We start from the raw sequence: 54,638 nt of genomic DNA on the forward strand, positions 1-54,638 counted from the left end.
CGTCGCCGTCGAGGCCACCGGCATCTCGTTCGCCGAGCAGTCGATGCGCCGCGGGGGTAGGGGGTGTGCGGCGGGCTCCACGATCGGTAGGCCTGCCGTTGCCGGGTGCCGGACCGGATCGTGGAGGTGCCCCTGATCGGGGCCGCAGTCTCGATCCGTCCGGCAGCCGCTCTTGACATGCGAGCGAAGTAAGTGTTCGATCAGTCACATGGCTTCCCCCTCCTCCCGCTCCACCGCCGAGGCGCAGCGCGAGCGGATCACCGCGGCGGCGCTCCACGTGTTCGCGCGCACCGGCTACGCCGCGACTCCGATCACCGAGGTCGCCGCCGAGGCCGGTGTCTCGCCCGCCTACGTCTTCCGCCTGTTCCCGGGCAAGCTCGGCGTCTTCGTCGCCGCGGTCGACCGTTGCTACGAGCAGGTGGCGTCCACGCTCGCGGCGGCGGGGGAGGCCTCGCCCTCCTCGGACCCGGCCGACCGGCTCGAGGCGATGACCGTCGCCTACATCGACCTGATCGCCGACCGCGACCTGATCATGCTGCAGTCACAGGCGCAGAGCGCGTGCGAGGTCCCCGAGATCCGTGAGGCGGTGCGCCGCGGGATCTCCGCGGTCGTCCGGACGGTCACCGTCGTCTCCGGAGCCGACGGTCCGGCCGTGCAGCGCTTCGTCGCCTACGGGCAGCTCTGCCACCTGATCGTGCAGACCGACCTCGGCGGCGTCGACTCCGAGTGGGCGCGCATCGTCTCCGACGGCATCCGGCACCGCGACTGAGTCCGCGGTCCTCTCGTCTGCCCTCTTCTCCTTCCCCTCCTCCTTCTCCTCCTCTTCACCACCCTCCCCTTTCATGTCCGCGATTGTGACTGTCCAGTCACTCACCACAACCTCCAGGAGCCCCTCATGTCCACCACCCTTCCCCGCACCACCACCCGCGTCGTCCTCCCCGGGATCGTCGAGCCGTCCGGACTTCTCCTCGAGCAGGCGCCGGTCGAGCCGCCCGCGGCCGGCGAGCTGCTCGTCGCCGTCGAGGCCACCGGCATCTCGTTCGCCGAGCAGTCGATGCGCCGCGGCCGCTACTTCGCCCAGCCGCCGTTCCCCTTCACGCCCGGCTACGACCTCGTCGGCCGGGTCCTCGCGGTCGGCCCCGGCGGCGACGCGTCGCTCGAGGGCCGCCGGGTCGCCGCCCTCACCAAGACCGGCGGTTGGACGGGTCACGCCCGCGTCGCCGCCCGCGACTGCGTTCTCGTCCCCGACGGAGTCGCGTCCGAGGACGCCGAGGCCGTCGTGGTCAACGGAGTGACGGCGTGGCAGATGCTGCACCGCTCGGCCCGGGTCTCCCGCGGCGACACGATCCTCCTGTTCGGCGCGAACGGCGGAGTCGGCGGCCTCGTGCACCGCCTCGCCCGCCTCGAGGGGATCCGCGTGATCGGCGCCGCCTCGCCCCGCCACCACGAGGCCCTCCGAGCGGCCGGAGTGGAGCCCGTCGACTACGCCGATCCCGACCTCGCCGCTCGCGTGCGCGAGCTCGCTCCCGGCGGAGTGCAGGCCGTCTTCGACAACGTCGGCGGAGCGACGACCCGGCTGGCGTGGTCGCTGCTCGCGCCCGGCGGCACCCTCGTCGCGTACGCGATCGTCAGCGCGAGCACCGGGAGCATCTGGCCCCCGTTCCTCCGCCAGCTCGCGCGGATCCAGGCCTACCAGCTGGCCCCCAACGGCCGGCGCGCGGTCTTCTACGACCTCTGGGCGGGCCACTCGATGCGCCCCGCGCGCTTCCGTGCGCGGCTCGAGGAGGACCTCGGCCGCGTGCTCGGACTCCTCGCCGACGGCTCGCTGACGGCCAACATCGCCGCCCGCTTCCCGCTCACCGGGATCGTCGAGGCGATGGAGCTCGCCGAGTCCCGAACGCTCGACGGCAAGGTGATCCTGCTGCCGTGAGCGGGGTGCGTCCGGGCGGAGGGTGATTCCGGCGCGGAGGCGCCCGGACGGCGAGCGGAGGAGAATGGCGCGGTGGACACGGGACTGGTCGAGGTGCTGAAGGCGCTGGGCAATCCCACGCGACTGCAGATCATGGAGTGGCTCCGCTCTCCCGAGGCGTCGTTCAGCGAGTTCGAGCCGATCGCCGACCGCGCCGAGTTCGGGGTCTGCGTCACGCATCTCGCCGCGAAGAGCGGTCTCGCGCAGTCGACCATCTCGTCGTACATGGGATCCCTGGAGCGCGCGGGCCTCGTCCGCTCGACGCGCGTCGGGAAGTACACCCACTACCGGAGGAGCGACGCCGACGTCGACGGGCTCCTGAAGCGGCTCGGAGCCTCGATCTAGCGACGTATCGCGAATCGTCGATATGATCGGCCGCATGACCGATGCTTCCGAGGCCGCTCCCGCTCGCCGTGCTCTGCTCGTCCACGCCCATCCCGAGGAGCGGTCCTTCTCCTCGGCGCAGGCGGACGCGGTCCTCGAGCAGCTGAGGGCCGACGGCATGGAGGTCCGCCGGCTCGACCTGTACGCCGAGGGCCGGGACCCGGTGCTGCACCGCGACCAGTTCGCGTCCGGCTCCGGCTACTTCAAGCCGCAGGCGCAGCAGATGACCGCGGTCCTCGAGAAGACGCTCGGGGAGCCCGTCGCGAGCGATCTCGACGAGCTGCTGCAGGCGGATCTCCTGGTGCTCTCGTTCCCCCTGTGGTGGTTCTCGATGCCGGCGATCATGAAGGGCTGGATCGACCGCGTCTTCGTGATGGGCGCGACGTTCGGAGGCGAGCACGGCGTCTTCGCCGAGGGCGGCCTGCGCGGCAGGACCGCGATGCTCCTGCTGACGACGGGAGGTGGCGAAGCGGCCTTCGCGCCCGGCGCCGCCGACGGCTACGGCGACCTGCAGTCGTTCCTCTTCCACATCCATCGCGGGATGCTCGAGTTCGTCGGGTACGACGTCCTGCCCCCGGTGGTCACCTACGGTCCCGCCCGCCTCGACGCGGCCGGACGCGAGGACGCCCTGCAACGGGCTCGAGCGCAGGCGTCCGCATCGACGGCCCGGCTGCGCGGCGCCTAGCCTTCGCCGCTGTGCCTCCCGGCCGCGCTCAGTCCCGCGACCGGCTCGCGTGCGCGCGGGCCTTCATCCGGTTGCCGCACGTCGCCATCGAGCACCACTTGGCGGTGCCGGGGCGGCTGCGGTCGAGGAGGAAGAGGTTGCACTCGTCGTTCGCACAGGCGCGGAGCCGCCCGGGGAACCGGGCGTTCACAGCGGACCAGGCGAGGACCGACTGCACCGCGAGGCGATCCGGCTCGGGAGCGCTCAGCTCCCACACGACGCCTTCACCGGTGACGCGCGGGGTGCGCACGGCGTGCGCGACCAGGTCCGCGAGCTCCGCGACGGATTCGGGCGCGCCCGAGCGCACGACCGCTTGGAGCGCGTCGCGGGCACGGCGCAGCTGCTCGAGCTCGTCCTCGGTGCCGACTCCGCCCCACCGCCGGGCGAGCTCGCGACCGGCCGCGTCGCCGAGGTCGTCCGTCGGCCGTCCGTCCACCACGGGCGCGCTGTTCAGCACCGCCAGGAGCAGCTCCTCGTCCCGATCCATCGTTCCCCGTCCTCCCGCGCCGTGCGGCCCGTTCGATCCATGCTAGCGTCCGACTAACCAGTAAATCTACTTGAAGGGGTTAGCCATGGTCGTCGTCCATCACCGCACCGTGTCCGTCGACGGACTCGACGTCTTCTGGCGGGAGGCCGGGCCCGCCGACGCGCCCGTCCTCCTGCTGCTGCACGGATACCCGAGCAGCTCGCACATGTTCCGCCACCTCCTCCCCGCCCTCGCCGGCCACTACCGCGTCATCGCCCCCGACCACATCGGCTTCGGACGCTCGTCCGCGCCCTCCATCGAGGACTTCGACTACACGTTCGCCGCCCTGACCGCGGTGACCGGCCGCTTCCTCGAGACCATCGGGGTGACCCGGTACGCGATCTACGTGCAGGACTACGGCGCCCCCGTCGGCTGGCGCCTCGCCCTCGCCGATCCGTCCGCGGTCGTCGCCGTGATCTCGCAGAACGGCAACGCCTACGAGGAGGGCTTCGTGCCGGGCTTCTGGGACCCGATCTGGGCCGACGCCGCCGAGCGGACCGACGAGACGCGCGACGCCCTCCGGCCGGCTCTCGGCCGGGAGGCCGTCGAATGGCAGTACACCCACGGTGTCCCCGACTCCACCACCGTCGATCCGGACGCCTGGGAGCACGACCTCGCGCTCCTCGCCCGCCCCGGCCAGGACGACGTGCAGCTGGCGCTCTTCCGCGACTACGCCACCAACCGCGAGCTCTACCCCGCGGTGCAGGCGTGGATCCGCGAGTCCGGAGTCCCCGTCCTCGCCGTCTGGGGCCGGAACGACGAGATCTTCGCCCCCGCCGGCGCCCAGGCGTTCCTCCGCGACGCGCCTCACGCGCGCATCGAGCTCGTCGACGGCGGGCACTTCCTGCTCGAGTCCCACCTCGACCGCGTCGTCAGCGCGATCACGGACTGGCTGCGCCCGGCGTGATGCACGAGGACGGGCGGGAGGGTCTCGTCGCCCGCCCGACCCTCCTCAGCGGACGGTGGTGGCAGCGGTGTCGGCGTTGCTGCGGATCGACGGATCCGGAGTCCTCGCGGAGAAGGTGGTTGCGAGCGCTGTGCCCGTGCCTGCGCTCACGGCCGTGACGGTGATCTTCTCGGTGGACGTCCGCCCGTTGCCGAGGCTGGAGCGCTGGAAGACCACGACGCTGCCGATACGGGTGTACTTCCCCGTCGCGGAGACGAACCGCACCCCCGGCGGGAGGATCACCTTCGAGTAGACGGACGTCGACGCGGAGGGTCCGGCGTTCCTCGTGATGAGCGTGTACGTGAACGTCCTCCCCTTCACCGCGGTGGTCGGAGCGGAGACGTCGACGCGAAGGTCGGCCTTCGCGGAAGCGGACGCAGGGGACACGGTGAGAGTGCTCTGCGCGGTCGCGGTTCCGGCGGTGCTGGCGGCCTGCACGGTGAAGACGTAGGCGCCGGTCCTGGTCGGAGTGCCGGTGAGGCGCCCCGTCGGATCGAGGGTGAGACCCGGGGGAAGGGCGCCCGACGACACGGTCACGACGGGCGCCGGAGTTCCCGCGACCGCGTAGGTGAAGTCGTAGGCCGAGTCGACGACGCCGGCTGCGACGGTTCCGCTGATCGTCGGCGCGACGGGTGCAGGCGGGGCGGCCTCGACGGTGATCCGCCGGGAGGCGGTGGTGGTCGTTCCGAAGGAGTTGGTCGCGGTGACGGTGAAGTCGGAGGTTCCGGGTTCTGCGGGCGTGCCCGTCACGAACCCCTCGGGAGTCAGGGTCAGTCCGGGCGGGAGCGTCCCGCTGGCGAGGGTGTGGTCCGCGAGGCGCGCATCCCCTCCGAAGGCGAAGGAGAACGGAGTGCCGACCGTCGCCGTGGGAGGCGCGGCAGCCGTGAGGACGGGACGGGTCCCGGTGGCGAGGGTGAAGCCGTAGCCGGCGTCGATCGAGGTGACCCCCTTCAGTCCTGCGGGAACCGTGGACTGGCCGGCACCGTCGTCGCCCCAGGCGGCGACGGTGCCGTCCTCGCGGAGCGCCACGCTGTGCCCGTACCCGGCGGCGACCGCGACGACACCGGTCAGCCCGGCGGGGACGTCGCTCTCTCCGTCCCTGTCGCTCCCCTCGGCGACGACGCTGCCGTCGGCGCGGACGGCGAGGTCGTGGGTCCGTCCCGCCGCGACCGCGACGATGTCGGAGTAGCCCGCGAAGATGTCGTCGGGGCCGTCGTAGCCCCAGCTCACGACGCTGCCGTCTCTCGTGACGGCGAGGGTGTGGAAGGACGCGGCGGAGATCGCCACGACGTCGTCCAGACCGGGAGGCGCCTCCAGCACTCGCCCCTGGTCGTACCCCCAGATCGCCACTGTCCCGTCGTCGCGGAGCGCGACGCTGTGGGTGCCGCTCGAGTCGATCGCGGTGACGCCGCTCAGCCCCGCCGGCGGCTCGGTGTACCGGTCCTCCGGGGGGAAGAGCGGCGCAACGGTGCCGTCCTCGAGAAGCGCCAGATCGGGGGAGACGGCCGCGACGCCGCGGAGGTCGTCCGCCGGGATGGGGCCGCCCTCGAGATTGTCACCCCAGACGGCCACTGTGCCGTCGCTCCTCGCCGCAACGCCGTAGTACTGGCCGGCCGCGATGGAGACGGCGTCGGTCAGATCCTCGGGGGCGCTCGTCCGACCGTCCTCGTCGTATCCCCAGCCCACGACGCGCCCGCCCGCGACGGGAGCGTCGGCCGCGTGAGCCGCGGCCGCGGTGCCGGTGAGCGGCCCGTCGAGGGCGGCGAGGCCGGTCCCGAGGAGGAGGGCGCCGGTGAGGAGCGCGAGCGGGCGGACAGTGCTTCGAAGGCGCATGGGGTCTTCCGGTCGGGTCGGCCGTCGTCGGCCGCCCTGCGACCGTGACAGCTGCGAGCGCCGTGGGCAACGCCCTCTTCCGGCCACGTCCGGAAGAGGGCGCCCAAGCGGACGTCCTTCGTCGGCCCCGCTCGGCTGATCCTGTTCACGACGGAGGAAGGATGAGGCTCCGGCGCCCGTTCCGCGCGGATCGCGGGGTCCTGGAGCAGATCCATCCTTCGTTGTGAACACCGTCTGGACGAGGTCCTGCGTCGGCGATGCTCCGAAGCCCGGCTTCGACCTCGTCAGGACCCGAACCCGGCTCCCGTCGGCTCCTCGGCGTTCCGGATGACGGTGAGCAGGAGGTCGTTCAGCTGCTGGGCGGCGGGGGCGCTCAGGCCGACGTCACTGAGGTCGTTGGTCGCGAGCGCGACCGCGCGCGCCGCGGTGAGGACGCGCTCCCCGTCGGCGGTCGTACGGATGGGTGTGCGTCGGCCCTTCCCGCGGACTCCGACACGCTCGATCAGCCCTCGCCGCTCCATGCCGTCGAGGACCTCGGACATCGTCTGCGGGCGGACGAAGACCGCGCGGGCGATCTCGGCCGAGGTCAGCTGCGCTCCGCCGGTGAGGCAGGAGAGGACGCCGAACTGCACCAGGCTCACGTCGTGCTCCGCGAGCCCGGCGGTGATGCGCGCGCCGATGATCCGCGCGACCTTGACCGCGTTCCAGCCGAGGACGGCCTCGAGTCCCTCGTCGTCGTCCACGCCGACATCCCTCCCGGGTGATTCAAAGAAACAGGAACCTGCTTCACGAGGTAGCCTGCAGGGACCTGCTTCTGCAGTCCCCTCCCTGGAGTGTGCACCACACCCCGGACCACATCGATCCGACAGGACATCCCATGACCGGCACGCAGCTCCCCGACGACCGAGGCCGATGGGGCGCGGAGGACGAGCTCGGCACGCTCACCCTCATCGACGATGCCGCACGGCGACGTGCCGCGGAGGAGGTGAGGACCGGCCGCTGGGTCTCGCTCGCCCTCCCCGTGGCTCCCGCGTCGATGCTGGGCGGCCCCTTCGCGCCCGCCGCTCCGCCGTCGCCCCCGGTGCAGCAGGCGCTCCTCTACACCGGAACCCCTCCGGTGGGCATGTCCGAGGTGCTGATCGTGACTCCGCACCACCCGGCGATGACCCACCTGGACGCGTTCGCGCACCTGCCCGTCGATGACGGAGTCGTCTACCCGGGCCGGCCTCTCGCCGAAGCCGTCACCGCCGGCGGAGTGATGCACGGATCCACCTCCTCGTTCGCCGAGGGCATCGTCACGCGCGGAGTCCTCCTCGACCTCGCGCCGCAGGGGAGGCTGCCGGCGGTGCACGCGATCGTCGCCGCCGACCTCGACGCGGCCGAGCGCCGGGGAGGCGTCCCCCTGCAGTCCGGCGACGCGCTCGTCGTCCGCAGCGGGTGGGGCTTCTCCTGGGACTCGGAGGAGCAGGCCCCCGGCATGACCGTCGACGCCGTGACCTGGATGCACGAGCGGGGCGTAGCGCTCTACGCGGGGGACGTCGGCGACAGCTTCCCCCCTCACGATCCCGAGATGCCGATGCACATGGTCGCGCTCGCACGGCTGGGCATGCCCCTCATCGACAGTGCGGACGTGGAGCAGCTCGCCGTGGTCTGCGCCGAGCTGTCCCGCTGGTCGTTCCTGCTCAGCGTGGCCCCACCGCGCCTGCTCGGGCTCACCGGCGTTCCGGTCAATCCGATCGCCGTCTTCTGAGGTGCGGCGCCGCCGCCCCGCGGATCGCCGCCGAGGACCCGCCGCTCGCCCCTCAGCGGCTGAGGAGGGCCACGAGGTCGGTCGCGATGCGGTGCTCGACGTCGGCTGGGACGGGCTGCACGGCGGCGTCGAGGTCCGCGGTGACGACGGCGGCGAGGCTCCGTGCCTGAAGGGTCAGGCCGAGGTCCATCGCCTGGATCGGGTTGCCGCCGGCCGCCGTGAGGTTGATCATCCGGCCGTTCTCGAGGCGGACGATCCGCTTGCCGTTCTTCAGGCGGATGCCCTGCCGGCGCTGGCCGTCGGCGAACTCGGTGGTCGACTCCGTGGCGGCCGCGAGGGCGTCCTCGTCGATCTCCCACGGGAAGTGGCCGACGCCCGCGATCACGGCGCCGTCGGCGAAGGCGTCGATCTCCGCCGCGCCGATGACGCCGGGTGCTCCGGTGGCGGTGAAGACGAACTGCGCGTCCGAGAGGACGTCGGCGACGGGTCCGACGCGGTGGCCGCGGAGGATCGCCTGCAGCGAGCGGATCGGGTCGACGTCGGCGACGGAGACCCGCGCTCCGAGCTGCGAGAGGGTGTCGGCGACCCCGCGCCCGCACGGGCCGTAGCCGATGACCGCGGCGCGGGTGCCCGGGATCATGAGGTTCGTGGCGTTCATGAAGCCCTGGACGACGCTCTGGCCGACCCCGTACTCGTTCTCGACGATCAGCTTGAGGGGCGAGTCGTTGATGACGACGACCGGTCGCGGGAGGGTCGCGCTGTTCTCCCGCAGGCGGATGCCGCCGGTGGTGGTCTCCTCGGTGCCGCCGAGGTAGTGGTCCGGGACGCCCGAGTTGATGAGCCGGAGAGTCAGGTCGGCGCCGTTGTCGAGGGTGAGATCGGGATCGTGCTCGAGCACCTTCTCGATGTTGCGGAGGTGCTCCGCCTCGCCGTCGCTCTGCTTCGTGTGCACGTGCACGCCGAGGGCGCGGAGGTCGTCGGCGACGTCGTCCTTCGTGGTTCCGGGCGAGCCCGTCAGAGCGATGTCCATTCCGGCCTCGACGAGGAGCGACACGAGGGCGGCGGTCTTGGGCTCGACGTGGAGGCAGATCGCCAGCTTCTTCCCGGAGAGCACCGGAGCGAGCTCCCGGACGGCCTGCGCGGTGAGGGGCATGTGGTCGAGAGCCCAGCGGCTCGCCGGGTAGGAGAGGGAGGAGGTCATGGCAGGTCCTGTCTGAGTGGGTACGTGGGGCGTCGAGTGGGGGCGTCGTGTCGTCGGCGGCGCGGGAGTCGCGTCAGGGCGCTCGGTCCCCGGCGGGCTGCCGCCGCGCCCGGCGTCCCGCGTGCGTCGAGCGCGCTGCCCGGTACGGAAGGTCCTGAGGAGGCCGATCGCCGGGGACGGCCGCGAGAGGCAGCACTTGCCTGCTCTCTGCGAGATGGAGCCTGAGGTGCATCTCCTCACGCCGGGCCGAGGTCGGCACGGCGCGGATCGTCATCGGTGAGGACACCAGCCCAGTCTGTCGATCCGGACGAGCCCTCGCTCGGATGATCGTGCCCGGCGGCGGCACCCCGGGAGGGGCCGACCTGTCGTGCGGTGACGTCCCGCGCGGACCGACAGGCGCGCCGCGTCCGCTCACCCTCCGGTGACTGGGCGAGGGGCGTCGAAGAAGAGGTAGGACACGAAGTGGATCGCAACGGTGGCGGCGATGCCGGCGGCGGGCGTGATCCAGAAGCTCCTCAGGGGGGCGGAGAGGCGACGGACGACGATGAACGAGACGACGGGAGTGATGACGACGAGCACCCACGGAGCGAAGGCCGCCCATTGGACGGCCCCCCCGAGCGTCGACAGGTCGGACCACTCATCGACGGCCGGATAGTTCTCGGAGGCGTAGCTCAACAGTCCGAACGGGACCAGGTTGACGGCGACCACGAGGTGGACCAACGCGAGCACTCCGATCCGGAGGCGTGCACGAGCGAGGTCCAGTGCGCGAGTCGAGGAGGTCACGGGCGAAGGCTATCGGCGTCGCCGGGAGCACAGAAGGAGCGGTGGTCCTCGCTTTCGGCGGTCGCTGCGCTACAGCCGCGCGAAGAATCCAAGGCCCCTGAGGCGAGGGCGGCGCTGGTGAGCGCCACCGCTACCCTGACGCCATGCGCCGCATCCTCGACGACCCTCTTCGGAACCGCGTCCGCACTGGCTCTCCGTCCGTCGCCTCGGCCTGATGGAGCGGCGACGGGCGGACCGCTCGGAGCCGGTTCGCGAGTTCCGGCCCTCGAGGGCCCGGCAGGAGAACGAGTCGCGACGCCTGAGGCCCGTCGCCGTCCTCCCCGCGCTGGTCCTGCTGGCGGGGAGCGTCTGGGGAGTCGTGATCGCCGACGACCGCGGTGCCGCGCTGGCCGTCTACCTCGGGCTGTTCGGCTTCGCCACCGTGGTGGCTCTGGTGATCGTCGGAGTGCTGGCGCTCCGCAACCGGCGGTTCCTCGCCAGCGCGTCGCTGCGGATCTCGGACCGGGCGATCGAGTGCACAGACGCTCGAGGCAGGGTCGTGACCTTCGAGCGCGCCGACCCGTCGGTGAAGGCGCTGCTCGCGTGGGTGCCCGCCGGCCCCAACAGTGAGGGGATCGACCTGCCCCCGTCGCTGATCCTGTTCCTGTCGGACGGGAGCCGGTCGCTGCGGCTCCGCGGGGCGGACTGGGAGATCGAGGATCTGCGGGCCGTCGTCGCCGCCGTGACGACGCCGCTCTTGCCGGCGGCGCGTGGCGTGCACACCGGTAGCCGGAGCGTGTGGGCGCGCCTGACCGGAGCCGCTCGTCGGCAGGAGATCGAGGCGCCGCCCGCCGCGGAGAAGACGCTCAGCCCCTCCGAGATCAACGAGCTGATCCCCGGCACGATGAGCTTCCGCGAGACCCGTCCGCTGACGTTCGCCCTCCTGATCGGGTTCGGCTCGGCGGCTCTCGTGCTGGGCGTCGTCGTCGGCGTCGCCTTCGTGGTGGTGCCCGGGTAGCGGAGGAATTCGGCGCCGTGCCGGGGACCGCTGGGCGGGAGACGCGGGCGACGGGCCCACGCTCCCGACCGGCGACCTCTCCGGGGCGATCCTGCCCGCGCCCTAGGCTCCACGCATGACACTCACCCAGGACTCCGGTTGGATCTGGTTCGGACTCGCGATCGTCACCGCCGGTCTGGCCGAGCAGAAGGGCCGCTCGCGCTGGCGCTGGTTCGTGCTGGGGCTGCTGCTCGGGCCGATCGCGACGGCCCTCGTCGTGCTGTGGGCGCGTCCCGAGGGCGGAGTGGCGACGGACGTGCGCTGGAACTTCGCGATCGGCGCCGGCGTCGCCGCAGCGGCGCTCGTCCTCGTCGCCGTGACCTCGGCCCTCTGGCTGCTGCTCATCCCTGCGGCGATCGCGGCGCTCGCCGCCGGTCTGCTCGCCTGGCTGAGCCGCCGCGTCCCCTACGAGGACCTGCCCCGCTGACGACCGCTAGAGGCTGGTCGAGCCTCGGAACTCGAGATCTCGCGGCCCGAGGCGGGAGGCGGGAGGCGCCTCACTTTTCGGACAAGGTCGATGACCTCGCGAGGATCGGCCGGCCGCGGCGTCAGCGTTCCGGCCAGGCCTCCCACACTCGACTGAAGGGCGCGGTCAGCTGCTGCCCGTCGTGGCCGATCCTGTGACGCACCCCGACGTCGTTGCTGTAGCCGCTCGACCAGCCGAGCTCACTGCCGCTCCCGATGCGGTAGCCGACGATGATGCCGTCCTTGCCGGCGGCGATGCTCTCCTCGTAGCGGCCCGCGACGACGTCGAAGACGCTGCGCTCGAGGTCGTCCGCGAGGGCGGTCCATTCGTCGTCGCAGGCGTCGCATCCGCAGACGGGGTAGTTGAAGCGGTGCAGTGCTCCGGCGTGGAGGAGGACGCCGGGGAAGACGGTCCAGACGATCGTCAGAGGTGCGGCGTCGACCGCCCGCGGCGTCACGCGGACGGCGCGGGCGGCCCAGGAGATCTCCGCTTCGTCTCGTGAGGCCAGGGCCGGGTCGTCCTCGACCGTGACGTCGTAGGTGCGCTCGAGGTGCTCGAGCAGGGCGTCCGCGACGGTGTGCAGCGGCTGGAAACGCTCGAGATCGCTCGTGACGGAGTAGCTCTCGTCCGGAGGCGACTCACCCAGCCAGCGAGTGCCGTAGGGGATGGGTCGGCCGTCCTCGCCGATGAAGACGCGGTCCGCGACAGCCGGTCGAGCGTAGTCCGTCATGGACGAGAGGGTACGACGCGAGCCGTCCCGCCGTCAGGTCGGCGACTTTCTGCCGACGGCCGCCGCCCCACCCAGCGCCACGTCCCCCTCCGGATACGCGTCGTGCGAGAAGCGCAACCGCACCCCCGCCGCCTCCACCCGCTCGAGCAGCTCGCACGTCCGCTCGTGCGTCCGCGCGTCGTCGCTGATGAACCGCGGCAGCCGGCGCAGGCGCCCGGACCAGCCGAGGAACTCCCTTCCCCACGCCGCGTCCCCGGCGACCAGCACGCGCCCCTCGACGAGCGCCCCGAGGTGACCGCGTGCGTGCCCCGGGAGCGGCACCACGAGCAGCGACCCGTCGCCGAACAGGTCGAATCCGGTCAGCCCCGCGATCGTCGTCGCGGGCTGCTCGTCCGCCACGACCCCGGCCGCGAACCATGGCGGCAGCAGCGCACGGAAGATCCCCTCGCGCACCCGGTTCCGCCGCACGGAGGCGACCTGGCCCGAGGACAGCACGAACGTCGCGTCCGGGAACCAGCGCACGCCGCCCACGTGGTCCGGGTGCAGGTGCGTGAGCACCACGAACTCCACGGCGGCCGGGGTCAGGCCGAGGGCGAGCAGCCGCTGGTCGACGGTCTCGTCGTCCGGCACCGTCGCGGGCAGGATCCGCTCGTACAGCCGTCCGACGAGGCCTGTCCCGCGGAACGTCGGCGGGTAGCCCGTGTCCACGAGCACCCGCCGGCCGCTCGCGTGCGTGTAGAGGAAGACGTTCGAGGGGAAGACGCGGCGGGGGAGCCCCTTCCCGCGGAACACCCGGGACAGCGGGAAGACGGTGCTCCCGCACGCCATCACCTGCAGCGACGACTCAGCCACGCGTCCTCCTCAGGTGCTCGCCGACCCGGCGGATGCCCTCGGCCAGCGGCACGGTCGGCTCGTAGCCGAGCTCGGTCCGCGCCCGCGAGATGTCGAGGGTCTGCGCGTAGGCGAGGGTCGCCACGGTGTAGCGGGTGAACGGCGGCTCGCGGCCGGGCAGCAGCCGGTACACCCGCTCCAGGATCTCGGCGAGCGCGGTCAGCACGCGCAGGTCCACCCGGATGAAGCGCGGCTCCTCGCCCATCGCGGCGAAGAAGCGCTCGAGGAGGTCGCCGAGCGGAGCGGGCTCGCCGTTGGTGATGTTGTAGACGCCGCCGTCGGCCACGGGAGCGTCGGCGGCGAGCACCAGCGCGTGCGCGGCGTTCTCGACGCAGGTGATGTCGACGGGGTTCCGACCGCCGTCGAAGAGGGGGATGCCGCGGCGGCGGCTCGCGGCGACGAAGCGGGGGAGGAGGCTGGGGTCGCCGACGCCGATCAGGCCGCGGGGGCGCAGGATCACGAGCTCGGGGATCCGGCCGGCGCGGTGCGCCTCCTGCAGCAGCCGCTCCGCCTCGATCTTGCTGCGGATGTAGAGGCTCATCCGGCTGCCGGCGTCGACCTCCTCCTCCCGCACCAGGTACTGGTGGCGCCGGGCGGAGTAGATGCTCGGCGAGGAGACGAAGACGAAGCGGCGGATCCCGCAGCGCTCGGCCAGCGCGATCATCGCCTCCGTCCCCGCGACGTTCGCGCGCTCGAACTCGCTCCACGTGCCCCACGGGCTCGACAGAGCGGCGGCGTGCACGAGCACGTCGGCCTCGACGGTCGTCGCGCCCAGCTCGGCGAGGTCGGCGCGGAGGACCGTGGCGCCCTCCTCCTCCAGCCGCGCCAGCGCCTCGGGGGCGCGACCGGTGGCGAGCACGTCGTCGCCCGCGGCCAGGAACTCGCGCACCGCGTAGCCGCCGAGGAACCCCGTCGCCCCGGTGATCAGCACGCGGCGCCGGCGCTCAGCGGACATCGACGACCTCCAGCCCGCGCTTGCGGCCCCAGTACCAGAGCAGGATCCCCAGGTACCCGAGCGCCTTGCCCTTCCGGATCGACATCAGCACGACCGCGTCCTTGTCGAGCAGCGCCTCGCTCCGCCCGATCACCTGGCAGACCTTGAGGTGCAGCTCCAGGTCCTCGTCGGTGTCGTCGATGCTCGAGCGCGGGAAGCCGTCGACCTGGAGGTACAGCGCGGCGTCGATCGCGAGGTTGCAGCCGGCGGCCATGAACATCCGGTACCGCTGGCCGGGGCGGCGGTAGAAGACGCCCGGCGCGTGCTCCATCAGGCGGATCAGCGCGGTACCGAGCACGCCGTCGTACCAGCGGTAGACGGCTTCGTCCCGCCGCGGGGACAGGCGGCCGCCGACGAAGCGGGCGCCGCCGCGGAGGTCGGCCTTGAGGCGCGCCACCCAGTCGGCGCTCGGCAGGCAGTCGGCGTCCGTGCGGGCGACGGCCGTCGCGCCCTCGGCGATCGCGTGGCGGAAGCCGGTGTCGGAGGCGGCTCCCGTGCCCTTCTGCGCCTCGTCGATCACGGCGACCTGCCGCTCCGGGCACCGGCGGCGGAACTCCTCGATCACGGCGCGCGAGCCGTCGGTGCTGCCGTTGTCGACGAGCAGGAGGGTGAAGTCCGGATCGGTCTGGCGGGCGAGCGCGTCGAGGGCGCCGCCGAGCAGCTTCTCCTCGTCGAGGAAGGGCACGACCACCCAGAAACCGCGCGCGTCCATCCGTCCCCCGCTCCGGGACCATGGTGTCGGCGGGGGCCCGTGCCGTCAAACCGCGCCGAACAGTGCGCGCGGAGGTGCAGAGGCGCGCTATACAGGGATTCGCTCCGCACGTCCCGGGGCAGGAAGGGGCCCGCGTGCCCGACCTCCTCCCGCTCCGCGTCCTCGGCACGGGCGAAGCGCTGCCCGAGCGGATCGTCACGACCGCCGAGGTCGCCGCGCTCTGCGGCCTGCCCGCCGACGAGGCCGAGCGCCGCTCCGGCGTGCGCACCCGCCACTGGGTCACCGACGACGAGGACCCGCTGGAGCTCGGCCTGCTCGCCGCCCGTCGGGCGCTCGCGGCGGCCGGGCTCGACACGGTCGACGTGGTGCTCAACGCCTCGGGCACTCAGCTGCAGGCGATCCCGGACGGAGGCGCGCTGCTCGCGGCGGGACTCGGCCTCGACGACGTCTCGGCGTACAGCGTCGGCGCCACCTGCCTGTCGTTCCTCTTCGCTCTGCAGGAGGCGGGATTCCTCCTCGCCACGGGTCGCGCCGACACCGTGCTCATCGTCTCGACCGACTGCGGCAGCCGCGGCATCGACCCGGGCCAGCCCGAGAGCGCCCTGCTCTTCGGCGACGCGGCCGCCGCCGTCGTGATCGGACGCGCCGAGACTCCGGGGCAGGGCCTGGTCACCACGCACTTCCGCACCCGCCCGAGCGGTGTGCGCCACGCGGAGCTGCGCGGCTTCGGCTCGCGGATCCGGATCGAGGAGGCGCAGGACCGGCTCGCCGACTTCCGCTTCGACATGCAGGGCAAGGCGCTGCTCGTCGACGCGCTGCGGCACTTCCCGGCGTTCCTCGAGGAGGTGCGGCCCGGCCTCTCGACCGGGCTCCCCGGCATCGACCGCGTGGTCCCGCACCAGACCAGCGCGGCCGGGCTCGAGGGCATGGCCCGCCTCTGGGGCCGCGACCGGATGACGATCACGCTCGGCGAGGTCGGCAACACGATCGGCAGCGCGATCCCGCTGGCCCTGCACCGCTCGCGCGTGCGGCCGGGGGAGTCGGTGCTGCTGGTGGGCACGGGCGCGGGCACGCACTACGGCGCGGTGGTCCTGCAGGCGTGAGCGGTGGCAGCGCCTAGCCGAGGAGCGACAGGGCCGAGAGCCCGAGGAACGGCGCCATCACCACGAGGCAGACCGCGGCGGAGCGACCGAACCCGTGGGAGGAGTCCCGCCCGCCGACCAGACGGGCGAGCAGCCCTGTGACCAGCGGCGGGAGCAGGAACAGCAGCAGCCACGGAGCCAGGACCTCCGCGCGCGGCGCCGTCCAGTCGGGCTGGTCGTCGCGGTCGAGCGGAGGGAGCCGCACGAGGAGGAACGCGGCCGTGAGGACGATCGCGGGGAGGACCGACAGGCAGGTGAGCGTGATCGCGGTGAACCTCGCCCCGTCGTCCCGGGAGTACCGGGCACGGTCGGGGTCGGGCGCGGGCCCCCGATCGGTGTCCTCGTCCCAGCCCGGACTGCTGAATCGGATGCGTCCCATCAGGCGATCATGCCGTTCCGGAGCGGGGTCGCGTTGCGGCCGACGAGACCTCCGTCATCCCCGCCGCTCGACCAGCGCCCGCAGCGCATCGCGGACGAACCGGGCGCCGGCGACTCCGCCGTAGTGCGCCGCGAACCGCTCGTCGTCGACGTACATCTCGCCGAGCCCGAGCAGGTACTCGTCGCTCGGGCCGCCGGTCGCGTCGCGGGGCGTGCCCGGCACCTCGGCGAGCCAGGCGCGGTGCCGCTCGGCCAGCGCGAGCGCCTCCTCCCCGGTCGGACCCGCCCCGCTCGCCGCCGCGGCGGTCCACGCGTCGGCGAGGTCCGCCTGCCGCCGCTGCCACTGCTCGCGCTCCTCCGCGCTCATCGAGCGCCACCAGCGGTCGCCGCCGGCGTACGCCGGAGCACCCCAGCGGCGCTCCACTTCCTCGCGGTGCTCCGCGTGGTCGAACCCGTCGAACATCTCCTCGGCCATCGGCCCGTTCCCTTCTCTCATCGTGGTGATCGTCCCGGTGACCGCCCGGATGCGGCGGTCGAGCCGTCGGCGCTCCTCCTGGAGCACGTCGAGGTGCCGCTCGAGAGCGGCCACCGGCTCCGCGTCGCGCCGCAGGATCCGCCCGATCTCGGGCAGCCCGAGACCGAGGTCGCGCAGCAGCAGGATCCGCTGCAGCGTCACGAGCGCGGCGGCGTCGTAGTAGCGGTAGCCGTTCGCGCCCACCCGGCTCGGCGGCAGCAGCCCCTCGGCCCCGTAGTGCCGCAGCGTCCGGCTGGTCGTACCGGCCAGCCGCGCCACCTCGTGCACGGTCCACTCCTGCTCCACAGCGCCCTCCGTCTCCGCGTCGCCGGTGACTTCGGCGGCGATGGAAGCGACGGTACGGGTTGACGCGGCGTCAAGGTCAAGCGGCGGGGACGGATCCGCTAGCGGGCGCCGATCCTGCGCGTTCCCACCCGGAGGACGAGCTCGGTCACCGGCATCGCGGCGATCGAGCAGCAGGCGGCGGGCATCACGGTCAGCAGCGTGACGACGGCGTCCGTCCCGTCGCCCGCGTCGGTCCACGCCGCGATCGAGACCACGATCCAGGCGATCGCGAGGATGCAGACCGTAGAAGCGGTCCAGAGGACCGGCCAGGGCGCGCGACCCCGTCCCGCGGAGTAGGGGAGCCCGCCGACGGCCGCCGTCACGGCGGTCGCCAGAAGCGCTCGGGCCAGCGGGAGGAGCAGCTCGCCGGCGTCCCGGCCGGTGTCGAGGGAGGACAGGGCGAACAGGACCGAGGTCGTCGCGAGCGAGAGGACGCCGGCGACGGCGACGAGCGTCAGCAGGGTCCGGATCAGGAGCCTCACCGGTCGCGTCCGGCGAGGAACGCGCCGCGCTCCTCCAGCAGCCGCCGCAGGTGCCGGTCGAGCACCAGCCGCTCCGCGATCCGCCCGAGGACGCCGAGCGGGGCGGAGTACTCCAGCCGGTCGATCATCACGGAGCCGGAGCCGGAGCCGTCGGGCTCGAAGCGGTGCTCGTGCCGGAAGGTCGCGAAGGGCCCGCGGGTCTGCTCGTCGACGAAGGAGTGCGGGGCGTCGAACGCGGTGACGGTGCTGGTCAGCCGGAGCGGGACGCCGAAGTGCCGGGCGCTCCAGGTCACGTGCTCGCCGAGCCCGATCAGCCCGGTGGTCGTCCCGGACACCGCGCGCTCGCGAGCGCCGGCCTGCGAGCGCATGTGCAGGTCGATGTCGCGCGCCCGGTCGAACATCTCGGCGGCCGGGCGGGCGGAGCGGGTCACGACCTGGAGGAGCACGGTGTCGATCCTGCCCGCCGCGCCTGCAGCCGGCCGCGGACGCGCCGGTCCGCCCGCCTCACCAGCTCGTCACCACGGTCCGCGTGATCACCCACCCCTCGTCGCGGCGGACGAGGCGGCTCGTCAGCTGGAGCCGCCAGGTCGCGTGCAGGCGGCCGATGGTCGCCTCGGTGATGGTGCGGGAGGTGAGCACCGGGTGCGCGGCGCCGCCCGAGAGGGCGCTCTCGACGTGGTCGATCTCGTGGTACTCCTTGCGCGCCTCGTCGATGTCGGCGAGCCACTCCTCCCGCGACTGCACCAGGCCGGTCGGGTGCTCGATCACGAAGCGCTCGTCGAGCAGCGCCTCGAGCGCGGGCAGGTCCACCAGCTCCAGCGCATCGAAGAGGGCGGCGTGCACCGCGGTCGGGCCGTCGTCCTCCAGCTCGTCGCGCATGCCGGCGGTCCCGTCGCCGCTCATGCCGGCGGTCCCGTCGTCGCGCGGCGGACGAGCTGCGTCGGCAGCTGCACGTGCAGCGAGCGCGGCTCGCGCCCGGCCATCAGGGCGATCAGCATCTCGGCGGCGGTCGCTCCGAGCGTCTGCATCGGCTGGCGGACGGTGGTCAGCGGCGGATCGAAGCGGGCGGCCTCGGGCACGTCGTCGAAGCCGATCACCGACAGGTCATGCGGCACGGCGAGGCCCAGGTGCGCGGCGGTCTCGATGATCGCCAGCGCCGAGACGTCGTTGGCGGCGAAGACCGCGGTCGGGCGGTCGGGCAGCGACAGGAGCGAGGAGGCGGGCCGCCGGGCGGTGTCGCGGTGGTAGTTGCCCACCCGCAGCAGGCGCTCGTCGAAGGCGATGCCGGCCTCCGCCAGCGCCGCCCGGTAGCCGGCCTCCCGCAGCCGCGCCGAGCGCAGGTCGCCGCGGCCCGCGACGAAGCCGATGCGGCGGTGCCCGAGGGCGACGAGGTGGCGGGTGGCGAGCAGGGCGCCGCCGAAGTTGTCGGACTCGACGGTCGGCAGGTCGGCGCGGCCGGTGTGCGGGTCCACGGCGACGAGCGGGATGTCGGAGGGCGCGCTCACCACGCTCGGCGTCACCATAATCGCCCCGTCGATGAGGGTGCCGCTGAGCCGGCTGAGCGAGCGCCGCTCCCAGCCCTCCTGCTCGCCCTCGTGGGAGCCGGAGTAGGCGAGCAGGTCGAACCGCGACTCCGCCAGCACCGACCCCACGCCCTTCAGGATCTCGGCGCTGAACGGCTCGAACCCCGCGACGAGCACGCCGATCACGCCCGTGCGCCGGGAGCGCATGCTGCTCGCGACGAGGCTCGACTCGTAGCCGAGCTCGCGCACGACCTCGAGCACGCGGGTGGCGGTGGAGGGGGCGATGCCGTAGCGGCCGTTCACGGCCTTGGACACCGTCGCCACCGAGACGCCGGCGGCAGCGGCGACGTCGTGGATGGTCGGTCGGGTGGTCATGTGGCCGACTGTAACCCGTGCTTCGAAAACCATTTCGAAAACGTTTGACCACTTTCGCAAGCACTGCGGACACTGACTCCACCCGCGAAGGCGGGAACCCCCACGGCGCCGGTGCACCAGGCGGCGCCCTCGATGAAGAGAACGGTTGGACGATGAAGTTCAGGAAGATCGCAGGGGCGACAGCAGCCCTGCTCGGCACGGTCGCGGCCCTCACCGGCTGCTCGGCTCAGGACTCGGGATCGAGCGACGGCACCGTCGCGATGACCCTCTGGCAGAACTCGACCACGGGCCCCGGCCAGGAGTTCTGGGACAAGACGATCGCGGACTTCGAGGCCGCGAACCCCGGAGTGACCATCGAGTCGCAGGCCATCCAGAACGAGGACCTCGACGGCAAGCTCCAGACGGCGCTCAACTCGGGCGACGCCCCCGACGTCTTCCTCCAGCGCGGAGGCGGCAAGCTCGCCGCCATGGTCGCGGGCGGACAGCTGAAGGACCTCACCGACGGCATCTCGGACCAGGCGCGCAGCGAGATCCCCGAGGGCTCGTTCTCGGCGAACACGCTCGACGACAAGGTCTGGGCGATGCCGGTCGCCGTCCTCCCGGGCGGCCTGTTCTACAGCCAGGACGTCTTCACGGCGGCGGGAGTCACCGAGACGCCGAAGACCATCGACGAGCTCGACTCGGCGATCACGAAGATCAAGGGCAGCGGAGCCCAGGCCGTCGCGCTCGGCGCGAAGGACGCCTGGCCCGCCGCGCACTGGTACTACTTCTTCGCGCTGCGCGAGTGCAGCGCCGACACCATGGCCGAGGCGGCCGACACCAAGGACTTCTCGGACGACTGCTGGGTCCGCGCGGGCGAGGACCTGCAGGACTTCGCGGCGACCGAGCCGTTCAACGAGGGCTTCCTCACCACCGCCGCCCAGCAGGGCGCGGGCAGCTCGGCCGGACTCCTCGCCAACCACCAGGCGTCGATGGAGCTCATGGGCGCGTGGGACCCGGGCGTGATCGCCTCCCTCACCCCCGACGAGAAGCCGCTGCCCGACCTGGGCTGGTTCCCCTTCCCCGAGATCGACGGCGGCGACGGCGAGGCCGGCGCGATCATGGGCGGTGTCGACGGCTACTCCTGCTCCGCGGGCGCTCCCGACGAGTGCGTCGACTTCCTCAACTACCTGGCCACCTCCGACGTGCAGAAGGAGTACTACGCGGCCTTCAACGCGCCCCCGGTGAACACCGTGGCGCAGGAGGCGGTCACCGAGCCGTACCTGCAGCAGATCCTCGAGGCCTACAACTCGGCCCCGTACGTCTCGCAGTGGCTCGACACCGTCTACGGCCTCAACGTCGGCAACGCGCTGAACGTCGGAGTCGTCGACCTGCTGGCCGGCAAGAGCGACCCCGAGCAGCTGGTCGAGGCCGTCAACGCCGCCGCGGCGAAGGCCTAGCCACCATGGCACTCCGCGAGAGCCCGCTCCTCGGAGTGGATGAGCCCCGCGGGACCGCGCGCACCGGAGGCGTCACCTCGACGCCTCCGGTGCGCCGGCGCCGCCGCAGCGTGGGCTGGGCGGGGCGCTTCGAGATCGCGCTCCTGGTCGGCCCGGCGCTGATCGTCTTCCTCGCCTTCGTGATCTTCCCGGTCGTGATGGCGGCCTACTACGGCTTCTTCAGCTGGCAGGGCTACGGAGTGCCGACGGACTTCGTCGGCTTCCGCAACTACCTAACGATCCTGCAGGACCCCACCTTCCACGACGCCCTCGCGCACAACGGCATCATCGTGGTGCTCTCGCTCGTGCTCCAGGGGCCGGTCGCGATCCTCCTGGCGCTGCTGCTGAACCGCAAGCTGCGCGGGCAGTCGATCATCCGCGTCCTGATCTTCGTGCCGTACGTGATCTCGGAGGTCGTCGTCGGCACCGGCTGGAGCCTGATGCTCCAGACCAGCGGCGCGGTCAACGGCCTGCTCGAGAAGGTCGGCCTCGGCGCGCTGAAGCAGGACTGGCTCTCGGATCCGGCGATCGCGATCTGGACGCTGATGCTGATCATCACGTGGAAGTACATCGGCTTCGCCGTGATCCTCTTCCTCGCGGGTCTGCAGGGCATCCCCGAGGAGCTGTCCGAGGCCGCGGCCATTGACGGCGCCTCCTACTGGCAGGTGCAGCGGCGGATCACCCTGCCCCTGCTCGCGCCGACCCTGCGGATCTGGGCGTTCCTGTCGATCATCGGCGCACTGCAGCTGTTCGACCTCGTCTACATCATCTGGGGCCAGTACGTGTCCTCGACCGCGGGCACCTCGACCATGGCGATCTACCTGGTCACCAACGGCCGCAACGCCGGCAACTACGGGTACGGGAACGCCGTCGCGGTGGTCCTGTTCCTGATCTCGCTCGTGGTGGCGCTGCTCTACCAGCGCTTCGTGCTCCGGCGCGACACGGCGGGCGCACTGACGGGAGACAAGCGATGACCGGCACGACGATGACGGCCCCGCCGATCACTCCGGAGACCCCTCGGCCTCTCGCGGTGAAGCGGCGTCGTCAGCCCCTGGGCCGCGGCACGACGATCGCCTACGTCGTGGCGATCGTCGTGATCGCGCTGATGCTCGCCCCGGTGGCGTACATCATCCTCGGCGGCTTCCGCACGAACGCGCAGATCACCACCGACCCGGCGGGCCTGCCCTCGCCGTGGAACGTGCAGAACTACCTCGACGTGATCACCGGCGGAGTCTTCTGGCAGGAGGTCGGCAACTCCACCATCGCCGGCCTCGCGACGACGCTCGGCGTGGTCGTGCTCGGCCTGATGGCGAGCTACGTCCTGGCCCGCTACGACTTCACCGGGCGCGGCGTGTTCTACGCGCTCTTCGCCGCCGGCCTGATGTTCCCGATGACTGTGGCGATCACTCCTCTCTACCTGGTGATCAAGAGCCTCGGCCTGATGAACTCGCTCGCCGGAGTGGTGCTGCCGCAGATCGCGTTCGGCCTGCCGACGACGATCATCATCCTGGTGCCGTTCCTCCGCGCGATCCCGGACGAGATCCAGGAGGCGGCCTTCATCGACGGCTGCAGCCGGATCGGCTTCTTCTTCCGGATGGTCGTGCGCCTGGCGATGCCCGGCGTGATCACCACGGGGATCCTCGCGTTCATCGCGAGCTGGAACAGCTACCTGCTGCCCCTGTTCATCCTCAACAACGAGTCCACCTTCACGCTCCCGCTCGGAGTGCAGGCGTTCTCGTCGCAGTACTCGGTCGACACGGCGAAGGTGCTGGCCTTCGTGTCGCTGTCGATGATCCCGGCGCTGATCTTCTTCAGCGTCTTCGAGCGCCGCATCGTCGGCGGGCTGACGGGGGCGGTGAAGGGATGAGCGGATCGCTCCGCCCGTCCGCCGCGTCCCCCGTCCCGTCCGCACCCGTCGCCCCACCCGCAGAGAGGGTCGCACCGTGACCGCACCGCACGCACCAGAGGACCCACAGGCCCCGTCCGCCCGCACCACCGAGCTGCTGGGCCGGATGACGCTGGAGGAGAAGCTCTCCCAGCTGGTCGGCTACTGGGTCGACCAGGGCGGCGAGGTCGTCGCCCCGCTCGCCGGCGAGATGGCCACCTCGACCGGGTACGCCGAGGCGACCCGCGAGGGGATCGGCCAGCTGACCCGCGTCTACGGCACGCGCCCCGTCGATCCGCTCGAGCGCGCTCAGTGGCTGTGGGCGGAGCAGCGCCGGCTCGTTGAGGAGACGCGGCTGGGCATCCCGGCGATCGTCCACGAGGAGTGCCTGACCGGGCTCGCCGCCTGGCAGGCCGCGACGTTCCCGACTCCGCTCGCCTGGGGCGCCTCCTTCGACCCGGAGCTCGTGGCCGAGCTCGGCGCCGTGATCGGCGGCTCGATGCGCGAGCTCGGGATCCACCAGGGCCTGGCGCCCGTGCTCGACGTGATCCGCGACCCCCGCTGGGGCCGGGTCGACGAGTGCATCGCCGAGGACCCGTACGTCGTCGGCACGATCGGCACCGCGTACGTGCAGGGGCTGCAGTCCACCGGCGTCGACGCGACGCTGAAGCACTTCATCGGCTACTCCGCCTCCCGCGGCGGCCGCAACCACGCGCCGGTGCACGCCGGACCGCGCGAGATCGCGGACGTGCTGCTGCCGCCGTTCGAGATGGCGATCCGCGACGGGGGCGCCCGCTCGGTGATGAACTCCTACGCCGAGATCGACGGGGACCCGGTCGGAGCGACGCCCGCCTACCTCACGGGCGTGCTGCGCGAGCGCTGGGGCTTCGACGGCGTGGTCGTCGCCGACTACTTCTCGGTCGCGTTCCTCCACCTCATGCACGCGGTCGCCGCCGATCTGGGCGAGGCGGCCGAGCTGGCGCTCGCCGCGGGGATCGACGTGGAGCTGCCCACGGGCGACGCGTTCCTCGCGCCGCTGGCCGCGCGCATCCGGGCCGGGGAGGCCGACGAGGCGCTCGTCGACCGGGCCGTGCTGCGGGTGCTCGCGCAGAAGGAGCGGCTCGGCCTGCTCGACGCGCGCTTCGACGACGCCCCCGAGTCGATCGACCTCGACTCGCCGGCCCACCGCGACATCGCCCGCCGCCTGGCCGAGGAGTCGGTGGTGCTGCTCGCGAACGACGGCGTCCTGCCGCTCGCTGCGCCGCGCCGCCTCGCGCTGATCGGTCCCAACGCCGACAGCGCGCCCGCGCTCATGGGCTGCTACTCCTTCGCCAACCACGTGCTGGCGCACCACCCGGGCGTGCCGCTTGGCTTCGAGATCCCGACGGTTGCGGACGCGCTGGCCGGCGAGTTCGGCTCGGCCGAGCTGCTGCTCGCCGAGGGCTGCTCAGTCGAGGGCGACGACGCCTCCGGGATCGCGGAGGCGGTCCGGGCGGCCGCCGACTCCGACGTGGCGATCGTGGTCGTCGGCGACCGGGCGGGCCTGTTCGGCCGCGGCACGGTCGGCGAGGGCAACGACGTCGAGAGCCTCGAGCTCCCGGGCCGCCAGCGCGAGCTGGTCGAGGCCGTCGTGGCGACCGGGACCCCGGTCGTGCTCGTGCTGCTGACCGGCCGCCCCTACGCCGTGGGCTGGGCGCTCGACGGGCCGTCGGCTCCCGCCGCCGTGCTGCAGGCGTTCTTCCCGGGGGAGGAGGGCGCCGGCGCGATCGCGGGCGTCGTCTCGGGACGGGTCGACCCCTCCGGCCACCTGCCGGTCTCGCTGCCGCGCTCGGCCGGGGCGCAGCCGTTCTCGTACCTGCACCCGATCCTCGGCGGGCCGTCGGACGTGACCTCCGCCGACAGCACGCCGGTGCGGCCGTTCGGCCACGGGCTCTCGTACACGCACTTCGCCCGGACGGAGCTGGCGGCCGAGGAGTCCGCCCCGACGGACGGCTCCTTCACGGCGACCGTGCGCGTCCGCAACACGGGCGAGCGGGCGGGCACCGACCTGGTGCAGCTGTACGCCCGCGACGTGTTCGCGAGCGTGACCCGGCCGGTGGCGCAGCTGCTCGGCTACGCGCGGGTCGCGCTCGAGCCCGGCGAGGAGGCGGAGGTCCGCTTCGAGGTCCCGGCCGCGCGCCTGGCCTTCACCGGACGCGAGGGCGTGCGGATCGTCGAGCCCGGCCGCGTCGAGCTGTGGGTGGGCCCGGACTGCGCGACGCGCGAGACGGAGGCGGCGCTCGAGCTGGTCGGCGCGGCCGCCGCTGTCGACGCCTCCTCGCAGCGCCTCGTCGGCACGCGGGTCCAGCGGGCGGGAGCGGGCGTCCCGGCCTGACCCCGTGGACAACGCTGGAAGGATCGCTCCGGCGGGCCGTGGATCCGCGGATCCCGGTGCCCGCGGGGCGATCCTTCCTGTGGTCTGGGCACGGCGCGGCTCCGGCACCGCTCTGGCGCGGCTCGGGCGGGCGCGGCAGGCTGGGGGGATGAGCGACGACGCGAAGCAGACCCTCCTCCGCTACCTGCAGGAGGGGCGCGACGCCCTGCTGCAGAAGCTCGACGGGCTCGACGAGTACGACGTGCGGCGGCCGCTGGTCGCGACGGGCACGAACCTGCTCGGCCTGGTGAAGCACGTGGCGGGCACCGAGGCGGGCTACCTCGGCGCCGTGTTCGGGCGGCCGTTCCCGGAGTCGATGCCGTGGATGGAGGACGAGTCGGAGCCGAACTCGGACATGTGGGCGACGGCCGACGAGTCCCTGGCCGACGTCGTCGCGCTGTACCGCCGCGTGTGGGCCCACTCCGACGCGACGGTCGCGGCCCTCCCGCTCGACGCTCCCGGGCAGGTCCCCTGGTGGACGAACCGCGACGTGACGCTGCACCGGATCCTCGTCCACATCACCGCGGAGACGCACCGGCACGCCGGCCACGCCGACATCGTCCGCGAGCTGATCGACGGGCGGGTCGGGCTCCGGACGCCCGGCGACAACCTCCCGCCGGTGCCGGAGGAGTGGTGGCCGGAGTACCGGGAGCGCCTCGAGTCGCTGGCGCGCGCCGTCCGCGACCGGGGCTGACGTGCCGGCGTCCGTCGGCACCGCGGTCACGCCGGCACGCGCGGCGCGGCTGCTCGACGAGCTCGATCCCGCGACGGAGGCGGCGCTCGACGCGGCTCTCGGAGGTCGCGGTCGCGGCCGGGCCGCCCTGCAGCGGCGCCGCGACGGGGCGTCGCCGGAGGAGCGGAGGCAGCGGGCCGCGCTCGAGCGCCGGGCGTTCAGTGCGGAGGCGGACCCCGCGGCGCTCGCGGAGCTGGCACTGCTGCGCGCGCAGCGCCGCGACCGGGAGGAGGCGCTCGACGCCGCGGTCGCGGGTCTGGCCGCGTCCGTCGGACCCGCAGCGGCCCAGGGCCGGATCGGCCGCGGGACGGCGAGCGACCGGGGCGGGACGCGCCGTGACCGGACCGGCTGGGACGAGACCGGCCGGGACGAGGTCGGCCGTGACGAGACCGGCCGGGACGCGGCGCCCGGCTGGGGCGAGCGCAGTGAGACCACCGGAGGCGACGACTCCGACTCCCGCACCTCCGCCACGCCCCGACCGCGCCGCCGCCTCGGGGTGATCGCCGCCCTCGTCGCCGTGCTCGGGCTCGCCGCCCTCGGCACGGCCGCCTCCGTCGCGCTGGCCCCTCGCCCGTCGCTGGATGTCTTCACCGAGCCCTGGGCCGTCCCCGACGACGTCGCCACGCGCCCGCTGTCGACCCTCGCGAGCCTCCGCGTCTTCCACTGGGGGCCGACGCGCTACCTGGGCAGCATCGCCGGAGTCGACTACTTCGCCACCCTCAGCCTCGACTCCTTCTCGGCCGCGGAGCTCGCCGACGAGTCCGTCTGCCTCTACGGGCTCGCGCGCTCCGACGGCGACGTCGTCGTCACGGACTGCGCGGCGACCGCGGACTTCGTCGCGAGCGGCATGGCCCTCTCGCCCGACGACTACCAGGGCGACGCGGGCGGCGCCGGAGTCGCCTGGGGTCCGACCGGAGGGATCCGCTCGGCCGGCTGAGGCGGCTCCGCCCGACTCCACCGGGCCCGCCCGCCGTCCCCGAGCAGCCCGCCCCAGGCCCCGCCCGTCAGACCCGCCGCGTCGACGCCCGCTCCACCAGCGGCATCGGCACCAGCACCCGCTCTCCCGGAGCGCCGCTCAGCAGCAGCTCGACCGCCCGGCGGCCCATCTCCTCGTGCGGCAGCGCCACGGTCGTCAGCCCGGGGCGGAGGTAGGCGGCCAGCTCGTCGTCGTCGAACGACACCACGGCGATGTCGCCGGGGATCGAGAGCCCCGCCTCCGCGACCGCCTGGTAGGCCGCCTCACGCCGAGCGGCTTCGGGCACGACGGCGCGGGCGGACAGGTCGCCTTCGCCGACCCGGACGCGGGAGTCGGCTTCGCGTTCCTCACCAACCGGATGGAGGGGGTCGGCGACGTGCGCGCGACCCGCGTCGTCGAGGCGCTCGCGACCGCGCTGCGACTGCCCGTTCCGCGCGGACTCTGACCCCTCCGCGCGGACTCTGACCCCTCCGCGCCACCCCCGTCAAGGGGTGGGGCGCCCGGTCGGCGCCGTCCTAGCGTCGGGGGACGGGCCGACCGGAGGGGCGGTCCGGGATCCAGGGGAGGGCGAGATGCAGAAGCTGTACTACGCGAGCGGATTCGTGCTGCTGGGCGACGAGGTGTGCTCGGCGGTCGTCGAGTACGCGCAGGCGCTGGCGAACGTGGGGAAGTCGGACCTGGTCGTGGTGCCGTCGCTCTCGGACGAGGGGCTGCGCGGCGAGACCCGTCTCCTGGTCGGACCGGCCAGCCAGCTCTTCACCAGCCCGGCGCTCGACCGCGGCGTCGACCTCGACGATCCGGAGGCGGTGGAGTCGATGCGCGAGAAGACCCGACGGCTCCAGCCCGCGCGGCCGACCGTGCAGCCGCGCGGCGAGGGCGACGACAGCGAGGACGACGGCGGGACCGACTACCTCTGACGCCTCAGGTGTCGAGCGTGGTGCTGGGGCGCTCGCCGAAGCGGTGGGCGTACGAGGCCGAGAACCGGCCGAGGTGCGCGAAGCCCCAGCGCCGTGCGACCTCGCTGACGCTGACGACTCCGGACTCGCCCGCCCGCAGCTCCTTCTGCACGCCGTCCAGCCGGATCCGCCGCAGGTAGTCGACCGCGGTGAAGCCGAACTCGCGCCGGAACTCGGTCTGCAGCGTCCGCAGGCCGATGCCCGCCGCGTCGGCGATCTGCTCGGTCCGGAGCGGCTCGTGGGCGTGCTCGTACATGTACTCGATCGCCTGGCGGAGGCGCCCCGAGCGGGGTACCCCGAGGTCGCCGGGAGTGTCCAGCGTCGAGTGCGGGAAGGTCTCGAGCAGGGCGACGGCGACCGCGCGGTCGGCCTCGCGGCGCAGCAGCGGCGAGCTGTCGGCGTCGTAGATCACCCGGGCGACCGTCGCGACGGTCGCCGACCAGCGCCGCAGCGCCGCGCCCTCGGGTCGTGCGGTGGTGTCGAAGAGGAGGGGGCCGCGGGTGCCCTCGACCTCCTCCGCGATGCCCTCGAGGTACGCGCCGTCGAAGTGGATGAGGTTCTGGCGGTAGTCGTGGAACTCGAACCGGCTGGGACGGTCGTTGACGAAGATCGCCGGCTGCCCGAATCCGAGGGTCACCGCGTCGCCGTCGAGATCGGTGACGCCCGCGCCGGCGGTCAGCCACGAGACGACGTACTCGCCCTCGGTCTGGATCGAGCCCTGCACGGAGCCGGCGAACTGGCTGCCGCGGAGCGTCACATCGCCGTCGCCGACGGAGGTGTAGCGGTACGAGAAGTCCTCGCCGGGCTCGACGACGAAGCGGTGCCCGTTGTACGACTGCTCGAAGAGGGCCCGCGCCTGCTCGATGTCACGCCCGCCGATGTCGGAGCGCATGACCTCGTCCTTCTCGTTCATCCCGATCAGGGTCGCACGAGGAGCGCTCCTCACCGCGTGCCCCGAACGGGGAATTCGTTAAGCGGATAAACCAGTCGCGGGTCCGGCGGCGCGGGTCATGGCCTGGACGGTCGCCGCCTGGAACTGCGTGAGCAGCACCACGGTGTGCCGCGCTCCGGCTTCCACGGCGAGCGAGAAGGTGGCGCCGGCCGGAGTGGCCCGCCAGGAGCGGATGTCGCGGGTGCCGACGCGGGTCGAGTCGCCGGTGCCGGCGCTCCGCAGCACCAGGGAGTCGGGCAGCACGCAGAGCGCGCCCGTCACGCCGTCGACAGTGGAGGAGCACTCGAAGCCTGCGTCGTCGTGCACTGCACCGGCGAGCTCGACGAAGTCGGTGACCTCCATCGGCTCGTCGTCGTCGCGCCTGGACACGGCGCGCTCAGGCAGCGTGCGTGAGCCCGGAGGACTCGGGCTGCTGCGCCGGCTCGGTGACGATCCGCAGGCCCCGGCCGCTGTTGGCCTCCTCCATCAGTGCGCGCACCCAGGTGGCGTTGATCGCTGGCATGCGGCTTCCGTGGAACGAGAACTGGAGGGGGATGGTCGGGTGCAGCCACAGTGTCTGGCGTCCGGTGCCGTGCGCGCTCGAGGCGTCGAGCTGGAAGGCGAACGCCTCGTCGCGGCGGAACTTGTTGATCATGACGATCTGGAGGTGCGCGAGCGCGCGGTCGTCGATCTCGTGCGAGGTGGGGGGAGTGCCGTAGAGGAGAGCGCCCATGGTGCGTGCCGCCGTTCTGTGCTGTGTCGCGGGTGCCGGCCGCGACGGTGGGGTGCCCCGGCGAGTGCCGCCGGGAGGGGGAGTGGGAGATGGTGGGGGTGTTCGTGGGGAGCAGGACCCGGGGTGTGCTGTGCCGCCGAGTCGAGTGTCCGGAGTGTCGATCCGGGGGTGCCGGGCTCCGGGATGTCGAGCCCGGATGCCGTCGCGCCGAGCCGTCGATCCCCGCTGACGCCTGCTCTGCAGGCCCGTGGAGTCGGGCGGTCGGGCCGTCCCTCCGGCTGTTCTCCGAAAGTACGCCCCTCGTTCGGAGGGCACGTGCCGCTATCCGGAATGCGAAGCAGTGGCCCCGGCCGCCGGGCGGACTCCCAGCCGGGCGACTCCGGGGCTCAGTTGCCTGGTGCCTCCGGTGGGCGGTGCGGCTGCGTCGAGACACCGCGCTCGTGCGCGAGACGCCGCAGTGGTGCGTCGGGCGGGCCGGCGGTGTCTCGGCGGGGCGTGTGGAGCGGGAGGAGGCGTGACGGTGCGCTCACTGGACAGGGCGTGCGGCTCCGTCGAGACGCCGTCTCCGCGGCGGTAACTCGGCGTGCGCGGGAGGGTGCGCTCCTCCGCGAGTCGTCGCGCCACCGCTCCGGCGGGGGTGCCGACGCTCAGAAGGCGTAGCGGACGCGGCAGTAGGGGAGGCGCTCGGCGAGGAGGGCGCGGAAGCGGTCGAGGGCGGCGCGCTTGAGGTCGCGTCGGTAGCGGATGTTGACGGCGCCGTTCTCGGAGACCTTCTGCTCCTGGCGTCCCGGCTGCCAGAGCAGCGACTCCGCCGTGGGGTGCCAGCCGAGGTTCACCTCGTGCAGGCCCTCGTTGTGGGTGAGGAGGATCACCTCGGCCGCGAGCTGCGCCTTCGCCCGCGGGTGGAGGGCGGCGTCGAGCTGGTCGAAGAGCTCGGTCCAGTCCTGCTGCCAGGTCTCGGTGAGGATCACGGGCGAGAAGTTGACGTGCACCTCGTAGCCGGCGTCGACGAAGTCGTTGATCGCCGCGATCCGCTCGGCCATCGGCGAGGTGCGGATGTCGGTGACCTTCGCCGTCTCGGCGGGCATCAGCGAGAACCGGATGCGCGTGCGCCCGAGCGGGTCCCACTCGAGGAGCTCGCGGTTGACGTACTTGGTCGCGAAGGACGCCTTGGCGGTGGGCGACATCCGGAACAGCTCGCAGAGGTCGTGGACGTTCTCGCTCAGCAGCGCGTCGACGGAGCAGTCGCTGTTCTCGCCGATGTCGTAGACCCAGGCCTCCGGGTCGCACTGGTTCGCCTCGGCCTTGGGGCCCTGCTTGGCGATGTGCCGGGCCAGGTGGCGCTGGATCTGCTCGATGTTCGTGAAGAGCGTGATCGGGTTGCTGTAGCCCTTCCTCCGCGGCACGTAGCAGTAGACGCACGCCATGGCGCAGCCGTTGGCGGTGGAGGGGGCGATGAAGTCGGCCGAGCGGCCGTTCGGGCGCGTGACGAGCGACTTCTTCACCCCGAGCACGAGCGCCTCCGTCTTGATGCGCACCCAGCGCGCGACGTTCGCCTCGTCGCCGTGCACCTCCGGGATCAGCCAGTGCGACTCGACGGGCACGATCTCGGCGCCCGGCCACCGCGCCACGACCTCCTGCCCGCGGGGCAGCTCGAGCGCGGCCGGCTCGGCGTAGATCCGCCGGATGTCGAGCAGGCGCCGCTCGCGGACCGGCGCGGACGCGGGGCTCGGAGCGGTGTCGGACATGAGTCCGTTCTATCGGCGACCACCGACATCCGCGGAGGCGGGGCTGTCGCCCGCCGCGCAGGTCCTGCGCCCGCCTGCAGGAACCGTTGCGCCGCTCCCTCAGGATGGAGGCATGCCCTCCTCCGCCGACCGCTTCCGCCGCGCCGCCGTCGAGCTCGCGCAGACCTCCGAGCGGCAGGTCGAGTGGGCGCTCGCCGTCGCAGAGGATGCGCGCCTCCTCGCCCTGATCGACGAGCTGCCCGCGCAGCACCGGCAGCCGTCCCTGCTCTTCTCGGTCGCGCGGCTGCTCGGCGTGCCCGACGTCGACGGCGCCGGATTCGCCGCGTGGCTCCGGAGCGAATGGGCGCGGGTGGCACCGATCGCCGCCGAGCGGAGGACGCAGACCAACGAGGCGCTGCGGTGCGCGCCCCTGGTCGCAGCGCTGGAGCGGATCACGGAACCCGGCGAGCCGGTGGCGCTCGTCGAGATCGGCGCCTCCGCGGGGCTCTGCCTGGCGCCGGAGCGGTACTCCTACGCCTTCACGGCGAGCGACGGCGAGACGAGGCTCGGGTCGGGCGCGCCTCTGCTGCGGTGCGCGGTGAGCGGAGGCGCGGCGCCGGGGCGGCTGCCGGTCGTCGCATGGCGCCGGGGGCTCGACCTGGCGCCGCTCGACGTCCGCTCGCCCGAGGACGTCGCCTGGTTGGGCGCGCTGCTCCCGCCCGACCGTCCGGAGCGGACCGCGCGGCTCCGCTCGGCCGTGGAGACTCTGCAGGACGACCCGCCCACGATCGTCGCGGGCGATGCGGCCGCCGAGCTGCCCGCCCTGCTCGACGCAGTGCCGCCGGGTCTGCGGACGGTGGTCGTCTCGCTCGGGACCCTGGTCTACCTTCCGTGGGCCGCGCGCGAGAGCGTCCTGGCGACGGTCGCCGATCGCGGCGCGAGCCTGGTGACGCTCGAGGCGGAGGCGCTGCTCCCGCACCTCGTCGCCGCGCGCGGGGACCGCACGGCCCCCGAGCCGACCCCGTTCCTGCTCGCCGCCGACGGCGTCCCGCTCGCGAGCGCGGCCGCCCACGGCGGCACCCTCTCCTGGCTGGCCTGAGGCGCGCTCCAGCGCCGTGTGCGGGGTGCCCCAAGCTCGGGAGGTGCCCGGCGCCCGGTGCTCGCTCCGCGCCGACGCTCGATCCGCGCCCACTGTTCAAGAGTTGTCGCACTCAGCGTCGAGTGCGACAACTCCTGGACTCTCGCGGAGGAGCGAGCCCGAAGCCCGAAGCCCGAAGCCCAACGCGCAGCGACCAGAGCTCTGAGCTCAGGCGCTCGGCCCGATCGTCCGCCCACTGTTCACGAGTTGTCGCACTCAGCGTCGAGTGCGACAACTCCTGGACAGTCGCGAAGGAGAGGGCGTCGAAGTGCAGCGCTGAGAGCTCGGAGCTCGGAGTCCCGGCGCTCGACTCGCGCCCACTGTTCAAGAGTTGTCGCACTCGGCGTCGAGTGCGACGACTCCTGGACTCTCGCGGAGGGTAAGACGGCCGAGTGCAGGACTCAGAGCTCAGAGCCAGAGCTCAGAGCGTCCAGCGCCCAGCGCCCAGCGCCCAGCGCCCAGCGCCCCAGCGCCCTACAGCCCGTCGACGACGAGCTGCGTCGCGCGCGGGACGTACGAGGTGTTCGTCGTCGGGTCCCAGCCCACGAGCGCGACCGCGTCGCCGCCGACGCGCGCGGTGATGCCCACGAGCGAGAACGGCTTGCCGCCCACGGCTCCGGACACCTTCCAGCCGAGCGTCTCGTCGGCGCCGGTCAGCGTCTGCTCGGTGCGCTCGACGGTCGTCTCTACCGGCACGCCCTGCATGGCGAAGAGCGTCGAGCCGGAGGCGCAGCGCGTGGTCGCGTCGGTGGCGCTCGCGAGGAGCGAGGCGGCCGCGTCGGCGGTGCCGGTGCTCGACACGACGGCGGTCATGGAGCGGTCGGCGCTGGTGCCGTACGAGAGTCCGGCGGCGGGCTGCGCGGTGTCCCAGCCCAGGCCGAACGGCGAGAGGCAGCTCGCGTCGGTCGCGGTGAGGCCGGGGTAGATCGAGTCGAGCATCTCCTGGATGCTCGCGTACTCGCCGGGCACGAACTGCACGCCGGTCAGCACGGCGGCCACCTGCTCGCCGGTCTTCTGAGCGGTGTCGGCGGTCGGGGCGGCGGCCGTCGCGGTGGCGGACGGGGCGGCCGACGACGAGGGGAGCGTCGGAGTGAACGGGCGGAGCGTCGATCCGCTCGTCGCGGTCCCCGCGCAGCCCGAGAGGACGAGCAGCAGCGCGCCTCCGATCAGAGTCGTGCGCAGCAGTGTCTTGGACATCATGTCTCCCCCTTCGCCCGCCGGCGCCGCACCGGGGCGCCTGAGGCTAGCAGAGCCCCGCGTCCCGGAGGCGGCCCGGCGCCGCCCGCAGGACGGAGGCGGCCCGGTGGCACCCGCAGACCGGAGGCGGTCCGGCAGCGCGTGCGGACCGGAGTCGGCCCGGCCCCACTCGCACAACGGAGCCGGGAACCCCGAACCCATGCCTCCAACGGCCGCTCCCGCCTCCGCTCCGCCGCTCAGATCTCCGTGTGCCCGAGCTCGGCTCCCGCGAGCAGGCGGATCTCCGGCTCGGCGATGCCCTCCAGCTCCAGCACCACGACGCGGTTGCGGCCGGCGTGGGTGACCGGCGAGGGGACGATCAGCGTCCGCTGCGGTCCGCGGCGCCAGTAGCGCCCGAGGAGGAAGCCGTTCACCCAGACCAGTCCCTTGCCCCAGTGCAGCGTGTCCACGTACAGGTCGGCCTGCTCGTCGAGGTCGAACGAGCCGGAGGCGAGCTGCGGTCCGGCCGAGAACGCCGGCGCCGCGACGGCCAGGTCGGGGAGGCACTCCAGCGCGAGGGCACGCGCCGCCCAGCCGGTCAGCGGGGCGCCGTCGAGCGTCACGCCTCCGATCAGGCCCTTGTGCTCGCCGATGCGCGTGCCGTAGTTCACCCGGCCCTGGTTCTCGACCAGGATCGCGAGCTCGCCGCGTCCGCTCGGCAGAGTCAGCGCCCGCTCGTGGTGGTCGCGCGCCAGCACGCCCACCGGCACGCCGTCCAGCAGCACCCAGGCGCGGTCGCGCACCTCCTCGCCCACCACGAGGCGGGCCGGAGCGGAGGAGCCGTCGAGCGTCGTCGTGAAGAGCACGAAGCCGTCGTCGTGGCCGAGGTCGTCGAAGCTGGCCATCGCGTCGAGGTGCGCGGCCGGTCCGAACGCCTGGCCGAGGCCGAGCAGCGCCGGGCCGGGGACGAGCGGAGCGGTCAGGGCGGGGGCCGGCGGGCGCACCGCGGGCACCTCCTCCGGCACCGGCGCGTAGCGCGCGATGACCTCGCGGAACGCCCAGAACTTCGCGGTCGGGTCGCCGCCCTCGTCGAGCGGGGCGTCGTAGTCGTAGCTCGTCGTGATCGCGGCGTAGCGGCCCTTGTCGTTCGCGCCGCTGGTCAGGCCGAAGTTGGTGCCGCCGTGGAACATGTAGATGTTGACCGAGCCGCCGGCCGCGAGCAGCGTGTCGAGCTCCTGGGCGGAGGCGTCGGCGTCCGTCGTGTGGTGCTGGGTGCCCCAGTCGTCGAACCAGCCGCACCAGAACTCCATGCACATCAGCGGGCCGGTGGGCTGGAACTCGCGCAGCGTCGCGAGGCGCTCCGTGGTCCGCGAGCCGAACGAGCCGGTGAGGTGCAGGCCCGGCAGGCTGCCGTCGGCGAGCATCTGCGGAGTGGGCTGGTCGATGGTGGTCAGCGGCACTGTGATGCCGGAGTCGCGGGTCACCCGCACGAGCTCGGCCAGGTACTCCTTGTCGGAGCCGTACGCGCCGTACTCGTTCTCGATCTGCACGAGGACCACGGGCCCGCCGGCATCGATCTGGCGCGGGGCCACGATCGAGTACACGCGGCGCAGGTAGTCGCTGACCGCGGCGAGGTAGTTCGGCTCCGAGCGGCGCACGCCCACCTCGGGGTCGCGGAAGAGCCAGGCCGGGAGGGCGCCGTTGTCCCACTCCGCGCAGATGTAGGGGCCGGGGCGCACGATCGCGTGCATGCCCTCGGCGGCGATCAGGTCGAGGAAGCGGCCCAGGTCGAGCCCGGCGTCCTCGCGCCACTCGCCGCGGCGCGGCTCGTGCGCGTTCCAGGCGACGTAGGTCTCGATGGTGTTCAGGCCCATCAGGCGGGCCTTGCGGATCCGGTCGGCCCAGAGGTCCGGGTGGATGCGGAAGTAGTGCAGCGCCCCCGACAGGATGCGGTGCGGGCGGCCGTCGAGCTCGAAGTCGGCGGCGCCGATGGCGAAGCGGCTCTCGGGAGCGGTGGTCATCTGGATCCCCCTCAGGATCGGTGCCCGGTGTGTCCGAGCGTGAGAACGACGCGGGGCCGACCGGAGCGATCCGGCCGGCCCCGCGTCGAGCAGTGGTGCTACTCCGAGACGGTGAAGCCCTGCGCGTTGCCGTACTGGACGAGCTTGCTCTGCCAGTCGGCGAGGCCCTGGTCGAGGCTGGTGCCGTTGGCGTACGCCTGGCCGACGGTGTCGCCGAAGACGCTGTTCGCGTAGACCTGGTAGGGCAGGTAGGACCAGCCGGAGCGGACGTCCTTCGAGGCCTGGGTCAGCACCTCGTTGATCTTCTGGCCGCCGAAGTACTCCGACTCCTGACCGGTGAAGTCCGAGCTGTCGAGGTCGGCCGTGGTCGACGGGAATCCGCCGCTCTGCAGGAAGACGTCGACCGAGGCCTGGTCGCTGTTCAGCCAGCGCAGGAACGCGGCGGCCAGCGCCGGGTTCTCGCTCTGCTTGGTGACGGACTGGCCGCCACCGCCGTTCTCGGCGCTGACGGCGGTGCCGTCGTAGGTCGGGATCGGCGCGACGGCCCAGTCGCCGGAGGCGTCGGGGACGCTGGACTCCAGCACGCCGGGCATCCAGGCGCCGGTCACCAGGGAGGCGATGGAGCCGTCGGCGAGGCCCTTGTACCACTCGTCGCCCCAGGCGGGGGTGTCCGAGAGCAGCTTCTTCTCGACGAGCTGGTTCCAGACGCCGGTCCACTTGGCGGTGCCCTCGTCGGCGAGGTCGATCTTCACGTCCGTGCCGTCGGTGGTGAACGGCTCGCCGCCCGCCTGCCAGATCATGCTGGTCGCGAAGCCGGCGTCGCCGGTGTCGGCGGTGATGTACTTCGACGGGTCGGCGGTGTGCAGCTTCTCGGCCGCGGCCACGTACTCGTCCCAGGTGGCGGGGACGGCGATGCCGTACTGGTCGAAGACGGTCTTGTTGTAGAACAGCGCCATGGGGCCCGAGTCCTGCGGGAGGCCGACGAGCTTGCCGTCGATGTTGACGCTCCCCCAGGTGGAGGCGGAGTACTTGTCCTCGAGGTCGCCCATGCCGTACTGCGACAGGTCGAGGAGCGAGTCCGACAGCGCGAACTGCGGCATGGCGTAGTACTCGATCTGGACGACGTCGGGGGCGCCCGAGCCGGCCTTGATCGCGTTCTCGAGCTTGGTGTACTCGTCCTTGTTGGTGCCGGCGTTGACGAGCTCGACGTCGACCTTGGGGTAGGCCTTCTCGAACGCGGCGACCTGCGCCTCGGCGCTGGGGGTCCAGCTCCAGTACGTGATCTTGCCACCGGCCTCGAGGGCGGAGTCGAGGTCGGCGGCGGAGCCGGCGCTCGTGGTCGTGCCGCCACCGGAGGTGGACGAGCAGGCCGCGAGGGAGCCGGCGGCCAGGGCCGCGACGGCCGCGACCGTCAGGGTCCGCCTGAGGGCGGAACGGGCGATCTTCATGGTGGTGTTTCCCTTCACTTCTTCGTGCTGCGGGTGCTGTGGACGGGGCAGGACGCTCCGGCCGGGGGATGGGTAGGGGGAGGGCTCAGCCCTTGACGCTGCCGGCGCTCAGACCGGACTGCCAGAAGCGCTGGAGTCCGAGGAAGGCGACGACGATGGGGATGATCGTGAGGAGCGAGCCCGTGATCACGAGGTTGTAGATCGGCTGCGCGCTGACGCCGGTGGCCTGCGCGTTCCACTGGTTGAGGCCGACGGTGAGCGGGTACCAGGTGGGGTCGCTCAGCATGATCAGCGGGAGGAAGTAGTTGTTCCAGGTCGCGACGACCGAGAACAGCAGCACGGTCACGATGCCGGGGGCGAGGAGGCGGATGGAGATGGTGAAGAAGGTGCGGAACTCGCCCGCCCCGTCCATCCGCGCCGCTTCGAGCAGCTCGGTGGGCACCGACTCCACCGCGTAGACCCACACCAGGTACAGGCCGAACGGGCTGATCAGCGAGGGGATGATGATCGCCCACGGGGTGTTGGTCAGGCCGAGCTGGCTGAACATGAGGAACGTCGGGACGGCGAGGGCCGTGCCGGGCACCGCGATCGCTCCGAGCACCACGGCGAAGACCGCCTTGCGGCCCGTGAAGCGGAACTTCGCGAGGCCGTAGCCGGCGAGCGTGGCCAGGAGCGTCGCTCCTCCGGCGCCGACGACGACGTAGAGCAGGGTGTTGCCGAGCCAGCGGAGGAAGATCCCGTCGCGGTAGCTGAGGGTGTCGGCGATGTTCTGGAAGAAGACGAAGTCGCCGTCGAACCAGAGGCCGAAGCTCGAGAGCAGGCCGGCCTGCGTCTTCGTCGCGTTGATGACCAGCCAGGCCAGCGGCACGAGGCTGTAGAGGATGAAGACCGACATCAGCAGGGTGAAGGCGATCGACTTCTTGGGCTGCACCGAGGAGCCGCGGCGGGCGGCCGGGCGCTTCGGGGCGCGGGCGGGCGTCCGGGGAGCGGTCGCGAGGGCCATCAGTTCTCCTTCCGCGCGCCGCGGAGCTGCACGACGTAGGCGATCACCGCGGTGATCACGCCCATGACGATGGCGACCGTGGCCGACGCGTTGTACTGCTGACCGGCGAAGGACAGGTTGTAGGCGTACATGTTCGGGGTGAAGTAGGTGGTGATGATGTTCGGCGCCAGCGTCCGGAGGATGTTCGGCTCGTTGAACAGCTGGAAGCTGCCGATGATCGAGAAGATCGTGGCGATGACGATCGCGCCGCGCAGGGCGGGAAGCTTGATCGAGCGGATGACGCGCATCGGGCCGGCGCCGTCGATCTCGGCCGCCTCGTAGAGCTCGCCGGGGATCGTCTTCAGCGCGGAGTAGAAGATGAGCATGTTGTAGCCCACGAACTCCCACGTGACGATGTTGCCGATCGAGGCGAGGATCCAGTCGCGCGAGAAGGGCTGGACGACGTCGGAGCCGAGCAGGTCGTTGACGTTCGCGGCCAGGCCGAAGTTGTCGCCGTAGATGAAGCCCCACATCAGCACCGCGACGACCGCGGGGACGGCGTAGGGGAGGAAGACCACGATGCGGAAGAAGCCGGTGCCGTGGAGGCGGCCGCTGTCGATCGCGAGGGCCGCGACGAGGGCCAGCACGAGCATCACGGGGACCTGCACGACGAGGAACAGCAGGACGCGGCCGAAGCCCTCCCAGAAGTTCGGGTCGGTGAAGATCGCGGTGTAGTTCGCGAAGCCGACGAAGGAGTTGCCGCCCACCAGCTGCTCGCGGAAGAGGCTGAGGTAGATCGAGTAGACGACCGGGGCGATGAAGACCAGGAGGAAGACGACGAGGAAGGGGGCGACGAACGCCAGGCCCTTCCACTCGCTCTTCGCCCGCGACTTCGGGGCCGCGAGGGGGGACGCCGGAGGGGCGACCTCGCTCAGCGGGACGGGGGGAGACGTCGTCGTCATGGGATTCCGTTCGGGGAGTAGTGCGGGCCCGTCATGTTCACGTCAACATGGCAGAGCGTCACCGTAGCATGTCCACGTCGCCACCCGCGACTGTTCCTGCGTCACGGTTCGGCGCACGATGCACCACGGCTGACGGGCGGCGCGCTATAAAGGGAAGCCCATGTCACTCGAGACCGACCGCCCGTCCCCGTCCACCCGGCCGCGACGCGGCGTCTCGATGGCCGACGTGGCCCGGCGCGCGAACGTCTCGGGCCAGACGGTCTCGCGGGTGTCGAACGGCAAGCAGAACGTCGACGGCGAGACGCGCAAGCGGGTCCTCGAGGCGATGCGGGCCCTCGGCTACCGGCCCAACAGCGCGGCGCGGGCCCTGCGGACGGGCCGCTTCCACAGCATCGGCGTGATCATGTTCACGCTGTCCTCGTTCGGCAACATGCGCACCCTCGACGCCATCGCGATCGCGGCCGCCGACGCGGGCTACTCGATCACCCTCATCCCCGTCTCCCACCCCACCCAGGGCGAGGTGTCGGTCGCGTTCCACCGGCTGAGCGAGGAGGCGGTCGACGGCGTCATCATCATCGTCGAGGCGCACCTGCTCGACGAGGCCGACATCGTCCTCCCACCGGACCTGCCCGTGGTGGTCGTCGACTCCGCCGGCGGCGAGAAGTACCCGGTGGTCGACACCGACCAGATGTCGGGCGCCCGCCAGGCCGTCGAGCACCTGCTCGGACTCGGCCACCGCACCGTGCACCACATCGCCGGCCCGGACCGCTCCTACTCCGCCGAGCGCCGCCACGAGGCGTGGGAGTCGACCCTGATCGAGCGCGGCGCCCCGGTGCCGGAGGTGCTGGTCGGCGACTGGTCCACCGACTCCGGCTACCGCCTCGGCAAGCGGCTCGCCGCCGATCCGGAGGTCACCGCGATCTTCGCCGCCAACGACCAGATGGCGCTCGGCGTGCTGCGCGCCCTGCACGAGGCCGGACGCGCCGTGCCCGGCGAGGTGAGCGTCGCGGGCTTCGACGACATGCAGGAGTCGGCGAGCTTCTGGCCGCCTCTCACGACGGTGCGCCAGTTCTTCGGGGACACGGGCCGCCGCTCGGTCGACATCCTCCTGCGCGAGCTCGAGTCGGGCGAGCGCACCGGCGTCTCGCTCGTGCCGACCCGCCTCATCGTCCGCGAGAGCACCGGCCCGGCCCCCGCCGCCTCCTGATGCTTCCGCGGAGCCGGCCCGCGGAGCCCGCCCGCCCTTCACGCTGATCGAGGAGCCGGCCCCGCCGGCGTACCGAGATCCCCTGCACCGGACCCCCTCTGCCGGGCCCGCGCCCCTCCCCGTGCCCGCTCGACCGCGGAGCTCGCGATACTGTGAGCCCTCTCACCCCGGACCTCCAAGGAGACGCACATGTCGGTCGGCCTGCTCGCGGTTGTCGATGACATCCTCACCGCCGCCCTGAAGGCGAGCGCCAAGACGGCGGGCGTCGTGATCGACGACGCCGCCGTCACCCCGCAGTACGTGCAGGGCCTCACGCCCGCGCGGGAGCTGCCGGTGGTCGGGCGGATCGCGCTGGGGAGCCTGTTCAACAAGTTCGTCATCATCATCCCGCTGGCGCTGCTGCTCTCGGCGTTCGCGCCGCAGGTGCTGCCGTACCTGCTGATCCTCGGCGGCGCGTTCCTCTGCTTCGAGGGGGCGGAGAAGGTGCTCGAGTGGTTCGGCGTCTCGCACGGCGGCCACGAGACGGAGGCGCGCGACGAGAAGAAGCTCGTCTTCGGCGCCATCCGCACCGACCTCATCCTGAGCACCGAGATCATGCTGATCGCGCTCGACGGCCTCGACCCCGACTTCGGGATCTGGCCCACGCTCGGCGCGCTCCTGGTCGTCGGGCTCGGGATGACCGTGCTCGTCTACGGCGCCGTCGCGCTGCTCGTGAAGATCGACGACGTGGGCCTGCGCCTGATGAAGAACGCGGCCCGCGGCGTGCGGCGCACCGGAGCGAGGATCGTCGCGTCGATGCCGGTCGTGTTCCGCGCGATCAGCATCATCGGCACGCTCGCCATGCTCTGGGTCGGCGGGCACCTCGTCGTCGCGAACCTCGCCGAGACGGTGTGGCACGGTCCGTACGACCTCGTGCACGTCGTCACCCACGCGGTCGAGGGCGCGGGCCCGGTCGTCGTGTGGCTGGCCGACACCTTCGTCTCGATGATCTTCGGCCTCGTGCTGGGTCTGGTCATCGCCGCCGTCGTGATGGGCGTCTCGCGCCTGCGCACCCGCGACGAGGCGGCCGCGGGGCACTGAGCGGCGTCTCGATACGCCGCGTGCCGCGGCCGCTCGACCGGCATAGAGGTGCGCGGTCGCTCCACCGGCGCGGAGGTGTGCGGCTGCCCGACCGGCACGGATCCACGCTGATCGAGTAGCCCGCGCCGCGGGCGTATCGGGATCCCACGACGCGCCGCCCGCGCCGCGCCGCTCCGACGGCGAACGACGGACCGCCCCCGTCCCCGGAGGGGCGGAGGCGGTCCGTGTCGGAGGGGGCGTCAGCAGCTGCGGGCCGCGTACGCTCCCGTCGCCACCGAGGTGACCTGCTTGCCGTCGACCGTGCCCGTCGCGGTGACGGTGGCCTGGCCGGCCGGCACCGAGGCCGCGCGCGTGGTGAACGCGGCGCTGCCGCTCGCGCCGGGCGCGACTCCGGTGACCTGCTTCGACCCGGAGGGCGTCGCGATGGTCATCGAGACCGGCACGCCGGACTCGTTCTTCGCCGCGACGGTGAGCGTCACCTTGCCGGCGATGCAGCGGGTGGTCGCCGTGACCGCGACCGCGAGGGCGGCGGGCGCCTTCAGGGTCACCGTCACCGTCGTGGTCGAGGTGACGGAGCCGTCGGCCGCGCGGACCGCGATGGTCGCGACTCCGCCGTTCGCCGTCGTCGGCTGGGTGATCCGCACGGTGGCCGCCGAGTCGGTCGCCACTGCTCCGATCACCGGCATCGCCGTGCCCTCGACGGTGACCGCGTAGGAGGTGCGGGCCGGGTCGAACCCGGCGATGCCGGCTCCTCCGACGCGCAGGGCGCCCAGGGTGGCGACCGCGGCGGGCGAGGCGACCGACTCGTAGAGCTTGGTCTCGGCCACGATCAGGTGCGTGTTGTCGTAGGCGTTCATCACGACGCGGAAGGCCTTGGCCGTGACAGGCGCGAACGACGCGACCAGGGTCGGAGCCGTTCCGCCGGCCGGCGACGCGAGGGCCACGGCCGACTCGTAGCCGGGGACCGCGGTCCAGGTCGTGCTGTCAGCGGCCTGGTACTGCAGCTGGTAGGTCTGCGCCCAGCTGGTGCCGCCGTCGGCCAGGAACTGCACCGACACCTTCTCGACCTGGTGGGTCGAGGGGAAGGTGTAGGTCAGCGAGCTCTGCGCGGCCTTGGTGCCGTTGGTCCAGTTCGACCAGCCCTTGTCGCCGTCCACGCCGTTGCGGGTGCGCTCCGGTCCGTAGCCCGACTCCGACGACGACGCGGTCGCGACGATGCCGGCGTCCGGGTTGAAGTTGCGGAGCGTGCCCGTGGTGACGAGCACCGTGAGCGTGGCGGGGAGCGTAGCGCCGTCGGCGGTCGCCGTTCCCGAGACCGTCACCTGCCCGGTCTGGGCGAGGGAGGCGGTGGTGAGCGGCGTCCAGTCCCAGACGACCGGCACCGGGAAGGTGCTGGCCGAGGCGCCCACGCGGGCGGGGACCGTCGTCGGGGCCGAGGCCTTCACTCCGGCGACCGAGGCGCCCGCGGCGGCCGTGACCGACACGGGGTCGGTCGCGGTCAGTCCGCCGACGTCGACGAGCGCGGTGACCGTGATCGTCTGGCCGTAGAGGTCGGTCGCGGTGCCGGGCACCTCGACGCGCCCGGTCGCGCCGTACGCCGAGTCGGCGGGGCGCTGCCAGGTGACGGCGAGCGGTGCGCCGGCTCCCCAGGAGTACTGCGGGGTGATGCTCGCGGGCAGGGTCGGAGCGACGCCCGCGGTGGTGCGGACGGCGATCGTCTGGCCGGCGGTCGGGGCGAGGTCGCGGAGGGACCACGACTGGTTCGCTCCGCCGTTGGAGGTGTAGACGCCGACCGACGCGTTGTCGGCGCTGGAGCCGCCGTTCACGTCGAGCGACTGGGCGATGGACTCGTTGACGAGCGAGAAGTTCACGCCGTCGGTGGTGTTGACGATCCAGCGGGTCGCGGCGGTCGTCTTCGCCGCGTCGACGGACAGCGAGCGCAGGTCGGTGCCGGCGGTCGTGGCTCCGAGCACGCGTCCGTCGCCGTTGACGAGGACGACGCGGCGGGTGGCCTCGCGCTCGCCGGCGGCGACCTCGCGGACCGTCCAGGTCTGCTTGGCGGCCGCGGCGGAGTCGGTGGCGAGGCCGGTGATCGTGGTCGCGGCGCCCGAGGGGTTGCCGGTCAGGGCCTTGCCGCTCTGGGTGCCGACCAGCTGGTAGCGGTGGCCGTCGCGCAGGGCGGGGGCGGAGTCGGCGACTCCCGAGACTCCGTCGATCGAGAAGCTCGTGACCGACTTGGCGGGCACGGTGATCGTGGCGGTGCGCGAGATGCGGTCGACGCTCACCGGCGTCTTGGCGACCAGGGCGTTGCTCGTGGGAGCGGCGGCCGAGGAGGCCTTCGTGGTGACGTACGGGGTGACCGTCGCGGTGTCGGTGATGGTGCCGAAGCGGGAGAGGTCGAGCACGACGGTCTTCTCGGTCGCGGTGCTGTTGGTGTGCACGACGGTCGCGCCCGAGCCGTCGCCGCGGACGGCGGCGGTGGAGGAGCTGTCGTTGGAGGGCATCAGGTGGTCGCCCTCGTGGATGAACTTGGTGAAGTTCCGGATGGTGTTGAACTTCGAGTTCGTCTCGACGCCGCAGACCGGGGCCTTGGTGGAGTCGCCACCGGCGTCGGCGACGCGTCGGGCCGACTTCCAGACCTCGGTCCCGTTCTCCTGGTACGGCTTGCAGTCCAGGTCGATGTAGACGGAGCCCCAGTTGAGGTTCTCGCCCTTGGGCTTGGGCTGCTGCATGTTGTAGTAGTCCTCGACGGGCTGCCAGAGCACCCACGCCTTCGGCTCGAGCTCGCGCAGGTCGTCGTTGATGCGGCCGGCGATGCCGAGGCCGTTCTCCATGTTGGTGGGGTCGAAGCCGGTGACCCAGTTGCCCTCGATCTCGCTCATCCACAGGTCGGTGTCGGCCTGCTTCGCGAGGTCGCGGACCTTGAGGCGGCCCGAGGTGCCGTAGGTGTGGACGTTCATCCGGTCGACCTCGGCGCGGATCGCGGCGGAGTAGGCGGCCCAGTTCGTCGCGAAGATGTCGGGGTTGGTCTCGTCCATCGCGGCGATGCCGGCGTCGGTGGTCGAGGCGTCCAGTGCGCCAGCGACGTCGGGGATCAGACCCGCTTGGCGCGTCGGTCCGACGTGCATTCCCTCCTGGCGTCCGCCGGTCGGGACGCCGTTGGAGAGCTGCGTGCCCCAGTAGTTCGTGTTCGGCTCGTTGAAGGGGTCGAGCGTGTCGAACTCGATGCCGTACTCGTCCTCCATGTGCTCGGTGACCTTCACGAGGTACTTCGCGAACTGCTCCTCGGCGGCGGGCTTCAGCTGCTCGCTGTTCGCGTCGAAGCCGCCCGAGACGTAGCCGCTCTCGGTCATGAAGTACGGGGCGGAGTTGGAGAACGCCTCCCAGTGCGAGATCTGCTTCTCCTCGGCCAGCCTCTCGACCCACCAGCGCTGCGTCTCGTCGGCGGTCCAGTCGTAGGAGGCGGGGTCGTCCGCGTTCCACTTGGCCAGGAGCGCGTCGCGGTCGGCGAGCTTCGTGGAGGTGCCGCCGTAGGTCGACGCGTCGCCGGCCGGGTTCTGCTTCCACCAGCCCTCGACGGCACCGCCCGGGCGGAGGTAGTCCTTCACGTCGGAGGCGTTGCCGCCGCCGATGTTGTAGCGGGCGATGTTGAGGTCGAGGCCGCTGTCGCCGAAGACCTTCTGGTAGAGGTCCTCGCGGAGGGCCTCGGGATAGCCGCCGGTCGCGTTCGCGAACCAGACGAGGCTGGTGCCCCAGCCCTCGAACGCCTCACCGGCGGCGGCAGGGTTCGGCGTGATGCGGAACGCGTCCGCGGCCTGAGCGGGGGCCGCTGCGGCGGGGATCGCCAGCAGTGCTCCTGTGGCCAGGGCGGCGCTCGTGGCGAGCGCGGCGACCCTTCTGAAGGACATCGACATTGATGCGGTCTCTCTTTCGCCATCGAAATGCGGGCATGTTCACGTGAACGCGCCCTGACGGCCGACTGTACATGTTCACGTCAACAATCGGAAGGTGCTCAGGGGCGGGCGAGGCCCGCAGGGTCGAGGAGCCGGGAGTCGTCGCAGTCGACGCCGAGTGCGACGACTCTTGGAGGGTCGTGGGCATGCGGAGGCGTGCGGCCGCGCGCCACGCCACCGCCGCGCTCAGACGCGGTGCGTCGTCTCCGGGAAGGCCTCGGGCTCGCACTGGATGGTCGCGTGGTCGATGCCGTGGCGCTCGCGGAGGACGGCGAGCACCCGCGAGAGCGCGGTGCGGTAGTCGGCGTCGGGGGCGACGACCACGTGGCCGGTGGCGCTCTCCATGCCCGAGGTGATCGTCCACACGTGCAGGTCGTGCAGCGCCAGCACGCCGGGGACGGCGCAGACGTCGCGCTCGAGTGCCGCGAGGTCGACGTGCGCGGGCGCCGACTCCATGAGGATCCCCAGCGCCTGCCGCGTGAGCGACCAGGTGCGGGGAAGGATCAGCAGCCCGATCAGCACGCCGACGATCGGATCCGCCCACGCCCAGCCGGTGGTGAGCAGCACGATCGCCGCGACGATCACGCCGATCGATCCGAGTGCGTCGCCGAGCACCTCGAGGGACGCTCCGCGGAGGGTGATGCTCTCCTTCGCCCCGGCCGACAGCAGGCGCAGGCTCACGAGGTTGACCGCCAGGCCCACGACGGCGGTGATCAGGAGGGGGCCGCCGGGCACCGCGGGCGGCTCGGCGAAGCGGCGGACGGCCTCGACGATCACGAACGCGGCGACCGCGAACAGGAGCAGGCCGTTGGCGAGGGCGGCCAGCACTTCGAGGCGGTAGGAGCCGTAGGTGCGGCCCTTCGCGGCGGGGCGGGCGGCGAGCGAGATCGCGGCGATCGACATCCCGAGCGCCAGCACATCGGTGCCCATGTGCGCGGCGTCCGAGAGCAGCGCGAGCGAGCCCGTCGCGACTCCGACCGCGAACTCGACGACCATGAACGCCGCGGTCAGCACGAAGGCGGTCACGAGCGGACGCCGGTGCCGTGCGGCGGCGGAGCCGATTGGAACGCCGTGAGAGTGGCCCATCGGCTCCTCCGATCCCCTGTTCGTATAAACAGTCTTGCATGCGTCCGGAGGCGAGCGCGAGGGCCCTCAGCCGACCAGCGGGTCCAGCGCCTCGCCGAGGTAGGGCGCCAGGGTCCGGGCGTACGACTCGGTGAGGTGCCCGAGGTCGCGGTACACCTTCACTCCGCCGATCACGAGGGGGCAGCCGCGGTCGTCGCAGAACCAGCGGGTGAGGTCGACGGCGGCGGCGCCCGGCCAGCCCTCGGCGGCGGCGGCCATCAGCTCGCGGTCGGCGAAGGCCTCGTCGAGCGGCACGCTGCAGTCGGCCGCGGAGCCCGGCTCCTCGGCGCAGGCCAGCAGGGAGAGCGAGGGCAGCACCGGATTGTCGCGGATCGCGACCACCGTGGATCCGCGGGCGATCAGCGGCGCCCACGACTCGTGGAACCCGTCGATGCCGGCCTGCTCGTCGGGGGTGCCGGACGCGTCGACGAACACGGACTTCTTCGCGGAGTAGGCGGTGACGACGAGCGCATACGGCTCCTGGCCGGCGAGCTCCTCCTGCAGCTTCTCGTTCCAGACGTCGCAGGAGCGGCGGGAGGAGGCGGAGTCGTCGCGCCGCTCCGCGGTCGAGAAGACGCAGCCCGTCTTGTAGTAGGTGTGCAGGTCCCAGCCGCGCTCCTCCGCGACGCCGCGCAGCGCCGGGAAGAAGGACGCCGCATGCGAGTTGCCGATGAGCAGCACACGGAGGCCGGCGGGATCGCCGAAGCGGCACTCCTTGAGCGCGGTGCCGGAGTTGCCCGTGCTGCACTCGTCGGTGTTCAGCGCGGAGCCGTCCTCCGAGGCGTCGACGGCGGGCAGGCTCGTGGTCCAGGAGTCGGGGCAGGCGTTCGCGAGCGCCGCGGCTCCGACGCAGCCCTCGGTCGAGACGGGGAGGGCGTGCGCGCGGGTGAGGTCGGCGGCGATCGCGGCGTTCGTGCCGGTGAGGCCCGTCGCTCCGACCAGGGCGGCGACGGCCAGCAGGGCCGCCGGGGCGAGCGCGCGGAGGCGGTGCGGGCGCTCGGCGGGGGCGCGGCGGTGGAGGGGGTCCTCGAGCACGTGCTTCGAGGCGGCGGCCAGGAGGATCGCGGCGGCGATGACGCCCAGGCCCGCCGGAGCGGTCGGGTCCTCGCCGGTGCTCTCCCGCCAGAAGACCAGGATCGGCCAGTGCCAGAGGTAGATCCCGTAGCTCAGGCCGCCCAGCCACACGAGCGGGCGCAGGGCCAGCAGCCGGCCGACTCCGCGCTCCGGGGCGGGGCCGGTCCCGGCGACGAGCACGAGCACCGCCGAGAGGGTCGGCCAGAGCGCGGCGGTGCCGGGGAACGCGCTTGAGACGTGGAGCGCGAATCCGCAGGAGACGACTCCGATCAGCCCCAGCCACCCGGCGACCGTCCGCAGGGCCGCCGGGATCGCCAGTCCCGGGAGCACGAGGGCCGCGAGCGAGCCGAGTCCGAACTCCCACGAGCGGGCGAGGGTGCTGTAGTACGCGGTCGGCTGGTCGATCCCGACCAGCACGACCGAGAACGCGAACGAGAGGACGGTGAGCGCCGCGACGAGCGCCAGCAGGAACCGCGGCAGCTGCGCGCGGCGCCGCAGCAGCACGGCGGCGAGGGTCGCGACGAGCACCAGGGCGAGCCAGACCAGGTAGAACTGCCCCTGCACCGACATCGCCCAGAAGTTCTGCACCGGCGAGTGGAAGTCGTCCTGCGCGAGGTAGTCCACTCCGGCCCGCGCGAGCGCGACGTTCTCGACGTAGAAGGTCGAGGCGAGCACCTCGGTGAAGGTCTGCAGCAGCTGCGAGGGGCGCAGGAGGAGTGGAGCGAGCGCCGCGACGACGACCAGCACCACCGCGGCCGCCGGGAAGAGCCGCGAGGCGAGCCTCCGGAGGAAGGCGATCGGACGCACGCGCCCGAACCGGCGGATCTGGCCGAGGAGGGTGAGGGTAGTGAGGAACCCGGCGATCACGAAGAAGACGTCGACGCCTCCGGAGACGCGGCCCAGCCAGATGTGGAACGTCGCGACCAGGAGGGACGCGACGGCGCGCAGTCCCTCGATCTCGGGCCGGTAGCCGGACGCATCGGCCTTGCGCACCAGCGCGGACCGGCCGGAGGGGGCGGTGCGGGCGGAGTGGCGGGGCAACAGGATCCTTTTGTGACGGTCGGAGGGCGGTGGGGCGGGCGCCGTCGAGCGTCGGTGTCCAGGATCGCGCTCTCCCGCCCCTAGGGGAACCGTGACCGGGGTGCTGTCCACCTGGTTGGGGGCTGCGGAGGCGAGGTGCGCGACAGGTGTCCGCTTACTCGGCTGTTCCGGGCCTTCTAAGTGCATCGAGAACTCGGAGGTCGCCGTTCTCGCGCGCGACCACGGCGACTCCTGCGGAGTCGCCGGCGGGCGGGACCGAGGGTGGATCGAAGGCGGGTGGCGCGGATCGACTGGCGCGGATGGACGGGCTTAGGTGAGGTAAGGCTATGCTTACCCGGGCTCCGCGCCGAGACGCGGGTGCCCCCCGCCGACGGACCGGGCCGACGAGCCCTGCCTGCGAACCGGACCCATGAACCGGGCCCATGAACCGGGCCCATGAACCGGGCCGACGACCGACGCCCACGAACCACGGGAGATCCATGTCCACGCACCGACGGCGCCCCGCCGCCCTCGCCCTCGCCGCCCTGACCCTGCTCGCCCTCACCGGCTGCGGCGCCTCCGAGCAGATCGAGCCCGAGAGCACGGCCGCCGCGGGGGAGGGCACGACTTCGTACCCGCTCATGCTGGACAACTGCGGCGCCGCGACCACCGTCACCGCCCCTCCGCAGCGGGTCGTCTCCCTCGACCAGAACTCGACCGAGATCCTGCTGTCCCTCGGCCTCGAGGACCGGATGGTCGGCACGGCCTCCTGGACCGACCCCGTGCTCGAGACCCTCGCCTCCGCGAACGAGAGCGTGCCGCGCCTGGCCGACAACGCGCCCACCTACGAGGTGCTGCTCGGTGCCGACCCGGACTTCGTCACCGCCTCCTTCGGCCGCCACTACGCCCCCGAGGGCGTCGCCTCGCGCGACCGCCTCGCCGAGACGGGGATCGGCTCCTACCTCGCCCCCTCCGACTGCGACAACGGAGCGAGCGTCAACGGCGGGAGCGGCACGCGCACCGTCCCGCTGACCGTCGACGTCCTCTACCAGGAGATCCACGAGCTGGCCGAGGTCTTCGACGTGCAGCAGCGCGGCGACGCCCTGGTCGCGCAGCTGCAGGAGCGCGCCGCCGCCGCCACCGAGGGGGTCGACCTCGGCGGCCGGAGCGTCGCCTTCTGGTTCGCCGACACCAAGACGCCCTACATGGCCGGCGGCTACAACTTCGCCTCGATGCTCGGCACCACGACCGGCATGACCAACGTCTTCGCCGACCGCACGGAGGACTGGCCCGCCGTGGGCTGGGAGAGCGTCGTCGCGGCCGACCCGGACGTCCTGGTCCTCGGCGACCTGCAGCGCGACCGCTTCCCCGGCGACCGCCTCGACGACAAGACCGCGTTCCTCCGCTCCGACCCGCTGACCAGCAGCCTGCCCGCGGTGCAGGACGGCCGCTTCATCGCGCTCCACGGCGCCGAGATGAACCCGTCGATCCGCTTCGTCGACGGGCTCGAGAAGATCCGCGCCTGGTGGGACGAGAACGGGGCCTCGCTCTGAGCACGCACACGGGCACGGGCACGGGCACGGGCACGGTCCTCGTCCGCCGGGTGCCGCGCGGTCTGGCCGCCGCGGCGCTGGTCGTCGGCGGGCTGCTCGCGCTGGCGCTCTCGGTCGGCGTCGCGGTGACGCTCGGCCCGGCCGACGTCTCGCTCGTGAACGTCCGCGACATCCTCCTCAACCACCTCGGGCTCGCCTCCGTCCCGGTGCGCCCGGCCGAGGACGCGATCGTCTGGCAGGAGCGCCTCCCGCGCGCACTCGTGGCCGCGGCTTGCGGGGCGGGGCTCGGCGTGTGCGGAGTGATCCTGCAGTCGCTGCTGCGGAATCCGCTCGCCGACCCGTTCGTGCTGGGCGTCTCCTCCGGAGCTTCGACGGGCGCGGTGCTCGTCGGCGTGCTCGGGGTCGGCGGAGGAGTGGTCGGGCTCTCCGGAGGCGCCTTCGTCGGCGCGCTGGTCGCCTTCGGCTTCGTGCTGCTGCTCACGCGGTTCTCGGCGGGCGGCACCTCCGGCGTGATCCTGGCGGGGGTGGCGAGCACGCAGCTGTTCTCGGCGCTGACCTCGCTGATCGTGTTCGCGCTCGCCGACTCGGACGAGACGCGCGGCGTGATGTTCTGGCTGCTCGGCTCCCTCGAGGGCATGCGCTGGGACGACGTGGCGCTGAGCGGAGGAGTCGTGCTGCTCGGCTCCGTGGTCTGCCTCGCCGCGGCGCGCACGCTCGACGCGTTCGCCTTCGGGGAGGACGTGGCCGCGTCGCTCGGCGTGCACGTGGGCCGCACCCGCCTCCTCCTGCTGGTGGTGACGGCCCTGCTGACGGCGACCCTGGTGAGCATCGCCGGCGCGATCGGCTTCGTGGGGCTGGTGCTGCCGCACGCCGCGCGACTCGTGTTCGGCCAGCGGCACTCGCGGGTGATCCCCGCGACGATCCTGCTCGGCGCGGTGTTCCTGGTGTGGGTCGACGCCGGATCGCGGGTGGCGTTCGCGCCGACTCCGCTGCCGGTGGGGGTCGGCACGGCACTCGTCGGCGTGCCGGTGTTCATGCTGCTGCTCCTGCGGCGGAGGGGCCGCTCGTGACGCTCGAGGCCGACCGGGTCTCGTGGCGCCGGGGCGGCCGCCTGGTGGTCGACGGGGTCTCGCTCCGCCCCGCTCCCGGCTCGACAGTGGGACTGCTCGGGCCCAACGGCTCGGGCAAGTCGTCGCTGCTGCGGCTGCTGCAGGGCACCGCGGCTCCGGACGCCGGCGTCGTCACCCTCGACGGCGCGCCGCTCCGCTCGCTCCGCCGCCGCGAGGTCGCCCGGGCCGTGGCCACGGTGACGCAGCAGGCCGAGACGGAGGCGGACCTCCCCGTCCGCGACGTCGTCCGGCTGGGGCGGACACCGCACCGCTCCCTTCTGGGCGGAGACACGGCCGAGGACCTGCGCGCGATCGAGCGCGCCCTCGAGCAGGTGGGTCTCGAGGCGAAGGCCGACCACCTCTGGCACACCCTCTCGGGCGGCGAGCGGCAGCGCGCGCACATCGCCCGGGCGCTGGCGCAGGAGCCGCGCGAGCTGCTGCTGGACGAGCCGACCAACCACCTCGACATCCGCCATCAGCTGGAGCTGCTGGCCCTGGTGCGGGCGCTGCCGGTGACCACGGTCGTCGCGCTGCACGACCTCAACCTCGCGGCCCTGTTCTGCGACGCGCTGCTGGTGCTGCGCGAGGGGCGCGTGGTCGCGGGCGGCACCCCGGAGGAGGTGCTCACTCCGGCGCTGATCGCGGACGTCTACGGGGTGCGCGCCCGCGTGATCGTCGACGCCGGACGGCCGCACGTGCTGTTCGACTCCTGATTCCGCTGCCGCATCCTGACCCCACTGCCAGACAAACGTCGATCAGTCAACGGCCTCGTCCACTTCCAGCAGCGCGTTCTACCGTCGATGAACCGGCTTCGAGACCTCACAGGAGAGGTCCCCCTCGCGCTGGGCGAGGTGCTCTCCTGACGGAGGGCGATGGACGTGCCGGTGACGACGAGGGGAGTCGAGAGATGTCCAGAGACGACGTGGCACCGGGGCGGTTCGCGCGGTTCGTGAAGTGGGTCAACAAGGCCGACGGCTGGGAGCCGCAGTACCTGCGCGGGCGGGTCGTGGCCAAGAAGGACGGCGAGTGGATCGTCGCGGTCGACGGCGAGGAGCGCCGGATCGTGAAGAAGGAGTGGAGCGTCTACCGCTGACCCTCGGGGAGGACTCGTGATGCTGCCCGACCGGCGCACTCCCGAGATCAGAGAGGCGCGTCCCGGAGTCTTCGTGCTCGAGCTGCGCCGCACCCGCCGCCGGCCCGCCGAGGAGCTGGGCGTCCTGATCCGCGCGGGCACGACCTGGACGGTGCTGGGGCCCGAGGGCGTGCTCTCCGACGTGCCGAGCTTCCACGACGCCGTGGCAGCCCTGCGCGAGTAGCGAGGCACCACCGAGGTACCCGCGGCCCCGCTGAGTCGCCCGAGACGGTCGCCCGCTCCGGCGTGTCGACGACCGTCTCGGGCGCCTCGGCGCTGACGCGGAAGGGGACGGCGCGGCGGTGGTGCCGCCGAGGCGTGGGCCCGCCGCGCCTACAGCTGGCGGCCCGGCCGCTGCAGGCCCACGACGGTGACGGTGAGGGTCGCGGAGGTGCTCTGCGCGGCGGACGGCGCGGACTCCGAGAGGCGCACGGTCAGGCGGAGGTGGTCGGTCGCTCCGACGGAGAGGGCGGGGGAGCCGGGCAGGTCGAGGCGGGAGGCGGCGGGGCGGTCGGCCGACACGGTGGTGACGGTGCCGGGGCAGGTGGCGGCGTCGGCCGACCAGGACAGCGAGCAGCGCTCGATCGCGAGCTGCAGGCCGTCCGAGAGGTCGGTGCCGGTGGCCGTCTGCAGTTGGAGGGCCGACATCGGCAGGGTCCCGGCGTTCGTCAGGTCGAGGAGGCGCCGGGCCGTGCCACCGGGGACGAGGCCCGCGACGGGGACCGGCACGGTCGTCGCTCCGGTGCCGGTGAACGTCGCGATGACGGTGCCGGAGGCGACCCGCGCGCTCACGGAGCCCCGGTCCAGGAGCACGGCGGTGGCGGTGGCGGCGGCGCCGAGGACGAGCGCGCCGGCGACGAGTCCCGCCAGGCCGGCGCGGGAGACCACGCGGCGGCGGACCTCGGGGGAGTGGCGCGGGGCTCCGCGGTCGCGGGAGGACGGCCGGGCGCTGTGCCGCCCGTGCTCAGCGGGCGGACGCAGGGGCTCTGGGGGCGGCGTGCCGTCCGACGAGCGGTGCGCGCCGCTCATGGGGCGACCTCCGCGGGGCGGCGCCAGATGGCGATCAGGAGCGCGCCCACGATGACCGCGCCGCCCGCGGCGAAGAGCGCGAACCGCGCCTCCGGGTGGGCGAGGCCGATGCTCGGCCAGCCCAGCAGCGGCACCACCGAGCTCTCGCGCCAGATCCGCTCGTCCGCGATCGTCACGATCCACGGGTCGGCCGACTCGTTGTTGTCGCCCTTGGTGGTGAGCGCCAGCTGGCCGGGCTCGCGGCCGCGGAGGGCCGCAGCCTCCTCCTCGGAGTAGACGAGGGTGACGCGGTGGATGACGCGGCGGCCCGGATCGTCCGGGTCGGTGAAGACGATCACGTCGCCGGCGCGGATCGCGGCCTGGTCGACGGGCAGGGTGACGGCGAGGGAGCCGACGGGCATCCCGGGCGCCATCGAGTTCGACAGCACCGGCACGAGCCGCACGAGACCGAGCGCGGAGAGGACGAAGACGGCGATGCCGGCGACGGCCACGATCGTGACCAGTCCGCCGAGGAGAGCGCGGAGGGCCTTCACGCCTGCTCCCTCCGGTGACGACGGCGCGCCGCCGCGGCGAGCAGGACGCCCGAGCCGAGGGCGAGCATCCCGCCCAGGAGCGCGGCGCCCAGGTCGCGGCCGGTGACGGCCAGCCCGCCGCCCGCCGCTCCGGGGAAGGAGCCGGGGCCGGGCGTCGCGGAGGGATCCTCCTCCGTCGTGCCCACGAGCACCCGCAGCGACGCCGCCGCGAGCTCGGTCCCGTTGCCGGCCGACTCCGGGAACAGGACGCGGACGCGCACGCCCACGGTGGCCCCGCGCTCGAGCGGACGGACACCGTCGAGCCGGCCGAGCGTCGCCGCGGGTCCGGATCCGAGCGGCATCGCGTCCTCCGGGCAGAGGTAGCGCTCGACCGTGCGCTCCCCGTCGACGACCTCGGCGACCGTGAACGCCGAGTCGCAGAGCTCGACGGACAGCTGGAGGCCGTCGCGCGGGTCCTGCGCCAGCGTCCCTCCGTCGACCGCGAAGGCCACGGAGACCCCCTGCGGCGACAGGCCGGTGCTGGTCACCTCGACCGCCCACTCGGCGCGGTCGCCCGGAGC

General features: G+C 72.8%; 56 protein-coding genes (1 of these 56 running past the window's edge). 25 read left to right on the top strand and 31 right to left on the bottom strand.

Features of this window, described 5'->3' with window-relative positions:
• Positions 1-208: 208 nt before the first annotated feature.
• The 4 genes from C5C54_RS13800 to C5C54_RS13815 all read left to right on the top strand — a co-directional run bounded on the left by C5C54_RS13800 (position 209) and on the right by C5C54_RS13815 (position 3,038).
• Positions 209-769 (top strand): TetR/AcrR family transcriptional regulator, encoded by a 561-nt coding sequence (locus C5C54_RS13800; RefSeq protein WP_104288592.1) that lies wholly within the window; start codon positions 209-211, stop codon positions 767-769.
• Between the two features lie 126 nt (positions 770-895).
• Complete coding sequence (locus C5C54_RS13805) at positions 896-1,930, top strand: medium chain dehydrogenase/reductase family protein (RefSeq protein ID WP_104248087.1); 1,035 nt, start codon at positions 896-898, stop codon at positions 1,928-1,930.
• Between the two features lie 72 nt (positions 1,931-2,002).
• Positions 2,003-2,314 (top strand): helix-turn-helix transcriptional regulator, encoded by a 312-nt coding sequence (locus C5C54_RS13810; protein WP_244230566.1) that lies wholly within the window; start codon positions 2,003-2,005, stop codon positions 2,312-2,314.
• A gap of 34 nt (positions 2,315-2,348) precedes the next feature.
• Positions 2,349-3,038 (top strand): NAD(P)H-dependent oxidoreductase, encoded by a 690-nt coding sequence (locus tag C5C54_RS13815; RefSeq protein WP_104288620.1) that lies wholly within the window; start codon positions 2,349-2,351, stop codon positions 3,036-3,038.
• 28 nt (positions 3,039-3,066) lie between these two features.
• Here the strand turns inward: C5C54_RS13815 and C5C54_RS13820 are convergent, their stop codons facing one another.
• Entirely contained in the window at positions 3,067-3,564 is a 498-nt protein-coding gene (locus C5C54_RS13820; protein ID WP_104288593.1) for a CGNR zinc finger domain-containing protein, read from the bottom strand.
• A gap of 85 nt (positions 3,565-3,649) precedes the next feature.
• On the opposite strand from C5C54_RS13820, the gene C5C54_RS13825 reads away from it, so the two are divergent.
• A complete protein-coding gene (locus C5C54_RS13825; protein WP_104288594.1) occupies positions 3,650-4,510 on the top strand; it encodes an alpha/beta fold hydrolase in 861 nt (286 codons plus the stop codon).
• Positions 4,511-4,555: 45 nt separating this feature from the next.
• On the opposite strand, the gene C5C54_RS13830 is transcribed toward C5C54_RS13825, so the two are convergent.
• Together C5C54_RS13830 and C5C54_RS13835 are read right to left on the bottom strand one after the other, a co-directional pair.
• Positions 4,556-6,382: a putative Ig domain-containing protein gene (locus C5C54_RS13830; protein ID WP_104288595.1), complete on the bottom strand. Its 1,827-nt coding sequence runs from the start codon at positions 6,380-6,382 to the stop codon at positions 4,556-4,558.
• 284 nt (positions 6,383-6,666) lie between these two features.
• On the bottom strand, positions 6,667-7,125 hold the full coding sequence (locus C5C54_RS13835) for a MarR family winged helix-turn-helix transcriptional regulator (protein WP_104282929.1): 459 nt from the start codon (positions 7,123-7,125) through the stop codon (positions 6,667-6,669).
• 134 nt (positions 7,126-7,259) lie between these two features.
• Between C5C54_RS13835 and C5C54_RS13840 the strand changes: the two genes are divergently transcribed.
• Positions 7,260-8,132, top strand: coding sequence for a cyclase family protein (locus C5C54_RS13840; RefSeq protein ID WP_104288596.1), 873 nt, complete (start codon positions 7,260-7,262; stop codon positions 8,130-8,132).
• 52 nt (positions 8,133-8,184) lie between these two features.
• On the opposite strand, the gene C5C54_RS13845 is transcribed toward C5C54_RS13840, so the two are convergent.
• Together C5C54_RS13845 and C5C54_RS13850 are read right to left on the bottom strand one after the other, a co-directional pair.
• Positions 8,185-9,333: an adenosylhomocysteinase gene (locus C5C54_RS13845; RefSeq protein WP_104288597.1), complete on the bottom strand. Its 1,149-nt coding sequence runs from the start codon at positions 9,331-9,333 to the stop codon at positions 8,185-8,187.
• Positions 9,334-9,744: 411 nt separating this feature from the next.
• Positions 9,745-10,116 (bottom strand): hypothetical protein, encoded by a 372-nt coding sequence (locus C5C54_RS13850; RefSeq protein ID WP_104288598.1) that lies wholly within the window; start codon positions 10,114-10,116, stop codon positions 9,745-9,747.
• A gap of 214 nt (positions 10,117-10,330) precedes the next feature.
• Here C5C54_RS13850 and C5C54_RS13855 point away from each other — a divergent pair, with 214 nt between their 5' ends.
• Together C5C54_RS13855 and C5C54_RS13860 are read left to right on the top strand one after the other, a co-directional pair.
• Positions 10,331-11,113 carry a hypothetical protein gene (locus C5C54_RS13855; RefSeq protein WP_104288599.1) on the top strand — a complete coding sequence of 261 codons (783 nt, stop codon included), beginning with the start codon at positions 10,331-10,333 and terminating at the stop codon, positions 11,111-11,113.
• 115 nt (positions 11,114-11,228) lie between these two features.
• Complete coding sequence (locus C5C54_RS13860) at positions 11,229-11,579, top strand: hypothetical protein (protein WP_104224914.1); 351 nt, start codon at positions 11,229-11,231, stop codon at positions 11,577-11,579.
• Positions 11,580-11,700: 121 nt separating this feature from the next.
• Here C5C54_RS13860 and C5C54_RS13865 read toward each other — a convergent pair whose 3' ends face one another.
• From C5C54_RS13865 to C5C54_RS13880, 4 genes are read right to left on the bottom strand one after another with little or no spacing between them, the layout of a single operon-like run.
• On the bottom strand, positions 11,701-12,348 hold the full coding sequence (locus tag C5C54_RS13865) for a DUF6226 family protein (RefSeq protein WP_104288600.1): 648 nt from the start codon (positions 12,346-12,348) through the stop codon (positions 11,701-11,703).
• 33 nt (positions 12,349-12,381) lie between these two features.
• The gene (locus C5C54_RS13870) at positions 12,382-13,200 is read right to left on the bottom strand and encodes an MBL fold metallo-hydrolase (RefSeq protein ID WP_104288601.1); all 819 of its coding nucleotides are present in this window, start codon (positions 13,198-13,200) and stop codon (positions 12,382-12,384) included.
• Complete coding sequence (locus C5C54_RS13875) at positions 13,193-14,194, bottom strand: NAD(P)-dependent oxidoreductase (RefSeq protein WP_104288602.1); 1,002 nt, start codon at positions 14,192-14,194, stop codon at positions 13,193-13,195. Before C5C54_RS13875 ends, C5C54_RS13870 begins: the two co-directional genes overlap by 8 nt.
• Positions 14,184-14,945: a glycosyltransferase gene (locus C5C54_RS13880; protein WP_104261373.1), complete on the bottom strand. Its 762-nt coding sequence runs from the start codon at positions 14,943-14,945 to the stop codon at positions 14,184-14,186. Before C5C54_RS13880 ends, C5C54_RS13875 begins: the two co-directional genes overlap by 11 nt.
• Before the next feature lie 134 nt (positions 14,946-15,079).
• Here C5C54_RS13880 and C5C54_RS13885 point away from each other — a divergent pair, with 134 nt between their 5' ends.
• Positions 15,080-16,048 (top strand): 3-oxoacyl-ACP synthase III family protein, encoded by a 969-nt coding sequence (locus tag C5C54_RS13885; RefSeq protein WP_219812206.1) that lies wholly within the window; start codon positions 15,080-15,082, stop codon positions 16,046-16,048.
• A 13-nt stretch (positions 16,049-16,061) separates the two neighbouring features.
• Here the strand turns inward: C5C54_RS13885 and C5C54_RS13890 are convergent, their stop codons facing one another.
• From C5C54_RS13890 to C5C54_RS13915, 6 genes are all read right to left on the bottom strand, one after another.
• Positions 16,062-16,466, bottom strand: coding sequence for a hypothetical protein (locus C5C54_RS13890; RefSeq protein WP_104288603.1), 405 nt, complete (start codon positions 16,464-16,466; stop codon positions 16,062-16,064).
• 54 nt (positions 16,467-16,520) lie between these two features.
• Complete coding sequence (locus C5C54_RS13895; protein ID WP_104288604.1) at positions 16,521-17,285, bottom strand: TipAS antibiotic-recognition domain-containing protein; 765 nt, start codon at positions 17,283-17,285, stop codon at positions 16,521-16,523.
• 98 nt (positions 17,286-17,383) lie between these two features.
• Positions 17,384-17,806: a hypothetical protein gene (locus tag C5C54_RS13900; RefSeq protein ID WP_104288605.1), complete on the bottom strand. Its 423-nt coding sequence runs from the start codon at positions 17,804-17,806 to the stop codon at positions 17,384-17,386.
• On the bottom strand, positions 17,803-18,252 hold the full coding sequence (locus C5C54_RS13905; RefSeq protein WP_308470744.1) for an SRPBCC family protein: 450 nt from the start codon (positions 18,250-18,252) through the stop codon (positions 17,803-17,805). The genes C5C54_RS13900 and C5C54_RS13905 overlap by 4 nt, the downstream gene beginning before the upstream one ends.
• A 58-nt stretch (positions 18,253-18,310) precedes the next feature.
• A complete protein-coding gene (locus C5C54_RS13910) occupies positions 18,311-18,709 on the bottom strand; it encodes a nuclear transport factor 2 family protein (protein WP_104273750.1) in 399 nt (132 codons plus the stop codon).
• On the bottom strand, positions 18,706-19,704 hold the full coding sequence (locus C5C54_RS13915) for a LacI family DNA-binding transcriptional regulator (protein WP_104224902.1): 999 nt from the start codon (positions 19,702-19,704) through the stop codon (positions 18,706-18,708). The genes C5C54_RS13910 and C5C54_RS13915 overlap by 4 nt, the downstream gene beginning before the upstream one ends.
• Positions 19,705-19,856: 152 nt before the next feature.
• On the opposite strand from C5C54_RS13915, the gene C5C54_RS13920 reads away from it, so the two are divergent.
• From C5C54_RS13920 to C5C54_RS13945, 6 genes are all read left to right on the top strand, one after another.
• Positions 19,857-21,143, top strand: a complete 1,287-nt coding sequence (locus C5C54_RS13920; protein ID WP_104288606.1) for an ABC transporter substrate-binding protein — start codon at positions 19,857-19,859, stop codon at positions 21,141-21,143.
• Positions 21,144-21,148: 5 nt separating this feature from the next.
• Entirely contained in the window at positions 21,149-22,156 is a 1,008-nt protein-coding gene (locus tag C5C54_RS13925; RefSeq protein ID WP_104226347.1) for a carbohydrate ABC transporter permease, read from the top strand.
• Positions 22,153-23,049: a carbohydrate ABC transporter permease gene (locus C5C54_RS13930; RefSeq protein ID WP_104224899.1), complete on the top strand. Its 897-nt coding sequence runs from the start codon at positions 22,153-22,155 to the stop codon at positions 23,047-23,049. The genes C5C54_RS13925 and C5C54_RS13930 overlap by 4 nt, the downstream gene beginning before the upstream one ends.
• 145 nt (positions 23,050-23,194) lie before the next feature.
• Entirely contained in the window at positions 23,195-25,441 is a 2,247-nt protein-coding gene (locus C5C54_RS13935; RefSeq protein ID WP_104288607.1) for a glycoside hydrolase family 3 N-terminal domain-containing protein, read from the top strand.
• Positions 25,442-25,589: 148 nt separating this feature from the next.
• On the top strand, positions 25,590-26,174 hold the full coding sequence (locus tag C5C54_RS13940; RefSeq protein ID WP_104261380.1) for a DinB family protein: 585 nt from the start codon (positions 25,590-25,592) through the stop codon (positions 26,172-26,174).
• Between the two features lies 1 nt (position 26,175).
• The gene (locus C5C54_RS13945) at positions 26,176-27,150 is read left to right on the top strand and encodes a hypothetical protein (RefSeq protein WP_104288608.1); all 975 of its coding nucleotides are present in this window, start codon (positions 26,176-26,178) and stop codon (positions 27,148-27,150) included.
• A 67-nt stretch (positions 27,151-27,217) separates the two neighbouring features.
• Here C5C54_RS13945 and C5C54_RS18540 read toward each other — a convergent pair whose 3' ends face one another.
• Complete coding sequence (locus C5C54_RS18540; protein ID WP_374953288.1) at positions 27,218-27,340, bottom strand: hypothetical protein; 123 nt, start codon at positions 27,338-27,340, stop codon at positions 27,218-27,220.
• Between C5C54_RS18540 and C5C54_RS18545 the strand changes: the two genes are divergently transcribed.
• Positions 27,326-27,634, top strand: a complete 309-nt coding sequence (locus C5C54_RS18545) for a serine hydrolase (RefSeq protein WP_146078844.1) — start codon at positions 27,326-27,328, stop codon at positions 27,632-27,634. The two genes, C5C54_RS18540 and C5C54_RS18545, sit on opposite strands and share 15 nt — an antisense overlap.
• 127 nt (positions 27,635-27,761) lie before the next feature.
• Entirely contained in the window at positions 27,762-28,106 is a 345-nt protein-coding gene (locus tag C5C54_RS13955) for a hypothetical protein (protein WP_104223414.1), read from the top strand.
• A 4-nt stretch (positions 28,107-28,110) separates the two neighbouring features.
• Here C5C54_RS13955 and C5C54_RS13960 read toward each other — a convergent pair whose 3' ends face one another.
• From C5C54_RS13960 to C5C54_RS13975, 4 genes are all read right to left on the bottom strand, one after another.
• Positions 28,111-29,058, bottom strand: coding sequence for an AraC family transcriptional regulator (locus tag C5C54_RS13960; RefSeq protein ID WP_104223413.1), 948 nt, complete (start codon positions 29,056-29,058; stop codon positions 28,111-28,113).
• A 57-nt stretch (positions 29,059-29,115) separates the two neighbouring features.
• Entirely contained in the window at positions 29,116-29,466 is a 351-nt protein-coding gene (locus C5C54_RS13965; protein WP_104223412.1) for a hypothetical protein, read from the bottom strand.
• Between the two features lie 7 nt (positions 29,467-29,473).
• On the bottom strand, positions 29,474-29,809 hold the full coding sequence (locus tag C5C54_RS13970) for an ATP-dependent DNA ligase (RefSeq protein WP_104223411.1): 336 nt from the start codon (positions 29,807-29,809) through the stop codon (positions 29,474-29,476).
• 647 nt (positions 29,810-30,456) lie between these two features.
• Positions 30,457-31,557: a spore photoproduct lyase family protein gene (locus C5C54_RS13975; RefSeq protein ID WP_104288609.1), complete on the bottom strand. Its 1,101-nt coding sequence runs from the start codon at positions 31,555-31,557 to the stop codon at positions 30,457-30,459.
• A gap of 112 nt (positions 31,558-31,669) precedes the next feature.
• Here C5C54_RS13975 and C5C54_RS13980 point away from each other — a divergent pair, with 112 nt between their 5' ends.
• Positions 31,670-32,635: a DUF2332 family protein gene (locus C5C54_RS13980; protein ID WP_181127900.1), complete on the top strand. Its 966-nt coding sequence runs from the start codon at positions 31,670-31,672 to the stop codon at positions 32,633-32,635.
• 513 nt (positions 32,636-33,148) lie between these two features.
• Here the strand turns inward: C5C54_RS13980 and C5C54_RS13985 are convergent.
• The 5 genes from C5C54_RS13985 to C5C54_RS14005 all read right to left on the bottom strand — a co-directional run bounded on the left by C5C54_RS13985 (position 33,149) and on the right by C5C54_RS14005 (position 39,263).
• Positions 33,149-33,874 (bottom strand): hypothetical protein, encoded by a 726-nt coding sequence (locus C5C54_RS13985; protein ID WP_104297617.1) that lies wholly within the window; start codon positions 33,872-33,874, stop codon positions 33,149-33,151.
• A 233-nt stretch (positions 33,875-34,107) separates the two neighbouring features.
• Positions 34,108-35,871 carry a beta-galactosidase family protein gene (locus C5C54_RS13990; RefSeq protein ID WP_104288611.1) on the bottom strand — a complete coding sequence of 588 codons (1,764 nt, stop codon included), beginning with the start codon at positions 35,869-35,871 and terminating at the stop codon, positions 34,108-34,110.
• A gap of 98 nt (positions 35,872-35,969) precedes the next feature.
• The gene (locus C5C54_RS13995; protein WP_104223423.1) at positions 35,970-37,319 is read right to left on the bottom strand and encodes a sugar ABC transporter substrate-binding protein; all 1,350 of its coding nucleotides are present in this window, start codon (positions 37,317-37,319) and stop codon (positions 35,970-35,972) included.
• 85 nt (positions 37,320-37,404) lie between these two features.
• Positions 37,405-38,214 (bottom strand): carbohydrate ABC transporter permease, encoded by an 810-nt coding sequence (locus tag C5C54_RS14000; RefSeq protein WP_258062773.1) that lies wholly within the window; start codon positions 38,212-38,214, stop codon positions 37,405-37,407.
• A 107-nt stretch (positions 38,215-38,321) separates the two neighbouring features.
• Positions 38,322-39,263: a carbohydrate ABC transporter permease gene (locus tag C5C54_RS14005; protein ID WP_104226355.1), complete on the bottom strand. Its 942-nt coding sequence runs from the start codon at positions 39,261-39,263 to the stop codon at positions 38,322-38,324.
• A gap of 160 nt (positions 39,264-39,423) precedes the next feature.
• Here C5C54_RS14005 and C5C54_RS14010 point away from each other — a divergent pair, with 160 nt between their 5' ends.
• Both C5C54_RS14010 and C5C54_RS14015 read left to right on the top strand, forming a co-directional pair.
• Positions 39,424-40,470: a LacI family DNA-binding transcriptional regulator gene (locus C5C54_RS14010; protein ID WP_258063339.1), complete on the top strand. Its 1,047-nt coding sequence runs from the start codon at positions 39,424-39,426 to the stop codon at positions 40,468-40,470.
• Between the two features lie 189 nt (positions 40,471-40,659).
• A complete protein-coding gene (locus C5C54_RS14015; protein WP_104223404.1) occupies positions 40,660-41,550 on the top strand; it encodes a DUF808 domain-containing protein in 891 nt (296 codons plus the stop codon).
• A 239-nt stretch (positions 41,551-41,789) separates the two neighbouring features.
• Here C5C54_RS14015 and C5C54_RS14020 read toward each other — a convergent pair whose 3' ends face one another.
• The 3 genes from C5C54_RS14020 to C5C54_RS14030 form a co-directional block, all read right to left on the bottom strand.
• Complete coding sequence (locus tag C5C54_RS14020; protein WP_181127901.1) at positions 41,790-45,458, bottom strand: glycoside hydrolase; 3,669 nt, start codon at positions 45,456-45,458, stop codon at positions 41,790-41,792.
• A 231-nt stretch (positions 45,459-45,689) separates the two neighbouring features.
• Positions 45,690-46,589: a cation diffusion facilitator family transporter gene (locus C5C54_RS14025; protein ID WP_104260826.1), complete on the bottom strand. Its 900-nt coding sequence runs from the start codon at positions 46,587-46,589 to the stop codon at positions 45,690-45,692.
• Between the two features lie 66 nt (positions 46,590-46,655).
• Positions 46,656-48,743 (bottom strand): acyltransferase family protein, encoded by a 2,088-nt coding sequence (locus C5C54_RS14030; protein ID WP_181127902.1) that lies wholly within the window; start codon positions 48,741-48,743, stop codon positions 46,656-46,658.
• Between the two features lie 479 nt (positions 48,744-49,222).
• Here C5C54_RS14030 and C5C54_RS14035 point away from each other — a divergent pair, with 479 nt between their 5' ends.
• From C5C54_RS14035 to C5C54_RS14055, 5 genes are all read left to right on the top strand, one after another.
• Positions 49,223-50,275: an ABC transporter substrate-binding protein gene (locus C5C54_RS14035; protein ID WP_104288614.1), complete on the top strand. Its 1,053-nt coding sequence runs from the start codon at positions 49,223-49,225 to the stop codon at positions 50,273-50,275.
• Positions 50,248-51,345: a FecCD family ABC transporter permease gene (locus C5C54_RS14040; RefSeq protein ID WP_374953289.1), complete on the top strand. Its 1,098-nt coding sequence runs from the start codon at positions 50,248-50,250 to the stop codon at positions 51,343-51,345. The genes C5C54_RS14035 and C5C54_RS14040 overlap by 28 nt, the downstream gene beginning before the upstream one ends.
• Positions 51,342-52,097: an ABC transporter ATP-binding protein gene (locus C5C54_RS14045; RefSeq protein WP_104226361.1), complete on the top strand. Its 756-nt coding sequence runs from the start codon at positions 51,342-51,344 to the stop codon at positions 52,095-52,097. The genes C5C54_RS14040 and C5C54_RS14045 overlap by 4 nt, the downstream gene beginning before the upstream one ends.
• 194 nt (positions 52,098-52,291) lie before the next feature.
• Positions 52,292-52,477 (top strand): hypothetical protein, encoded by a 186-nt coding sequence (locus C5C54_RS14050; RefSeq protein WP_104223398.1) that lies wholly within the window; start codon positions 52,292-52,294, stop codon positions 52,475-52,477.
• Between the two features lie 19 nt (positions 52,478-52,496).
• Positions 52,497-52,700, top strand: coding sequence for a hypothetical protein (locus C5C54_RS14055; protein WP_104226362.1), 204 nt, complete (start codon positions 52,497-52,499; stop codon positions 52,698-52,700).
• Between the two features lie 149 nt (positions 52,701-52,849).
• Here the strand turns inward: C5C54_RS14055 and C5C54_RS14060 are convergent, their stop codons facing one another.
• The 3 genes in view from C5C54_RS14060 to C5C54_RS14070 are tightly spaced (each overlapping or abutting the next) and all read right to left on the bottom strand, a layout consistent with a single transcriptional unit that may run on beyond the window.
• Positions 52,850-53,545 (bottom strand): peptidase, encoded by a 696-nt coding sequence (locus C5C54_RS14060; protein ID WP_104308468.1) that lies wholly within the window; start codon positions 53,543-53,545, stop codon positions 52,850-52,852.
• A complete protein-coding gene (locus C5C54_RS14065; protein WP_104223395.1) occupies positions 53,542-54,078 on the bottom strand; it encodes a signal peptidase I in 537 nt (178 codons plus the stop codon). The genes C5C54_RS14060 and C5C54_RS14065 overlap by 4 nt, the downstream gene beginning before the upstream one ends.
• Positions 54,075-54,638, bottom strand: partial view of a sortase gene (locus C5C54_RS14070; protein ID WP_104288616.1) — the 3' portion only. Its footprint extends 126 nt past the window's final position; the window shows 564 of its 690 coding nt (coding positions 127-690); the start codon falls outside the window, past its right edge; the stop codon is at positions 54,075-54,077. The genes C5C54_RS14065 and C5C54_RS14070 overlap by 4 nt, the downstream gene beginning before the upstream one ends.

It is taken from the genome of Rathayibacter sp. AY1F2 (assembly GCF_002930885.1).
Taxonomy (GTDB): Bacteria; Actinomycetota; Actinomycetes; order Actinomycetales; family Microbacteriaceae; genus Rathayibacter.

Excerpts from the sequence above, each read along its gene's own strand:
- C5C54_RS13800 (WP_104288592.1), top strand. The coding sequence starts at position 209 with ATGGCTTCCCCCTCCTCCCGCTCCACCGCCGAGGCGCAGCGCGAGCGG.
- C5C54_RS13805 (WP_104248087.1), top strand. The coding sequence starts at position 896 with ATGTCCACCACCCTTCCCCGCACCACCACCCGCGTCGTCCTCCCCGGG.
- C5C54_RS13815 (WP_104288620.1), top strand. The coding sequence starts at position 2,349 with ATGACCGATGCTTCCGAGGCCGCTCCCGCTCGCCGTGCTCTGCTCGTC.
- C5C54_RS13820 (WP_104288593.1), bottom strand. The coding sequence starts at position 3,564 with ATGGATCGGGACGAGGAGCTGCTCCTGGCGGTGCTGAACAGCGCGCCC.
- C5C54_RS13825 (WP_104288594.1), top strand. The coding sequence starts at position 3,650 with ATGGTCGTCGTCCATCACCGCACCGTGTCCGTCGACGGACTCGACGTC.
- C5C54_RS13830 (WP_104288595.1), bottom strand. The coding sequence starts at position 6,382 with ATGCGCCTTCGAAGCACTGTCCGCCCGCTCGCGCTCCTCACCGGCGCC.
- C5C54_RS13840 (WP_104288596.1), top strand. The coding sequence starts at position 7,260 with ATGACCGGCACGCAGCTCCCCGACGACCGAGGCCGATGGGGCGCGGAG.
- C5C54_RS13845 (WP_104288597.1), bottom strand. The coding sequence starts at position 9,333 with ATGACCTCCTCCCTCTCCTACCCGGCGAGCCGCTGGGCTCTCGACCAC.
- C5C54_RS13855 (WP_104288599.1), top strand. The coding sequence starts at position 10,331 with ATGGAGCGGCGACGGGCGGACCGCTCGGAGCCGGTTCGCGAGTTCCGG.
- C5C54_RS13860 (WP_104224914.1), top strand. The coding sequence starts at position 11,229 with ATGACACTCACCCAGGACTCCGGTTGGATCTGGTTCGGACTCGCGATC.
- C5C54_RS13865 (WP_104288600.1), bottom strand. The coding sequence starts at position 12,348 with ATGACGGACTACGCTCGACCGGCTGTCGCGGACCGCGTCTTCATCGGC.
- C5C54_RS13875 (WP_104288602.1), bottom strand. The coding sequence starts at position 14,194 with ATGTCCGCTGAGCGCCGGCGCCGCGTGCTGATCACCGGGGCGACGGGG.
- C5C54_RS13880 (WP_104261373.1), bottom strand. The coding sequence starts at position 14,945 with ATGGACGCGCGCGGTTTCTGGGTGGTCGTGCCCTTCCTCGACGAGGAG.
- C5C54_RS13890 (WP_104288603.1), bottom strand. The coding sequence starts at position 16,466 with ATGGGACGCATCCGATTCAGCAGTCCGGGCTGGGACGAGGACACCGAT.
- C5C54_RS13910 (WP_104273750.1), bottom strand. The coding sequence starts at position 18,709 with ATGAGCGGCGACGGGACCGCCGGCATGCGCGACGAGCTGGAGGACGAC.
- C5C54_RS13915 (WP_104224902.1), bottom strand. The coding sequence starts at position 19,704 with ATGACCACCCGACCGACCATCCACGACGTCGCCGCTGCCGCCGGCGTC.
- C5C54_RS13920 (WP_104288606.1), top strand. The coding sequence starts at position 19,857 with ATGAAGTTCAGGAAGATCGCAGGGGCGACAGCAGCCCTGCTCGGCACG.
- C5C54_RS13925 (WP_104226347.1), top strand. The coding sequence starts at position 21,149 with ATGGCACTCCGCGAGAGCCCGCTCCTCGGAGTGGATGAGCCCCGCGGG.
- C5C54_RS13930 (WP_104224899.1), top strand. The coding sequence starts at position 22,153 with ATGACCGGCACGACGATGACGGCCCCGCCGATCACTCCGGAGACCCCT.
- C5C54_RS13935 (WP_104288607.1), top strand. The coding sequence starts at position 23,195 with ATGACGCTGGAGGAGAAGCTCTCCCAGCTGGTCGGCTACTGGGTCGAC.
- C5C54_RS13940 (WP_104261380.1), top strand. The coding sequence starts at position 25,590 with ATGAGCGACGACGCGAAGCAGACCCTCCTCCGCTACCTGCAGGAGGGG.
- C5C54_RS13955 (WP_104223414.1), top strand. The coding sequence starts at position 27,762 with ATGCAGAAGCTGTACTACGCGAGCGGATTCGTGCTGCTGGGCGACGAG.
- C5C54_RS13960 (WP_104223413.1), bottom strand. The coding sequence starts at position 29,058 with ATGAACGAGAAGGACGAGGTCATGCGCTCCGACATCGGCGGGCGTGAC.
- C5C54_RS13970 (WP_104223411.1), bottom strand. The coding sequence starts at position 29,809 with ATGGGCGCTCTCCTCTACGGCACTCCCCCCACCTCGCACGAGATCGAC.
- C5C54_RS13975 (WP_104288609.1), bottom strand. The coding sequence starts at position 31,557 with ATGTCCGACACCGCTCCGAGCCCCGCGTCCGCGCCGGTCCGCGAGCGG.
- C5C54_RS13980 (WP_181127900.1), top strand. The coding sequence starts at position 31,670 with ATGCCCTCCTCCGCCGACCGCTTCCGCCGCGCCGCCGTCGAGCTCGCG.
- C5C54_RS13985 (WP_104297617.1), bottom strand. The coding sequence starts at position 33,874 with ATGATGTCCAAGACACTGCTGCGCACGACTCTGATCGGAGGCGCGCTG.
- C5C54_RS13990 (WP_104288611.1), bottom strand. The coding sequence starts at position 35,871 with ATGACCACCGCTCCCGAGAGCCGCTTCGCCATCGGCGCCGCCGACTTC.
- C5C54_RS13995 (WP_104223423.1), bottom strand. The coding sequence starts at position 37,319 with ATGAAGATCGCCCGTTCCGCCCTCAGGCGGACCCTGACGGTCGCGGCC.
- C5C54_RS14000 (WP_258062773.1), bottom strand. The coding sequence starts at position 38,214 with ATGTCGGTCTTCATCCTCTACAGCCTCGTGCCGCTGGCCTGGCTGGTC.
- C5C54_RS14005 (WP_104226355.1), bottom strand. The coding sequence starts at position 39,263 with ATGACGACGACGTCTCCCCCCGTCCCGCTGAGCGAGGTCGCCCCTCCG.
- C5C54_RS14010 (WP_258063339.1), top strand. The coding sequence starts at position 39,424 with ATGTCACTCGAGACCGACCGCCCGTCCCCGTCCACCCGGCCGCGACGC.
- C5C54_RS14015 (WP_104223404.1), top strand. The coding sequence starts at position 40,660 with ATGTCGGTCGGCCTGCTCGCGGTTGTCGATGACATCCTCACCGCCGCC.
- C5C54_RS14020 (WP_181127901.1), bottom strand. The coding sequence starts at position 45,458 with ATGTCCTTCAGAAGGGTCGCCGCGCTCGCCACGAGCGCCGCCCTGGCC.
- C5C54_RS14025 (WP_104260826.1), bottom strand. The coding sequence starts at position 46,589 with ATGGGCCACTCTCACGGCGTTCCAATCGGCTCCGCCGCCGCACGGCAC.
- C5C54_RS14035 (WP_104288614.1), top strand. The coding sequence starts at position 49,223 with ATGTCCACGCACCGACGGCGCCCCGCCGCCCTCGCCCTCGCCGCCCTG.
- C5C54_RS14050 (WP_104223398.1), top strand. The coding sequence starts at position 52,292 with ATGTCCAGAGACGACGTGGCACCGGGGCGGTTCGCGCGGTTCGTGAAG.
- C5C54_RS14055 (WP_104226362.1), top strand. The coding sequence starts at position 52,497 with ATGCTGCCCGACCGGCGCACTCCCGAGATCAGAGAGGCGCGTCCCGGA.
- C5C54_RS14060 (WP_104308468.1), bottom strand. The coding sequence starts at position 53,545 with ATGAGCGGCGCGCACCGCTCGTCGGACGGCACGCCGCCCCCAGAGCCC.